Below are 51,359 nucleotides of genomic sequence, written 5' to 3'. Positions count from 1 at the left end.
GGCTGACGGGCTGACGGGCTGACGGGCTGACGGCGGTGGTGCGGCGTGGCGTGGTTCCGCCGGACATCATGATCGCCTGGGTTGGGTGGCGGGAGCGCGGTTCCGCGGAACCCCATGATCGTCGCCCTGTGTGACCGGATTTCGCGGTGGCTGGGTAGCCCCCGGGCGGTCACCGGGGAGCTCCGCCGCACGGGGGCATCGGGGCCCTTCGGGCCGGCCGGGAGCCCCACGGTCGTGGCGGGGGATGGGGCCCGACCTGGGTGTTTGCGTATCGCGATGGGTGGCGGCCGTCACTGGGGCGCTCCCCGCGTCGGTGAACCGGCGTTCACTATGCTGGTGAACGTCGGTTCACCGCAAGGTGGCCGAATCTGTTCCGATCATGTCCTGTCTCGATCAGTCAAGGAGTCACGTGGGCGAGCCTGCCGTGCATCCGGTCCGCGCCGTGTCCGCGGGGGAGGCCCCCGCGGGGGGACGTTCCCGGGAGCTCAGCGCCGTGCTGGGCGTCGGCGGCATCCTCACCGCGATCTCGCAGGTCTCGATCGTGCCGCTGCTGCCCGACCTGCCCCGGCTCACCGGCGCGTCGGCGTCGAACGTGAGCTGGCTACTCACCGTCACCCTGCTCGTCGGTGCCGTGGTCACGCCGCTGTTCGGCCGGGCGGGCGACATCTTCGGCAAGCGGCGGATGCTGCTGGTCGCGCTCGGGATGCTGACCACCGGGTCGGTCCTGTGCGCGCTGACGTCGAACATCTGGCTGCTGATCCCGGCCCGCGGACTGCAGGGAGCCTGCCTTGCGGTGGTGCCGCTGTCGATCAGCATCCTGCGCGACGAGCTCCCCCCCGAGCGGGTGGGGTCGGCGGTCGCGCTGATGAGCGCCACCGTCGGCATCGGCGCGGCGCTCGGCGTCCCGTTCGCCTCCCTGATCATCCAGTTCGCCGACTGGCACGTGATGTTCTGGGTCACCGGTGGGCTCGGCCTGGCCGATCTGATCCTCGCCGGGCTGCTCGTGCGCGAGTCGAAGGTCCGCGCCCCCGCCCGCTTCGACATCCCCGGCGCGGTCGGGCTGGCCCTCGGCCTGCTGTGCCTGCTGCTGGCGCTGTCCAAGGCGGNCGACTGGGGCTTCACCAGCCCGCGCTTCGGCGGACTGATCCTCGCCGCCGTGGTGATCTTCGTCGGCTGGGCCCGCTGGCAGTTGCGGGTCGCCGACCCGCTGGTCGACCTGCGTCTGGCGCGGCGGCCCGCGGTGCTCGCCCCGAACGCCGCGGCGCTGCTGATCGGCTTCTCGTTCTACNCCAACTCGCTGTCCACCGCCCAGCTCGTCCAGGTCCCGAAGGAGACCGGCTACGGCCTGGGCCTGTCGGTGTTCGCCAGCGGCCTGTGCCTGCTGCCCGGCGGCGTGGCGATGTTCGCTCTGTCGCCGGTCGCGGCGCGGATCACCGCCTCCCGCGGCCCACGGATCACTCTGCTGCTCGGCGCGTCCGCGCTCGTGTTCGGCTACCTGCTACGCATGTTCACCAGCGAGAATCTACCGATGATCGTGGTGGGTGCGGCGGTGGTCGCCGCCGGGACGGCGCTGGCCTACTCGGCCATGCCGATGCTGATTATGAACGCGGTTCCCCGCACCCAGACGGCCGCCGCCAACGGCCTCAACGTCCTGCTGCGCACGGTCGGGCAGGCGATGTGCAGCGCCGCCGTCGCCGCGCTGCTCAGCCACCTCACGATGACGACCTCCGGCGGGGCGGTGCCGAGCCTCGGCGCCTTCCAGACCGTCTTCGCGATGGCCGGCGTGGTGGGGGCGCTCGCTCTCGGGGTGGGCTGCCTCGTGCCTACCCGTGACCGGGTCGACACGGATGTGCCGGTGCAGCCCGGTGATCCGGCCCGGACCATGCACGCGGCTGGCGACGACGGTGGCCGGCTGGCGGAGTCCGTCTCGGCCGCGCCGACCCCGGTCACCACCACACGCTGACCACGTACCAGGATCCGGGCAGCGGGATCCGGGCAGCAGGGTCCCGGCGACGGCGCGAGCCGACACGGCCAGGGCTGCGTGGCCAGGGCTGCGTGGCCAGGGCTGCGTGGTGAGGATGCGGCAGCCGGGGAGGACCCGACGGTGCCGGGGCGGGCACGGTGCGGCGCCGGTGAGCGGTAGCGTGCAGGCTCGGGCGTCCCGGTTGGGGACGTCCGGCGCATCCCGGGACGGGCGGAGGAGCGGACCATGACGAGCCCTTCGACCACCACCCGCGGACGGCCGGCAGGGCCGGAGTCCAGCAGCCCTGCCGGGGCCGACTCCGCCCGCCCTGACACTGGCCGTTCGGATGCCGGCCAGCACGAGACGTCCCACTCCCATCCCGGCCGGGTCGCCCCGCAGTCCGCGGTCGCCGTCCTGGCTGGGTCCGATGCCGTCCCGGGTGGGGTCGCGCCGACGGGGGCGGCGGGCGGCGGGCGGGGCCGGATGCGGGGGGACGCCGAGGTCAGCCGCGAGGCGATCATCGCCGCGGCCCGCCGGGCGTTCGCCCGCCAGCCCTACGCCGCCATCACGCTCAAGGCGATCGCGGCGGACGCCGGGGTGAGTGCTCCGCTGGTGCTGAAGTACTTCGGCAGCAAGGAGCAGCTCTTCGCGCGGGTCGCCCGCTTCGGCGACGAGATCGACCAGTTGCTCGACGCGCCGCTGCCCGACCTCGGCCGCCACCTGCTGCACGCCCTGCTCGACGCGCACGAGCAGCGCCGCGATCCGCTCATCCGGGTCGCGTTCGCGCTCCAGCACGGCGAGCACGCGACCCTGCTGCGCGACAACTTCCGCGACCAGGTCGTCGCCCGGCTGCGCTCGCGTCTGACCGGCCCGGATGCGGCCCTGCGCGCCGAGCTCGTCCTCGCCCACCTGCTCGGCCTCGGTGTCCTGCGCAAGATCGTGCATACCGAGGCGATCAGCGCCGCCGAACGCGACCGGATCGTCGACCTGTGCGCGCCCGGCCTGCAACGCCTCCTCGACGGCAGCCCCTGACGATCTCCGCCTCGGCCTGACCGCCTCCGGCGCAATCAAGATAATCAACACTGTTGACAGCTCGCCGCCATCCATGATCACAAAAGATGGGCTGATCCTCAGCACCGGCGCCGGGCCGGCTCAGCCGCGGGCCGGCGCGTCGCGCGGGGGACGGTCTCCGGTGAGGTCGGCGTTCGGGGCGGCGGCGCGGACCAGGTCGGGGATGACCTCGCCGAGCGCGCCCGGTTCCCAGACGCCGTCGACGTCGACGGCCGGTCCGTTGGCCCATCCCTCCAGCACGGTGATCCGACCGCCGACGACCGCGAACACCCGCCCGGTCACGCCAGCCGACGCCTCGCTGCCCAGCCAGACCACCAGCGGCGCGATGTGCTCGGCGCTCATCCCCGCCGCCTGCGCCTCGGTTAGGTCGCCGGTGAGGCCCTCGGTCAGCCGGGTCAGTGCGAGCGGGGCGATCGCGTTCACCGTCACCCCGTAGCGGGCGAGCTCCAGCGCGGCGGTCACGGTGAACCCGGCGATGGCGGCCTTGGCGGCGCCGTAGTTCGTCTGGCCGATGTTGCCGAACAACCCCGACGGCGAGCTGGTGTTNACGACCCGGGCCGACCGTCCGCGCCCGGCCCGGTGCTCGTCGCGCCAGTAGACGCCCGCGTGGTGGGTCGGGGCGAAGGTGCCCTTGAGATGCACCCGCACGACCGCGTCCCACTCCGCCTCGGTCATGTTGACCAGGGTGCGGTCGCGCAGAATCCCGGCGTTGTTCACCAGGACGTCCAGCCCCCCGAACGCCTCGATCGCCTGGGCGACGAGGCGCCCGGCCCCGGCGAAGTCGGCGACGTCGTCGGTGTTCGCCACCGCCTGCCCGCCGGCCGCCCGGATCTGCTCGACCACGGCGGCCGCGGGCCCGCCGTCGCGGCCGCGGCCGGCCCGGTCACCGCCGACGTCGTTGACGACCACCCGGGCGCCCTCGGCGGCGAACGCCAGCGCGTGCGCCCGCCCGATCCCGTTGCCGGCCCCCGTGACGATGACCACCCGACCCGCGCACAGACCCCGCACGGGGCCACCCCCTGTCCTTCGCCCTCGGCGGATGTCCTTCACCCTCGGTGCCTCCGGCTCGGCGCCTCCAGGCGCCTGCGGTGCAACGGATCCGGCTACACCGGGTCGGCGGCGTGGGCGACGATCTCCTCGCCGAAGCGGCGCACGGTGTCCTCGGCCGCAGCCGGGTCGTCGCCGCAGACCGCGATCACGATCCAGTCCGCGCCGAGCTTGGCGTAGGTCGCGACGTCGTCGAGCATGGCCGCCGCGTCCCAGCCCTGCCGGACGTCGAGCTGCGGCCACATGCCGGTGGCCACCACGTCGACGGCGTCATGCGGGCGGCCCGCCGCGTCCAGCCGGGCCCGGACGTCGTCGACGACCCGGGTGAACCCGTCGACGCCGGGCACGGCCGCCGTGCGGATCGTGCGGGCCAGGGTGTCGTTCGTGAGCAGGGTGACGACCCCCTGCCCGTAGCGGACGGCCCGCTCCCGCCCCCACGCGCTGTTGCCGTGCAGCCACAGCGGCGGGTGCGGCTGCTGGACGACCCGTGGCTGGATGTTGGTACCGCGGGTCTGCAGCAGCCGGCCGCTGTGGGTCAGCCGCGGCTGCTCCCAGCTAGCGCGCAGCACGTCCACCGTCTCGTCGAACGCGGCGAGCCGCCCGTCGAAGTCGACGCCGAGCGCGCCGAACTCCGAGCGCAGGTAGCCCGCGCCGAGGGTCAGCGTCAGGCGCCCGGCGGACAGCGCGTCGAGCGTCGCCACCTGGTGGGCGGTCAGCAGCGGGCTGCGGTAGGGCGCCACCAGCGCCCAGGTGAACAGGCGGATGCGGCTGGTCACCGCCGCGCAGAAGGCCAACGACACCAGCGGGTCGGCGCTGCCCTCCCCGCCGGAGTCGACCCAGCGCGCCGACGGCGCGGGATGGTCGCTGAACCCGAGCGCGGCGAAACCCGACTCCTCCGCGGCCCGCGCGAAGCCGGTCACCGCGTCCGGGGTGAGGATCCGCGGCNACCAGGCGGGATCGGCCACGGCATGCTGGACGGCGAATCTCATCGGTTCTCCACACTCAAGGTCTCGGCACGCAAGGTCTCGGCACTCCGGGTCTCGGCCGGGCCAACCCAGGGATCGGGCAGGGGCGGCAGGGGGNGGGGCAACGCCGGCAGACCGTCGATGCTCGTGCCGTTGTACTCCTTGCGTTCGCAGTAGGCGGCGAACTCCTCGTCGGTCCGCCGACCGAAGTACTCCCGGTGCAGGCTTCGTTCCTCCCGGTACTCCAGGAACGGCACGGCGTAGCCGCAGCTGTCGCTGATCCGCTCGGCCGTCACGACGATGATCGACCGNAGCCCGCTGGGGTCGGCCGCCCGCGGGTCGAACCGGGCGAGCAGCGCGGCGAAGCGCGGGTCGTCACGGAACACCGGCTCNCCGCGCCCGTGCACCCGCACGATGGTCGGGGGTCCGCTGAACGCGCACCACATCAGCGTGATCCGGCCGTTCTCGCGCAGGTGCGCGAGGGTCTCCGCGTGGCTGCCACCGAAGTCCAGGTAGGCCAGGGTCCGCTCGTCGAGGATGATGAGCGTCCCGGCGCGGCCCTTGGGGGAGAGGTTGACGCTGCCCTGCGCGGACAGGGGCGCCGTCGCGACGAAGAAGACGACCTGGTCCTCGATGAACCGGCGTAGCCGGCCGTCGAGGCGTTCGTAGGTCTTTCCCATGGATAGGCAGTATCGGCCGCGTACCCGCCCGGCGCCCGTGCTTTCCCGCCCCTCCCTGTCCCTCCCTGTCCCGTCCCGTCCCGGGCCGGTGCGCCGGCCCGGGACGGCAGGCGGTCAGCGGGGCGGGCGGCGCCGGCCGTCGGGGCCGGCGCTGAGCTCGTCGTCGCCGAACTCGCAGACGCCGGCCGCCGCCAACGCGTCGATGTAGTAGTGCGGGAAGTGGTCGCTGATCGTGTACGGGAACAGCCGGCCCAGCGGCCGGACCTGGCCGAGCGGGAACGCTGCCAGCGCCCCGGCGAACCCGAGCGTGCTGAGCATCTGCCCCACCGGGCGGCCGGTGGTGTCGGTCCACCCGCCGCCGTAGCGCCACTCCCGGCCGATGTGCCGGTAGCGCCCGACGGTGGCCGGCGGCAGGTGGGGGACCGGATCCTGGCGGTAGACGAAGCGCGCGATCGGCGCCGGGTCGACCACCGCCGCGTAGGCCGCCGCGGTGCCGTCGCCGCCGATCATCGGCTGGCCGAAGGTGTAGACCGCGCGCAGCGCCCGGCGCAGCTCGGCGTACACCGGATCGGCCATGATCCGCAGCCCGAGGATGACCGCCATGGCCCCGCCGAGGCTGTGCCCGGTCAGGTACAGCGCCGGCGGCCGCGCCGACGCCCCCCGCCGTCTCCCGGCGCCGCCGGCGCGGGTCGTGCCGGCGGCGCCGGCGCGGAGACTGGCGTCGCCGTCGCCGTCGCCGTCGCCGTCGGTGTCGTAGATCGACCGGCCGGCCATCGCCCGCCTCAGGGTGCGCAGCACCTCGAACGCGGTGGCGCGCACGTTGCGGTGGAACCCGGCGTGCAGGTCGTCGACGGCCGTGCCCGCCAACCGGACGCGGGTGCGTTCGCGGGAGTGGACGTCCAGGTCGGTGCCCCAGTTGATGAGGTCCGACGGCTCGGTTCCGCGGTAGGCGACGATGACGACCCGGGCGTCGGCGCTCTGCACGACGAACGCCGTCGAGCGGATCAGCATCGCGTCGACCTGCTCGGCGATGATCCGGCACCGGCAGCCGGGCAGGCCCAGCCGGGTCATCGCCGCCGACACCGCGTTGATCCCCCGCGGCAGGTCCGGGTCGAGCAGCGTCGAGGCGGTCTCGGCGTAGGCGTAGCCGGCGCACGCCGCGAGGACGTGACTGGTCGGGTCGTCCGGATGCAGGTGGGTGTCGTCGAAGGCGGCGAGGTGGTCGACGAGATCGCGGTAGACCGGGAAGTGCTCGTCGAGCCGCGGCCGGTACGGGCGCAGGTCGACGAGGTCGAGGACCTGCGCGTTGCTCACCTGCACCGCCTGCTCACCTGCACCCCTTCTTCGTCGATCGCGGCCTTATACGGATCGATGTCGGAGGGTAACTCAACGTGCCCACCTCCGTCCCGTCCCGCGACCCGCCGCGCCGGTGGCCGGTGGCCGTAGGGTGGCGGGGATGGGGCGCGCTGCGCAGGAACCGGAGCGCCGGGCGCTGCTCGTGCGCCGGGCCGAGCTGACCGGGTCGACCGAGCTGACCGGGTCGGCCGGCGGCGGCGCAGCGGGGCCTGGCCGGCGCGTCCTGGCTGGCGCGCTCCCGCCGACGTGGGTCGCGGACGTGCGGATTCTCGGCGGACGGATCGTCGAGGTCAGCGCCGAGCCGCTGCGCCCGCGGGCGGGGGAGGACATCCTCGACGCCGACGGCGGCGCGCTGCTGCCGGGTCTGCACGATCATCATGTCCACCTGCTGTCGCTGGCGGCGTCGGCGTCGTCGGTGCGGGTGGGGCCGCCCGAGGTCGTCGACGCCGCAGGGCTGCGCGCGGCGCTGCGCGCGGCGCCGGGTACCGGTCCGGCGCGGTGGGTGCGCGCGGTCGGCTACCACCCGTCGGTGGCCGGTGACCTCGACCGGCGCACCCTCGACGCGCTGCTGCCCGACCGGCCGGTGCGGGTGCAGCACCGCGGCGGGGCCCTGTGGGTGTTCAACTCGCCGGCGCTACGCCTGGCCGGCATCGACGGCTGCGACCTGCCGGGCGTCGAACGCGACCCCACCGGGGCGCCCACCGGGCGACTGTGGCGGATGGACGGTTGGCTGCGCCGCCACGCCGCGCTGCCCCCGGTGGCCGTGGACCTCGCCGCCGTGGGCCGCGCCGCCGCTGCGGCGGGGATCACCGGGTTCACCGACGCGACCCCCGGCCGCACCGCCGAGCATCGCCGGACCCTCGCCGCGGCCGCCGCGACCGGCGAGCTGCCGCAGCGGCTGACCCTCATGCGCCCCGAACCGCAGCCCACTGCCGATGCGGACGCCCCGGCCGGACGGCGGGCCGGGGAGGGGACCGTCGGCGTGGCAGGCGTGGCAGGCGTGGCAGGCGGTGTCGGTGGTGGTGGTGGCGTTCGCGTCGTCGGCGGCCCGGTGAAGGTGATCCTCGACGACGACACCCTGCCCGACCTCGACACCCTCGCCGCCCGGTTCGCCGCCGCGCACCGCGCCGGCCACCCGGTGGCCGTGCACTGCGTGACCCGCGTCCAGACGGTGCTCACCCTCGCCGCGCTCGACCTCGCCGGCCCGCGCCGGGGCGATCGCCTCGAACATGGTGCCGTCATCCCCGGCGAGCTGTACGGGCAGGTGCGCCGCGCCGGNCTCGTCGTGGTCACCCAGCCCAACTTCGTCGCCGAGCGGGGCGACCGCTACCTCGTCGACGTCACCGACGAGGATCCGGCGGCGCTGTACCCGGCCGCCTCCCTCGTACGGGCCGGCATCGGGCTCGCCGCCGGCACCGACGCCCCGTTCGGCCATCCCGACCCGTGGCGGGCCGTCGCCGCCGCGGTGACCCGGCGCACCGCCGCCGGGATCGTCCTGGGCGCCGACGAACGCCTCGACGCCCCCGCGGCCCTCGCGCTGTTCCTCGGCGACCCGGCGGACCCGGCCCGCCCGCGCCGGGTACGCCCCGGCGCGCGCGCCGACCTCTGCCTGCTGCACCGCCCCCTGCGCGCGGCCCTGCGCGCGGCCCTGCGCGACCCGTCCGCGGCCCAGGTCCGCCAGACGATCGTCGACGGCGTCCCGGTGTACGGGTGAGGTCCAGGACCACCGAGTGCAGGTCAGCCGGTGCGCGACCGCCCGCGGGAGTCCGCCGGTGAGAGATTGCTTGCACGGCGGCCCCGTCGACGCCGCGGATGTGCACAGTGGCGGGATGGACCCCAGACGCGATCCCGAGCGGCTCAGCCTCGCCAGCTACCCGCTCAGTCACCCCGTCCAGGCGCGGTTCAGTGACCTCGACGGCAACGGTCACCTGAACAACGTCGCGCTGGCGTCCTTCTACGAGGACGCCCGCATCACGCTGGACTGGCGGATCTTCACCGACGGCAGGCCGGTGCCGTTCGAGAACTTCACCTTCGTCGTCGCCAACGTCTCCATCCACTACCTGGCCGAGGCGCGCTATCCCGCGACGTACGTCGTCGGCTGTGGGGTCGGCCGGATCGGCACCACCTCGTTCGTGCACAGCGCGGGGCTGTTCCGCGACGGCGTCTGCCTCGGCCTGTGCGACAGCATCCTGGTCCACCTCGTCGAGGGCGCGCCGACGGTCATCCCGCCCGATCGCCGCGCGCAGATGGAGGCCCTGGCGTTCCCGGTGCGCGCGGGTGGCCCGCCGACCGAGCCCGACGCCGAGACCGTCGGGATCCCGGACCAGCCGGCGCAGACCGGCTCCGGTCTGGTCGGCTCCGAGCCCGACCGCCGCTAGGCCCTGCCCTTCGCGTGTGTGGGAGGCGTGGGCGACGGCTCGTGCGTCGGCGGCGNCTGCGTCGGCGGCGGCTGCGTGGGAGAGCGCCTCCATGGTTCTTCCACAGGGTTCGGCGTCCGATTTATCCCTGCGGAAGAGACGGGTGGCGTCGCTCCCGTGCACACCGCCTCGCGGGCCGGGGGTCCGCGCCCGCTGCCAGGACTTCCGCCCGCCGGCGGCGCACCGGAACCTCCCTGTCGATATCAAGATAATCAACGGTGTTGACAGCGCGGCGCGCCAAAATGATCATTCGGGTCGGGAGCCGACACGGGCCCCGGCCAGGCGGACCGACAGTCAGCCGGGCGAGCCGGGGGTGAGCGGCCAGCCGGGCAGGTTACGCACGATCATCCAGACCAGCGCCGCGCCGCCGAGCCCGTAGGCCAGCGGCGCGGGCAGGGGGGCGTACCGGTCGTCGCGCACCGCCCGGGCCTGGCGGGCGAGCAGGCCGGCGAGCAGCGGGGCGCAGGCCAGCACGAACACGTTGTCGTGGCCGGCCGCCGCCCACCGTCCATGCAGCACGTCGTAGGTGGCGCGCAGGGTTCCGCAGGCCGGGCAGTCCAGGCCGGTGACCCGGTGTATGGGGCAGCCGGGCATCGCCGTCGACGGGTCGTGCGGATCGTGGCCCGCCAGGTAGGTCAGGCCGGCCACGGCCGCCGCGGCGACGCCCCAGACCGCGGCGCGGCGCCGGCCCGATCGGGTGGCCGCCGGCCCGGTCGCCGCCGCTGCGGGCGGTTGTGCTGTGGGCGGCCGCGTCGGGGAAAGGGAAGGCGGGGCGGGCGGGTTCGGGGGCGGGAGCGGTCCCGCCGGATCCGCCGGCGACCCGGATGGGGCGTCGGCGGGATCCGTGGACGGGGGCGGCTCAGTCACGCAACGGCCGGCCGTGCCGGTCGCGGACGTTGCCCGTCAGCATCATCACGCCGTCGATCAACGCCCAGACGCCCAGCCCGCCGCAGGTGAACAGCTGCGCCAGCGCGATGCCGGTGTTGCCGAGGTACCAGCGGCCGGCGCCGACCGTGCCGAGCAGGATCTGCAGCAGTCCGGCGGTCAGCTTCTGCTTGTCCGAGTAGGCCTCCCCGGTCAACGGGTGCCGGCCGAACGGGGCGGAAGGGTCGTAGGGCGCCGCACCGCCGTACCCGGGCGGCGGACCGTACCCGGGCGGCGGTCCGTAGCCCATCGGCCCGGGGTAGCCAGGCTGGCCCTGGTAGCCGGGCTGGTTCGGGTAGCCGGGCTGGCCCTGGTAGCCAGGCTGGCCCTCGTAGCCAGGTTGACCCTCATAGCCGGGCTGGCCGGGGAAGCCGGGGGGCGGGCCCGGGTAGCTGTCCTGGCTCGGGTAGCCCTGCTGGCTCGGGTAGCCCTGCTGGTAGCCGGGGGGCGGCTGCTCGGGGTATCCGGGCTGGCCCTGGGCCGCGGGCTTCTGGTCGGGGTGCTCGGGCTGCCCCTGGTAGCCGGGCGGCTGGTCCTGCGGTTGCCATGGCGAGGTCATCTGTGCTCCCAGGGTGTGCGGGTCCGGCTCCCCGGCCGGGCGCCGCGCCCGGTCCGTCCGAGGCCGGCCGGCCCTGGTCGGCGGCTCGCCCGGGGACGCGCCGGCGCGGTGATTGCGGCGATGCTACCGAGATCGCCCCGGCGCGCGACCACCGTTTGCCTCCCGCCGCTGTCCGGTGCGCGACCTGCAGCCCGCCGCCGGCCGCCGGGCGCGGCGCCCGGCGCGGACCCCCTCCCGATGGAGGTGAGCTGTAGGTCTTTCGTGGTCCCTGGATGGCCCATCCGTGGTGGAACCATCGGGTTGTCCTGTCGTCGGCGATGCGTCCCCGACTGGTCACCATCGGTTTCCGTGGTTCTGGTGCGGCAGGCTGACCTGCGGTTCTCTTTCTCGTTCGGGGGTCAACCCCGCCGACTCGTGACCTGTTTGTCGTCCCGTTTCGGATATTCGGGGGTGGCTGACCTGCACGGCACCGGCCGGACGGGCCAACAATCCCCGATCCCAGGGACAAGCGGCTCGATTTCCGTTACACGATCCCCGGTTGTCTTCTACAGTTCAGCGCGGGTTCCCGAAGCCGTCGGCGTCGCAGGCGCGACCCGGCGACGCAGGCGTGCCCCGTCGCGCCCGCGCAGCCGGCCGGCGGGAGCTCGGACCGGAAGGCTGAGGTGGCTGGCGATGCGACACGGGCACGGCGACGGCGCCGCCGGCGGGCGAGCCGGAGCCGAGTTCGACCTGGCGGCGATGGAGATTCTGGAGCCGCTGGCCGAGAAGTACGGGCTTTTCCTCGCCAAACGGACCTGCTGGCATGTCCAGTTCCGGGGTGGCCGGCGAATGTTCGACGTCGCCTGCGATCCGTGGACGTCCTGGGCGCTCGGAGCCAGGGTCGGGATATGGTCGGCCGATTCCGCGCCGGCCGTCGGCGGCGTGCCGGCCCCCCGGCCACGCGCGCTCAGCGTCCAGGACATTCTGCACACGGTTTACGGAATGCGGGAGAACGCCTGGCCGTGGATCGCGGCGACCCCGGCCGAGCTGCGCGCGATTCTGCTGACCCTCGCCGGACTCNTCGACCGGTACTGCGGGGAGCTGTTACTCGACGACGACGCCTTCGCCCGGGCCGAGGCCGCGGTCAACCGGGCGACCGCCGAGCGGGAGGCGTTCCTGCGCCAGTTCGAGGACCGCTGAGGGTGCTTCCCCGCTCCCGGCCGAGGGTCGCCCTGCCCGGCCGGTGAGGTCGCGCGTGCAGGGCGAGTTCTCGCGTGCAGGGCACGGCCCTGATCCGGGACGGATGTCCACCGAGGGTGGTCCGAACGTCCCCCGGGTAGGCAACCTCTGGCGGTCGTGAGATCGCCGACGGACGGCGAGCATGACGAAGGAGAACCATCGAACGCCTGTGTTCGACTGTTCGACGGTGGAACGGGGCGTCGACCGTCAGGATCGTGAGACTTTCACGCAACCCCGGGAGAGGCCATGACCGTCCAGTATGTGCGGGATGCCCTGCCCGGCGAAGGGGCCGGCGACAGCCGCAACGCCGGTAGCCCGTCGCCGCCCGGCACCTCGTCGGCCGGCACCTCGTCGCCGGGCACCTCCCCGGCCGGAACCGGGCCGGGCGGAACCAGGCCGGGCGGCGAGACGGCGTCGACCGGGCCGGCGTCCCTCGCCGGCGCGTCCGTGCCGCCTCGACTACCGGCCCCGTCGTTCGCCGAGCTCGCCGCGGCCGAGACCCGCGAGACGCACAGCGCCGTGCTCTACCTGACCGCCGACCGGGTCTACAAGCGCAAGAAACCCGTCGACCTGGGGTTCCTCGACTTCACCGAACGGCGGACCCGGGAGGCGGTGTGCCTGGCGGAGGTGGCGCTCAACCGCCGCCTCGCCCCCGACGTCTACCTCGGCGTCGCCGACCTGTGCGACGACTCCGGCGAGGTGATCGACCATCTCGTCGTCATGCGGCGGATGCCGACCAGCCGCCGGCTGTCGACCCTGGTGCGCCGCGGCCACCTGCTCGGCCCGGCGCTGCGCTCGGTCGCCCGGGCGCTGGCGGTGTTCCACCAGCGGTGCGAGACCTCCCCGCTGATCGCCACCGCGGGGGAGCAGGCCACCCTGGAGGACCTGTGGCGGGAGGGGATGGCCGGCATCGCCGCCTACCGCGGCACCCAGCTCGACGCGGCGGTCGTCGACGACATCGGCCGCCTGGCGCTGCGCTACCTCGCCGGACGCGCCGAGCTGCTCGCCGAACGCACCCGGGCCGGCTGGATCCGCGACGGGCACGGCGACCTGCTCGCCGACGACATCTTCTGCCTCGACGACGGCCCCCGCATCCTCGACTGCATCGAGTTCGATCCGCGGCTGCGCTTCGGTGACGTCCTCGGCGACGTCGCCTTCCTCGCCATGGACCTGGAGCGTCTCGGCGCCCCGGAGGAGGCCGCCGAGTTCCTGGAGGCCTACCGCGAGTTCAGCGGCGAGGTACATCCCCGGTCACTGCAGCACTTCTACGTCGCCTACCGGGCGTTCGTGCGGGCGAAGGTGGCCTGCATCCGCGGCGGCCAGGGGGACCCCGACGCCGCGGAGAACGCCCGCAGGCTGCTCGCCGTCGCCCACCGCCACCTGCGCGCCGGCCGCGTCCGGCTGGTCGTCGTCGGCGGGCTGCCCGGCACCGGCAAGACGACGCTGGCCAGCCGGCTCGCCGAGGTCGGCGACGGCTGGGTCCTGCTGCGCTCCGACATCATCCGCCAGGAGCTGGTGGGCAAGCCGCCCGCCGAGGCCCCGCCCCAGCAGCACACTGATGGCGCCTCGCCGTCGGCCGACGGCGAGGCGGTGGGGTTCGACGCGGCGGGGTTCGACGCCCAGTTCGGCGTCGGCCGCTACGCCCCGGAGATCACCGACGCGACCTACGCCGAGATGCTGCGCCGGGCCCGGGCGGCGCTGTGCCGGGGGGAGAGCGTCGTGCTCGACGCCTCCTGGTCCAGCGCGCGCCACCGCGCCGCCGCCGCCACCCTCGCCGCCGACGTCTACGCGGACCTGGTGGAGCTGCACTGCGTGACCGCACCCGAGGTCGCCGCGGCGCGCATCGCCCGGCGCATGGCCGCCGGCCCCGACCCGTCCGAGGCCACGGTGGCCATCCACCGGGCGATGGCCGCGCGCGCCGACCCGTGGCCGTCGGCCGCGGTGATCCGCACCGCCGTCACCGTCGCCGAGGCGTTGCAGGCCGTCCAGAGCCATCTCGACTGACCGGCCGCGCCGGGAACCGTTGCAATGTGACCTCACCGGTGAAGGACAGCGCCGGGCGGACACGCCCGCCGGCTCGGCCGCCGCCGCGACGTACGGCCTCGGGGTGACCGACATGAAGGCGCTGAGCATCCTGCTGCACGACGGGCGCGAGGTCGTTGTCACGGTGGACCTCGCCGGGCTGNCCGCTCGCGAGAACGTCTGTCTCAGCATCGGCGCCAGGGACAGTCCCGCGCACGACCTGCGCCGACGACCGTGACGCACCCAGCGGCACCGCGCCGCGATCCGACGCCGTCGCCGGCGCGCCGGCCGGGGTCAGGACCGGACGGGTCGGTGGAGGGGCGGCGCCGGCGGGGCGCTACTTGTCGATGCGGGTCGCGTAGACGGCGGCCTGGGTGCGGCTGGACAGCTCCAGCTTCTCCAGGATCGCCGAGACGTAGTTCTTGACCGTCTTCTCCGACAGGTGGATCCGCCCGGCGATCTGCCGGTTGGTCAGACCCTCCGCGATGAGGACGAGGATCTGGCGCTCCCGCTCGCCCAGCGCCGCGAGCTTGCGGTCCTCCGCCGGACCCTCCCGCAGCCGGGTCAGCACCCGCTGGGTGACCGCCGGATCGAGCAGGGAGCGGCCGGCGGCGATCGTGCGGATCGCCCCGACCAGGTCCGTGCCCTTGATCTGCTTGAGCAGGTAGCCGGCGGCCCCGGCCATGATCGCGGCGAACAATGCGTCGTCGTCGTCGTAGGAGGTGAGGATCAGGCAGCCGATATCGGGATGCGCCGAGCGCAGGTCACGGCAGACGTCGATGCCGTTGCCGTCCTCCAGCCGCGCGTCGAGCACCGCCACGTTCGGTCTGGTGGCGGGGATCCGGCGCAGCGCCTCGGCCGCGGTGGACGCCTCGCCGACGACGTCGACGTCACCGGTCTCGGAGAGCATCTCCCGAATTCCCCGGCGGACGATCTCGTGGTCATCCAGGAGGAAGACCCGTACGGTACTCACAGGGTGACGATACCGCTCGGGTCGCGCGCCCCGGCCCGGATCGCGAGGTGACCCCGGTCGAAGGGGCCCGACGGTGTACCCGGTCAGAGCCGGTCGACGGCGGTCACCCGGACCATCGCCACCCCGGCCTCGTCGGAGGCGGCGAGGTCGATCTCCGCGCTGATCCCCCAGTCGTGGTCCCCGGCCGGATCGTCGAAGATCTGCCGCGCCGTCCACACCCCGGGCCGCTCGTCGAGCAGCAGCAACCCCGGCCCGCGCGCGTCCGGGCCGGTGCCGATCTCGTCGTGCTCGGCATAGTAGCCGGCCAGCGCCCGCTCCCAACCCGCCGCGTCGAACACCGGACCGTCCCCCGCGGCCACCCCAGCCCCGGGGCCGACTCCCGCCCCGAGGCCGACTCCCGCCCCGAGGCCGACTCCCGCCCCGAGGCCGGCTCCGGCCCCCGGGCCGTCGAGCTCGCCGAGCAGGTCGTAGCGGCGCAGCGCGGCCAGCTCCACCCGGCGGAACAACGCGTTGCGGACCAGCACCCGAAACGCCCGGAGGTTGCCCGTCACCGCCGGCGGCCGCTCGTCGACCGCCCCCGCCCCGGCCCCGGCGGCCGCGTCGGGATCGGGGTTGCTCAGCCGCTCCCACTCGTCGAGCAGGCTGGAGTCGGTCTGGCGCACCAGCTCCCCGAGCCACTCGGTGAGGTCGATGACCTCGTCGGTGCGCGCGTCCTCCGGCACCGTCTGGCGCAGTGCCTTGTAGGCGTCGGCGAAGTAGCGCAGCAGCAGCCCCTCGGAGCGGGCCAGCCCGTAGAACGCCACGTACTCGGCGAACGTCATCGCCCGCTCATACAGCTCCCGGGCCACCGACTTCGGTGCCAGCTCGTAGTCGTCGACCCAGGGATGACCCCGCCGGTACGTCGCGAACGCCGCGGCGAGCAGCTCACCCAACGGCTGCGGATAGGTCACCTCCTCCAGCAGCTCCATCCGCCGGTCGTACTCGATCCCCTCGGCCTTCATCGCCGCCACCGCCTCCCCCCGAGCCTTGGTCAGCTGCGCGTGCAGCACCTGGCGGGGGTTGTCCAACGTCGCCTCCAGCACCGACAGCACGTCGAGGGCGTACGTCGGCGACGCCGGGTCGAGCAGTTCGAGCGCGGCCAGCNCGAACGGCGACAGCGGCTGGTTGAGCGCGAAGTCGAGCTGNAGATCCCCGGTCACCCGCACGTTGCGGCCCAGCTCGTCGGGGGAGTCGAGCTTCTCCACCACGCCGGCGGCCAGCAGCGCCCGGTAGATCGCGATCGCCCGGTGGATCAGCCGGCGCTGCGTCGGGAGATCCGAATGGTTGTCGGTGAGCAGGTGACGCATCGACGCGAACGCGTCCCCGGGCCGGTTGACGACGTTGAGCAGCATCGCGTGCGTCACCGTGAACTGCGACGTCAACGGCTCCGGCTCGGCGGCCACCAGCCGGTCGAACGTCGGCTCCCCGTAGCCGACGGTGCCCTCCGGCGGCTTCTTGCGCACCACCTTGCGCCGCTTCTTCGGGTCGTCGCCGGCCTTCGCCAACGCCCGCATGTTCTCCACCACATGATCGGGAGCCTGCACGACGACGTTGCCCACCGAGTCGTACCCGGCCCGCCCGGCCCGCCCGGCGATCTGGTGGAACTCCCGCGCCGAGAGCAGCCGTACCCGCGTCCCGTCGTACTTCGACAGCGACGTGAACACCACCGTGCGGATCGGCACGTTGATCCCCNCCCCGAGCGTGTCCGTCCCGCAGATCNCCTTCAACAGCCCCGCCTGCGCGAGCTGCTCGACCAGGCGGCGGTACTTCGGCAGCATCCCCGCGTGGTGCACCCCGATGCCGTGGCGCACCAGCCGGGACAGCACCTTGCCGAACCCGGCGGCGAACCGGAAGTTCCCGATCGTCGCCGCGATCTGGTCCTTCTCCGCCCGCGACGACACGTTCACGCTCATCAGCGCCTGCGCCCGTTCCAACGCCTGCGCCTGGGTGAAGTGCACGACGTACACCGGCGCCTGATGGGTCTCCAGCAGCTCACCGATCGTCTCGTGCAGCGGGGTCGTGACGAACCGGTAGAACAACGGCACCGGCCGCTGCGCCGAGCGGACCACCGCCGTCGGCCGCCCGGTGCGCCGCGTCAGATCCGCCTCGAACATCGACACGTCGCCGAGCGTCGCCGACATCAGCACGAACTGGGTGCGCGGCAGCTCCAGCAGCGGCACCTGCCACGCCCACCCCCGCTCCGGATCGGCGTAGTAGTGGAACTCGTCCATGACGACCTGACCGACGTCGGCGGCCACCCCGTCGCGCAGCGCGATGTTCGCCAGCACCTCCGCCGTGCAGCAGACGATCGGCGCGGTGTCGTTGACGGAGGCGTCACCCGTCATCATCCCGACGTTCGCCGCCCCGAACATCGCGCACAGCGCGAAGAACTTCTCCGACACCAGCGCCTTGATCGGCGCGGTGTAGAACGTCCGCCGCCGGGCGGCCAGCGCCGCGAAGTGCGCCCCGGCCGCCACCAGGCTCTTCCCCGACCCCGTCGGCGTCGCCAGGATGACGTTCGACCCGGAGACGATCTCGATGAGCGCCTCGGACTGGGCGGGATAGAGTTCCAGGCCCTGCTCGGCGACCCAGGCGGTGAAGGCGTCGTACAGGGTGTCCGGATCCGGCTCGCCGGGTACATCGTCGGCGGCGCCGGCCACCGGATACGAGGACGCGGGAAGGTGGTCGGTGAGTGTCATGGTCCCTCGATCGTGCCTGACGCGCGCCGCCGCCGACCGGCGGGCACACCCCCGTCTACTGTTGGGGCGGACCCGAACCGGTGTTCCGGTGGCCAGCACCCGTGACCCGGCTCGGAGAACCGACGAGGGTTGCCGGGTATCCGACGAACCTCGTGAGAGGAAATATGTGTCCTCCGAATCGACCGAATCGACATTCCAGCGTATCGACGCGGGCCCGCCTGCCCGCCCCGACATCGCCCCCGATCTGAAGACCCCCCTCGAACAGATCCTGCTGCTGNTGTTCCTCGCCGTCCCCCTCCTCGCGGTGGCCCTGGCGGTGCCCGTGGCCTGGGGACACGGACTGGGCTGGCACGACATCGTCATCGGCGGGGTGATGTACCTGATCTCCGGCTTCGGGATCACCGTGGGCTACCACCGCCTGTTCACCCACGGCTCCTTCAAGGCCAGCCGGCCCCTGCGCATCGGCCTCGCCCTGGCCGGCAGCCTCGCCGTCGAGATGAGCGTCACCGACTGGGTCGCCGCCCACCGCCGCCACCACAAGTACTCCGACGCCGCCGCCGATCCCCATTCACCCTGGCGCTTCGGCCGCAGCGCCGTCGGAGTGACCAGGGGCTTCCTGCACGCCCACGTCGGCTGGCTGTTCAACCGCCACCGCACCTGCCCGAAGCGGTTCTGCCCCGATCTGCTCGCCGACCGCGACGTCGCCGCCGTCGCCGCCGCGTTCCCCTGGTGCGTGGNCGCCTCGGTCCTGATCCCACCGGTGGCTGGCGGGCTGTGGAGCATGTCGTGGACCGGCGCGCTCACCGCCCTGTTCTGGGGCTCCCTGGTGCGCATCGCCCTGCTGCACCACGTCACGTTCTCCATCAACTCGATCTGCCACCTCATCGGCGAACGGCCCTTCACCACCCGCGACCAGTCGCGGAACGTCTGGTGGCTGGCCGTGCCGTCGCTGGGGGAGTCCTGGCACAACCTGCNCCATGCCGNCCCCACCAGCGCCCGCCACGGCGTCCTGCCCGGTCAGGTCGACCCGAGCGCCGCGCTCATCCGCTGGTTCGAACGCCTGGGCTGGGCCCACGACGTGCGCTGGCCGACCGCCGAACGCATCGCGGCCCGCCGGGCCTGCGCCGCCGAGCAGGCCCGCTGACGCAGCCGACCGTCCGGCCAGCCTGCCGTCCGGCCAGCCTGCCGTGGGGCCGGAGCGCCGTTCGGCCGGCCCGGTCAGCCGGCCATCCGCACCTCGCCGCCGGGGGGCCCGGCCGATCCGCGAGGGTCACCGTGCCCGCCGGCCCCCTCCCGGGAGCGGTGCAGGAGGCGTCCCGGCGGCTGCTCGCCCGCGACCAGCCAGTAGCCCCGGTCATGACGCAGACCGACCAGCTGCGGGGGCTGGCAGACCCCGTTCACCCGGTGGGCGTCGAAACCGGTCGTGGCCCCCGCGAACGTGGCATGACAGGTCGGGCAGTGCGCCGCGGTCAGCGCCGTCCACCGGGCGTCGCACCCACCGCAGCCGAGCAGGATGGGACGTTCGTACTCGTTGTCCCGCCCCGCCATGAATCCACCCTTCCCCCGTGGTACGCGCATCCCTCGTCGACGGGGATTCTTACCGCTCCACGTTTCCAACGGGGGCATTTCCGCTTTCCCGGCCACCATGACGGTCCATCTGACCACGGCACCGCGCACCCGGCCAGGCTCGCCCGCCCGGCCACGCGCGCCGGCCCCCCGCCACCGGGCCGGCGCGAACTGTCGGACCCGGTGGTGAGAATCGAACGATGACGCCGGCCAGNCCGTCGCACCCGGCCGCGGGACCACTCGCGGACCTGTGGTCGGGGGAGTTCGCCCCGCGTCAACCCCTGGCGCTCGTGGTCCTCCCAAAAGTCGGGTTCGCCCTGGCCCACCACCTGCCCGCCGGCCCGCCGCCGCTCCCGCCGTCTCACCCGACCAGCACGCCCGTCACCCTGGTGGTGTCCGCGCCCGAGCCGGCCGAGGCCGCCGAACTGGTCGCCGAGATCGAGCGGCGCTGCGCCCCGCGCTGGGTGTGGTGGTCGGCGTCGGCGGCGGTGCCGCCAGCCACCCAGGTGCGCCTCGCCGCCTGCTGGGATCTCGCCGCCGTGCACCGGCTGCTGCACGGCGGGCGCCGTGACGACCCGGCCGCCGTGTGGGCCGCCGCCGCCGGCCTGCCCCTGCCACCCCCGCCGTCCCGACCTCCCGGCCCCGCCGCGCGGGTCGCGCCGGGCCAGCTCGGCCTGTGGGAGGGCACCGGCGACGACCCCGCTGCCCGGCATCGCCTCGACCCCACCGGCGCCGAGGGAATCAGCGCCGGTGGGGGAGTCGACACCCGCGGTACCCGCGAACCCGTCGGCGCTGGCGGACCCCTCGGCGCTGGCGGTGCGTTCAGTGCTGGCGGCGGGTTCGGCCTCGGCGGTGCGGACGGGCCACTGGCGGGGGATGGCCAGCTCGACGCCGGCTGGCTGCACCGGGCCGCCGGGCCCGGTGAGGCGCTGCGCCGCGCCGCCGCCCTCGCCGCGCTCGCGCTGCAGGCCCAGCACCGTCAGCAGGCCGCGCTGAACGGCCTCGCCGACCGGCGCGCCCGCCCCGGCCGGACCAGCCTCGCCGTCCTGACCGCCCGCGCCGAATCCGCCGCGGAGCTGCTCGCCCGCGAACTCGAACGCGACGGCCTGCCCATCGACCGCGCCACCGCCGAGACGCTGCTCGCCGAGATCGTCGGCCCGCCGCCGCGCACCGACGCCGACGAGCTCGCCGCCCGCCGCCGCCGCGACGCCCCCGTCCTCGCCCACCTGCGCGGCCCCGTCGACCTGCGCAACCCCGCCGCCGTGCGAGCCGCGCTGCGCGCGGTGGGCATCGACGTCCCCGACACCCGCTCGGGCCGCCTCGAACCGCTGCGCGACGCCCATCCCGCCGTCGCCGCGCTGCTGGCCTGGCGGCGCACCGAGCGGATCGCCACGACCTACGGCCACCGTTGGCTCGACACCCACGTCGCCCCGGACGGCCGGCTGCGCGGCGCCTGGCACGGCAGCGACGGCGCCGCCGGGCGGATGACCGCCCAGGCCGGCCTGCACAACCTGCCCGCCGACCTACGCGCCGCCGTCGTCGCCGAACCGGGCCGGGTGTTCGTCCGCGCCGACCTCGGCCAGATCGAACCCCGGGTCCTCGCCGTCGTCTCCGCCGACCCCGCCCTCGCCGCGGCCACCCAGGCCGACGACATGTACGCCCCCGTCGCGGCGCAGCTCGGTCGCGACCGCCCGCAGGCCAAGATCGCGATGCTCGCCGCCATGTACGGCCAGACCACCGGCTCGGCCGGCGAGGCCCTGCGCCGGATGCGCCGCGCCTACCCGACCGCGCTGGCCTACCTCGACGCCGCCGACGCCGCCGGCCGCTCCGGCCGCGACCTGCGCACCTACGGCGGCCGGCTCGTCCGCCTCGCCCCCACGCCGCGCCCACCCCGGGGTCTGACCGACCCGGCGCCGCCCGACGAGGCCTCCCCGGCCGCCGGCGGGGTCACCGAGCAGGCCCGCGGCCGCTTCGCCCGCAACGCCGTCATCCAGGGCCCCGCCGCCGAACTGTTCAAGGCCTGGGCGGTGACCGTCCGCGCCGAGCTGCCCGCCCTCGGCGGCGAGATCGTGCTCTGCCTGCACGACGAACTGCTCCTGCACGTCCCCATCGCGCACGCCGAGGCCGCCGCCGACCTGCTGCGCCGCGCTCTTGCCGCCACGGCCGCCTACTGGTCGACGGCCAGCGGGGTCCGGTTCGTCGCCGACGTGTCCATCCTGCACCGCTGGTCCGACGCCGCCCACTGAGCCCGCCGCCCGCCCACCACCCCCAAGATAATCAACGCCGTTGACGAAGGATCGCCTTTCTTAATCAACAAGAAAGGCGATCCGAACCCGCAACCTGGGGGAGCCGAACCGTTCTTTGCGGCCGTTCTTTGCGGCCACGCCCGCCACCTGAGCCGGCGCCCAAGCGTCATCGCAGGGCGGCTGTCCACACCTCGGTCCGGGCCGCCAGATATTCGGAGGTCGCGCGCCAGTAAGGCCCGTCCTCGACCCAGATCCTGGCCCACGGCTGACGCTGCCGTCGGGCGCCATCGCGCAACAGGTTGTACATCGCTCTGGCGCGTCGGCCCAGCATGCTCGCCAACGCCGGCCTCGACGCCTCATCCAAGCCGTAACCGTCAACGACGGTGCGCAACCGCGCCGCCGACTCCGCCACCGGCCGATCGGCCCGCAGACCCGCCATGCTCTGCGCTGCGTACGCAAGATCCCACAACCGGGAACTCGGTGCCGCTCCATCCCAGTCGATCAGCACCCACCCCCGAGCAGACCTCACGAGGTTCCATGGCGCCACGTCGTTCTGGCAGACGAAGTCCTCCCGATCCGGCGGAATGACCCTGTTCCACACCGCGCCGGCCGGCGGCGCGAAGCCGGCGAGTGCCCGGTGCAGGTCCGCCAGCATCCGACCGATCGAGAACAGCTCTGCCACCGAGTACGTGCCCGCCACCGCACCGAGCTCGCCGGGGATGTACTCCAGCACCTGGCGTCCCTGCGCGTCCCGTCCCAGCGGGCGAGGGGCGCCGGTGAAACCCACCGCGTGCAGGTGTTCCAGCAGCGCATCGACCGCGTCCGTCCNTGGTCCGACCGGGCGGCGAACAGTCTGACCCACCCGTACCACACCGGTCGTGACATTCCCCGGCAACAGCTCTTCCTCGCTGCTCACCCCAGGACCCTGGCACAGGCAGGACGCGGAAACGAGTCGTTCTGTCATGCCACGATGCTCCGCGGCCCGCAACCGGTTCGGTGACGGCAACCGCACCGACCCGGAAGCGGGATTCGACCACCACGGCCACGCGGCTGTGCCATGATCACCTTCTGTGGCGGCGGCCGACTCGCAGGGCAGCGCCGAGACCGTCTTCGACGGGCGTGCCGCGACCTACAGCAACCACACCTGGCACATCCGCTACGCCGAACGGCTCGTCGAACTCGCCGCCCCCACCGCGGGCATGCGCATCCTGGACGCCGCGACCGGTACCGGGCTCGCCGCGATCGCCGCCGCCCGGGCCGTCGGACCGACCGGACAGGTGGTCGGCGTCGATATCTCCGCAGGCATGCTCGCCCGGGCCCGGCAGGCAATCGACGCGGCCGGACTGACGACCATCGAGCTGGTCAGGGCGGACGCCACCACCCTGCCCCAGTTCGGGGACGGCTCGTTCGACCTGGTCCTCTGCTCCGCCGGCCTGCTCTACCTGCCGGTCCAGGCGGCGCTGGGGGAATGGCGCCGGCTGCTGGCACCCGGTGGGCAGATCGGTTTCTCGACGATGGCGGCGGGTTTCCCCGTCGCGGCCAGAATCTTTCGCGACCATGCCCGCCGCCACGGACTGGCCCTCACCGACCCGGCCACCGCCCTGGGAACGCGGACGCGATGCCATCGGGCACTGCGTGACGCCGGGTTCACCCCGGCGAAGCAGGTGGGGGAGACCATCCGCTTCTCCTCCCGTGACCTGGAACATGCCTGGGAGGCCCACACCCGCGGCCCGCACCACGACGCGATCGCCACCCTCACTCTCGAGCAGGTGGAGATGTTCCAGCGCGACTACACCGAAACCCTGGCCGATCTGCTTCGTACCGACGCAGATCACCTTCTCACCTCTGAAGTGATCTACGCCTTCGGCGGGGGGTAGGCAGCCCGCAGGCGTGCGTCGTCCGCTTGTGAACGGACGCGGTCCGGTGCGAGCTCGTGAGCCTCCGGCGATCGTGGTATTCCGCGGAACCGCCGGCCACGTCTGATCGGCCATCCTCCATAAAGATAATCAACGCTGTTGACGTCACTTCACATAATGATCAACAACAACTCCACCCAGCCATGCAGCTGACCGCCGGGGGAGAAGTCATGATCAACTTGCTCGTGTTGGATGTGATCTTGTGATCTGTCGGCCTTCGGGCTGGATCGAAATCGAAGTCAATCTTCCGGGGGGCGGGCGGCACGAGGTCCGCGGTAGCGGCAGATCCTGTTCGTCGCGGGCCTCCTGCTGGCCGGGAGTCGGGGCGAACGGGGGGAGCGGCCGATCAATCTCTACTTGACATAATGTGCATTATCGGCGCGTGCGGTGGGGTAGTGGTTGCTGGGTTTTTGGCTGTGTGGGTTGGCTTGGTGGGTGACGTGTTCCAGGTGGATGTGCATGCTGGTNGCCGGGTGGGCTGGGTGCTGGAGCTGGAGGTTGGTGATCGTCACGCTGGTGATCGTTGTCGTTGTCGTTGTCGCGGTCCGGTTGCCAGGTTCGAGCGGTCGAGCAGGTCGGCCGGGTGTGCTGGTCGTCGGTGGTGGTGTTTTCTGGTGGGTTACTGAGGGTGGTTGCCTGACTCCCCCGGCGTCGGCGTGGTCTGAGTTGGCGCGCGCCCCGCGTGGCCCCGGTGTCTCGGCGGTGTTCGGGTGGCACCGCCGCCTGGGTACCGNGGCGCTGGATGGGTGCGGTCAGGGGTGGGGCCTGTCCCCCGCGGTGTCGGGGGGTGGGCCGGCGAGGGGCTGGTGGGCGGCGTCGCCGGTGCAGCCGGTTTCCCAGGGCAGGGTGCCGGCGGGGTCACTCCAGATGATCTGGAGGGCGGTGACGGGTGGGCCGTCGGGGTGCTGGTAGGTGGCGTTGGCGTGGAGCAGCAGCTCGTCGCTGGCGGCGGGGTTGAGGGTGAGTAGGTGGTGGCGTCTGGGGGGTGCGAGGTCGTCGAGGGTGGTGTCGGCTGGCGGGGGGTCGCCGGCGCGGATGCGGGTGGCGAGCAGGTTGAGCAGGGCGGCGGCGTCGTGNGGGTGCAGGCCGGCGATGAGCAGTTCGGGGTGGTGCAGCGCGGTGAGGCCGATGGTGTAGGCGTAGTCGGGTTCGCCGGTGTCGGGTTCGGCGAGGACGGCCTGGACGGCCCAGCCGTGGCGGTGGATGGTGTCGCGGATCCAGGCGGCGCGCCGCCGGTGCCAGTCGAACTGCAGTTCGGTTTCCATGGTGTGCCTCCCCCGGGGTCGGTGGCGGGATGGCAGTGACGGTAGGCGGGGGCACCGACAGTTTTTTGGGGGTGCTGGGTCGTCTTGGGTGGCAGGTGGTGGGTGGGCCGGCCGGTGCGTCAGTGCACCGGCGGCGGCCCGGTCCACGGGCTGGGGTGGGTCAGTGGGTGTCGAGGTCGAGGGCGAGGCTGTTCATGCAGTAGCGCTGGCCGGTGGGGNCGGGGCCGTCGTCGAAGACGTGGCCGAGGTGTCCCCTNCAGCGGGCGCAGCGGACCTCGGTGCGGATCATGCCGTGGGAGCGGTCCTCGACGAGTTCGACGGCGTCAGCGACGGCGGGTTCGGTGAAGCTGGGCCAGCCGGAGCCGGAGTCGTACTTGGTGTCGGAGGTGAANAGCGCCGCGCCGCAGCCGCCGCAGCGGTAGGTGCCGGTTTCCTTGCTGTAGGTGTAGGCGCCGGTGAAGGGGGGTTCGGTGGCGGCCTGGCGCAGGATGGCGTAACGCTGGGGTGAGAGTTCGGCGCGCCACTGCTCGTCGGTCTTGGTGACGTCGGCGGCGTCGGGGCCGGTGGGGGTGGCGTGGTCGCTGGTGGTCATGGCGTCACGGGGTCCTTTCTGGGTGGATTCGTCGATGGGCGATGCGACGGGGTGGTGGGGTCACTCCCCCGGTCCGGTGCGGGTCAGGGGGGCGGCGGCGGCGACGCCACCGAGGGCGGCGGTGGCCATGAGGGTGCCGATGGCGGGTGGCAGGTGGCCGCGGGCGGTGGAGGTCGCGAAGACGGAAACGTCGGCGGCGTCGGCGATCATTCCGGCCCACAGCCAGGTGGTGGTGTCGCGGCCGGTGGTCATCGCGGCGAGCAGGCCGGCGCCGAGGGCGAGGTCGCGGATGCCGGCGAGGCGGGCGACCCAGGCCAGGCGGGTGGCGGTGAGTCGGTCGACGCCGGTGATGCGCAGGGTGTCCACGGCGCGGGTGAGCACGAGGGTGCCGACGGTGGCGCGGGTGATGCCGAGGGTGGCCGTGTGCAGGGTGCGGATGGGACGGGTGGGGCGTTTCGCTGTGGGGTGGGGACGCTGCGCGTTCATGATTGTGTTACGGGTCCTTCCTCGGCGGGAACGTCTCGGCTGGCCAGAACGTTGTCGAGGGGTAGTTGCACACGTCTCGACGCTCGGAGGAGTTATATGGGCGAGCGCATCCTGCGGGGAAGCCGTCTCGGTGCAGTGTCCTACGAGACTGACCGCAGCACCGAGCTTGCCCCACGGCAGTCGGCGTCCTACGACTGCCCCAACGGCCACCAGTTCACCATGCCCTTCGCGGCTGAGGCGGAGGTGCCGTCGGTGTGGGAGTGCAAGGTCTGTGGTGGGGCGTCGGTGATCGTCGATGGTGAGCGGCCTGAGCCGAAGAAGTCGAAGCCGCCGCGGACGCACTGGGACATGTTGATGGAGCGCCGGACCACCGATGATCTGGAGGAGGTTCTGGCGGAGCGGTTGGCGGTGCTGCGCGGGACCGGTGAGGGCCGGCGTACCGCGTAGCGGGGCTGTTTGTCGGTGGTTGCGGGGTCGGGCACGGGGATGTGCGTGCCCGACCCTTTGGCATGCCCGGGGTGGCTGTTCTGGGTGATGTGGCGGCTGCGGGGGGTGACGGGTGGGGGTCGGTCTGGTGGTGGTTAGGCGCTGTGGCTGGTGGTGACGTTGTCGGGGTGGTCGGTGGGGATGTCGGGGTTGGCGGTGGGTTGGCGTGGGGTGGGGTTGGCTGGGAGGTGGGGGGTGCGGGGGGTGGGCCGGCGGCGGCGGGTGGTGGCGGCCCACCAGGCGACGCGCCAGAAGGCTTCGGCGACGATGGCGTTGCTCATCTTGGAGGTGCCGCGTTCGCGTTCGACGAAGGTGATGGGGACTTCGGTGACGCGGTAGCCGGAGCGCCAGGCCTGCCAGGCGAGGTCGACCTGGAAGCAGTAGCCCTGGGAGGAGACGCCGGTCAGGTCGCGGTCGCGCAGGACGTCGGCGCGGTAGGCGCGGTAGCCGGCGGTGGCGTCGCGTAGCGGCATGCCGAGGGCGGCGCGGACGTAGATGTTGCCGCCGCGGGAGAGCAGCAGCCGGGTGCGGGGCCAGTTGCGGACCTCTCCCCCGGGTACCCAGCGGGAGCCGATGACGAGGTCGGCGTGGGCGAGGGCGGCGAGCAGGCGNGGTAGCTGTTCGGGCTGGTGGGAGCCGTCGGCGTCCATTTCGACGATGACGTCGTAGCCGTGGTCGAGGGCCCAGGTGAAGCCGGCGATGTAGGCGGTGCCGAGGCCGGCTTTGCCGTCGCGGTGCAGGACGTGGATGTGGTCGTCGTTGTCGGCGAGTTCGTCGGCGATCTTCCCGGTGCCGTCGGGGCTGGCGTCGTCGATGACGAGCAGGTCGACCGTCGGGTTCGNCGCGCGCAGGCGGCGGGCGGTGTCCGGGAGGTTGTCCCGCTCGTTGTAGGTGGGGACGCAGACGACAACGCGGTGGAGATCCACGCGGTTCCTTTCCTGATCGGGGGCCATATCCGTCAGGCCGGCCCGGCGGGCGTCACCGTGGGTGTCGTCTCGTGGGGTCGTGGTGCCTGCGGGGTGGTGCCGGTGTGGTCGGGGTCGCCGGTGGGGCGGGTTCGGCGGCGGATCACTCCCGCCATCATGGCGCCCAGGCCGAGGGTGAGCAGCACCGCCTCGGGGACGATTCCGGCACGGTCGGCGAGGGTTTGGCTGGTGCGTCGGGGCAGGGCGGCGGTGAGGACGCCGGGTTCGTACAGGCCGGTCTTGGCCAGCAGGGTGCCGTCGGGGGCGATGAGGGCGCTTTCGCCGCTGGTGGAGACCTGGACGGTGGCGCGGCCGTGTTCGACGGCGCGTAGCCGGGACATGGCGAGTTGCTGCTGGCTTTCGCCCTTGCGGCCGAAGGAGGCGTTGTTGGTCTGGATGACGAGGATCTGCGCGCCGTGGTCGACGGTGTCGCGGACGAGGTCGTCGTAGGCGACTTCGAAGCAGATGACGTCGCCGATGGTGGTGCCGGCGGCGTGCAGGGCGCCGGGGCTGTGGCCGGGCAGGAAGTCGCTNGGCATCTCGTTGGCGAAGCGGCCGATGAGGCGGGTGAGCAGGGCGCGGCCGGGGAGGTACTCGGCGAAGGGGACGGGGTGTTGTTTGACGTACATCTGGCCGGNGAAGCCGTCGGCGGTCCAGATCATGCCGGCGTTGCGGACGTGGCGGGGGCCGGGGCCGTCGAGGACGGCGCCGACGAGGACGGGGGCGCCGGCGGTGCGGGCGGCGCCGCGCAGGGCGGCTGCGACGGTGGGGTCTCGCTGGGGGTCGAGGTCGGAGGAGTTCTCCGGCCACAGGACGAGATCGGGGGCGGGGCGGCGGCCGGCGGCGACGTCGGCGGCGAGGCGGCGGGTGCCGGCGACGTGGTTGGCGGTGACCTGGAAGGCGCGGCCGAGGGCGTGGATGCCGCCGTCGGCGGGGACGTTGCCCTGGATGGCGGCGACGGTGAGGGTGCCGTGTTCGGCGGTGGTGGGCAGCGGGACGAGCAGGCCGGCGAGGGTGAGGGCGGTGGCGCCGAGCAGGGGTGCGGCGAGGCGTCGCGGTGCGGTGCGCCGGTGGCCGGTGGTGGCGCGGGCCAGGGTGTGGGCGTGGGTGATGGCGAGGGCGAGCAGGGCACCGGTGGCGGCGACGACGGCGGTGAGCAGGGGTGCGCCGCCGAGGGCGGCGAGTCCGGTCAGCGGGCTGTCGGACTGGGTGAAGGCGAGCCGGCCCCAGGGGAAGCCGCCGAAGGGGGCGCGTCCGCGCAGGGCCTCCTGGGCGACCCAGACGGCGCCGGTCCACAGCCAGGGTGCGGGCAGGCGCCAGACGAGGGTGGTGGCGGGGGCGACGAGGGCGAGGATGGCGGCTTCGGCGACGGCGAGGGCGATCCAGGCGTCGGCGCCGACGAAGGAGACGAAGCGCAGCAGCGGCAGGCAGAACGCGAGGCCGAACAGCAGGCCCAGGGCGTAGGAGGCGCGCAGGCGGCGGCCGCGGACGGTGAGGGTGAGCACGGTGACGGCGATCGGTGCGAGCGGCCAGGCGCCGACCGGTGGGGTGGCGAGGTAGAGCAGGGCGCCGCCGAGCAGGGCGGCCAGGGCCGGGGGGGTGCGTCGGCGCAGGGTGGCGCGGCGGNGGGTCCGGCGGGCGGGCCGCTCTTTGCCGGCCTGGCCGGCCTGGTTGGGCTCGGTCCGGTCGGGTTCGGTGGCGGTCGCGGCGGCCGGGGTGGGCGCGGCGGGTGTGGGGGGTGACGGGTCGCTTGCCCGCGGCGGCTCGATGCCGGTCCGGGGCTGGGGCGGGACGGCGGCGGGCTGGGTCGGCGCGGCGGCGGTGTCGCCGGTCGCCTGGGCCGTGGGGCTTCCGGTGGCCGGCGTGGGGGTCACCCGACCAGTTTCTGTCACGCGGGCCGCGCTGACCACGCCNCCCCTGACCCGAAGGGGGCTCGAAGTGTGGTGGCGGTGTGGCCTGGCGGTGGGGTGGGGCTGGTTGGTGGTGGTTCACCTCTCGACGTTATCGAACATCTGTGCGAATATGGGATTGGTTTCGGGGTGGGGGTGAGCGTGGAGTTCAGTGTGGGGTGTCGTGCAGGATGCGGCCGCGCAGCACGGTGCGCCGGCAGCGGGGGGTGGGGCCGGTGAGGTCGGGCAGGCCGGCGACGGCGCCGCGGGGGTCGGTGGACCAGGCGGCGATGCGGGTGTCGGGGGCCTGGACGACGAGGTCGCCGTGGTGGTCCCAGACGGCGTAGGTGGCGGGGTGGCCGGGGGCGAGGATGCCGTGGCCGTCGGTGTCGGCGCGGGCGGCGCGCCAGCCGCCGCGGCTGGCGGCGGTGAAGGCGGCGCGGGCGGAGATGCGGGCGGCGGGGGTGTGGTGGTGTGCGGCGGCGCGGATGGCGCCCCAGGGGTCCAGGGGGGTGACGGGGGCGTCGGAGGAGAAGGCCAGCGTGATGCCGGCGCGGGTCATGGCGGCGTAGGGGTTCATGGCGCTGGCGCGGGTGGGGCCGAGGCGGGTGGCGTACATGCCGTCCTCGCCGCCCCAGCGGGCGTCGAAGGCGGGTTGGGCGCTGACGATGATGCCGAGGGCGGCCAGGCGTGGGAGGTGGTCGGTGGTGGTCATCTCGGCGTGTTCGAGGCGGTGGCGGCCGGCGGCGATGCGGGCGAGTCCGATTGTGGTGGCGGCGGCCTCCAGGCCGGTGAGCACGGTGGTGATGGCGGCGTCGCCGATGGCGTGGAAGCCGGTCTGCAGGCCGGCGTCGGTGGCGTCGAGGACGGCGTCGCGGATGGCGTCGGCGTCGAGGTGCAGGGTGCCGTGGGTGTGGGGGCGGTCGGCGTAGGGGGTGTGCAGGGCGGCGGTGTGGGAGCCCAGGGAACCGTCGACGAAGGCGTCGCCGCCCCAGGCGGCGCCGAGTTCGACGGCGGTGGGCAGGTCGCCGGCCCAGTAGCCGACGATGTCGGGTCCGGTGACGGTGCGGGCGTGGGCGAGCAGGCCGGCGAGGTCGTCGGCGGAGGAGACGTCGGGTCCGGCCATCTCGTGCAGGGCGGCGATGCCGAGGGCGGCGGCGTGGGTGCGGGTGGTCTGCCAGGCGTGGCGGCGCTGGCTGGGGGTCAGGGTGGTGTCGGCGGTGCGGCGGGCGGCGTGGTGGGCGGTGCCGGTGACGAGGCCGTCGGGGTGCCAGCCGGGGTGGGTGGCGGCGTCGGCGGCGGTGGCCAGGGCGGTGGAGATCACGGCGGTGTGCCCGTCGACGCGGGCGAGGTAGACGGGGGCGCCGCCGGTGGCGCGGTCGAGTTCGCCGGCGGTGGGGGGTGTGGGGTCGGCCCAGGTGGTCTCGTCCCAGCCAGTGCCGAAGACGGTGGTGTGCCGGTGGCGGCGGGCGTGGGTGGCCAGGGCGTCGAGGGCGGCGGTGCGGGTGGGGGTGGCGGTGAGGTCGAGGCCGGTCAGGGCGAGGCCGGTGGCGGTGGTGTGAATGTGGGCGTCGACGAAGGCGGGGGTGATCAGTGCGCCGTCGAGGTCGATGACGGTGTCGGCGTCGAGGGTGGCGGCGGNGTCGTCGGAGCCGATCCAGGCGATGGTGGCGTGGTCGGTGAGCATGGCGGTGGCGGTGGGGCTGGTCGGGGTGTGGATGTGGCCGCCCCGGTAGAGCACGGTGCGGCGGGGGGTGTGGGGGTCGGTCACGCTGGTGAGTCTGCCTGCCCGTCGGGTCGGCTGGTCGCCGGGTATGTCTACGCCGTGGTGCCCGTCGAGCCGGGGCGGGCCGCCGATCTTGCCCGGGTGCTGCGCGAGGCCGGTGCCGCCCTCGTGCCCGGCGTCGGGGAGCAGGTCGTGGCGTGCCGGGCGGCGCGGGTCGCGAGTCGAGCGGTGGTTCGGCCCGGGGCGGCGGCACCTGTTCGACGCGGCCCGCGGCGCGGCGCTCACTGGCCGAGTGGCGCTCCCGACCTGTTTCCCGGCTTACCCGGAGGGCGTCGGGTCACAGGGCGGGGGGGCGGCCCTCGTAGGGGGTGGAGAGCACGACCATGGTGCGGGTGGACACGTTCGCCGCGGCGCGGATGCGCTGGAGCAGGATCTCCAGGTCGCCGGGGCTGGCGACGCGCACCTTGAGCAGGTAGCTTTCCTCCCCGGCGACGCTGTGACAGGCCTCGATCTCGACGATGTGGGCGAGCCGGTCGGCGGCGTCGTCGGGTTGGCTCGGGTCGATCGGGGTGATCGAGACGAAGGCGGTCAGGGGCAGACCCACCTGGGAGGGGTCGACCAGCGCCGTGTAGGACGTGATCACTCCACGTTGTTCCAGACGTCGTACGCGCTGATGGACGGCGGAGACCGACAGGCCGGTGGCCCGGCCGAGGTCGGTGAAGCTCATGCGCCCATCTCGGCACAGCATCTGCACGATTCGACGGTCGAGATCTTCCAGCACGATCCGGAGCGTACGCAGGTCGGCGCGGGGCGAGGGAGCTGTTTCTGGTCCGTTGCCTGGTCCCGGTGGGACAGCCGGTACGGTCGGGATCAGGTGTGGGTGGGGCGCGGTCGCGCGGCGCTGCCGTCGTGATGGCGGTGATAAGGGCGTCGGGCGGGGCGGGCGGTCCCGGGGCGTGGGTGGTGTGTGGACGGTCCGGGTGTGTGGACGGTCCGGGGCGTGGGTGGTGTAGGGCGGGGGGACGGACGGGTAGGGGGCGGATCGGTGATGGCGCGAGGTCCGGCGGTGGATCCGGTGGTGAGCGGCCCGGCGCGTGAGCGGGGCGGCGGGTTGTTGCTCGCCGATGCTCCGTCGCTGTACTTCCGGGCGTTCTACGGGGTGCCGCGTGCGGTGCGGGCGCCGGATGGGACGCCGGTCAACGCGGTGCGGGGTCTGCTTGACGTGCTGGCACGTCAGATCGTCGAGATCCGCCCGCGGGGGCTGGTGGCCTGTTTCGACGCCGACTGGCGTCCGGCGTTCCGGGTGGCGTTGCTGTCGTCGTACAAGGCGCACCGGNTGGCCGTGCCCGCCGACCGGGCCGGCGTCTCGGTGGTGGGCGGGGATGCGGTGGTGGGCGGGGACGTCNAGGAGGTCGCCGATGAGCTGACCGTTCAGCTTCCGATCATCGATGCGGTGCTGGACGCGTTCGGGATCGCCCGGGCGGCCGCGGTGGGGTTCGAGGCCGACGACGTCATCGCCACCCTCGCGACCCGCCACCGTGGCGGCGGGGTGGACATCCTCACCGGGGACCGGGATCTGTTCCAGCTCGTCGACGATCATGCCGGGGTGCGGGTGCGCTACGCGGTGGAGAAGTTCGCCGTGGTCGACGAGGCGTCCGTCACCGCCCGCTACGGCATCCCGGGGCGGGCCTACGCCGATTTCGCGGTGCTGCGCGGCGATCCCAGCGACGGGCTGCCCGGGGTCGGCGGCATCGGCGCGAAGACCGCGGCGATGCTGCTGAACCGGTTCGGGTCGCTGGCGGCGATCCTCGCCGCGCTCGACACTCCCCCGGCTCCCCCGGCTCCCCCGGCTTCGGTGGCCGCGGGCGCGCGGGGTGGCGCGCGGGCGGAGGGGATGCCGGTGGCGGCGCGGCGGCGGCTGCTGGCCGCCCGTGACTACCTCGACGCCGCGGTGGGGGTGGTCGCGGTGGTGCGTGACTGCGACGTCGGTGACGTCGACGGGCGGCTGCCGGTCAGCCCGGCCGACCCGCAGGCGGTGCTGGCGCTGAGCGAACGGTGGGGGCTGGCGGGGCCGTGCACGCGGCTGATGTCCGCCCTGGACGCGGTCGGTGCCGGCTGAGCGGCCCAACCCCGCGGCCGGGGTAGGGCGTCGCCCTCCCTCGGGTCGCCCTCCCCCGGGGGAGGGTTTGGACTGCCCCCGTTCGGGGGTCCGCGGCAGCGCCCCACCACGGGGTGGCCCGGTCGTGGCCCCGCGCTGGGGAAGCAGATGGGTGGGGTGGTTGTCCACGTGGCTGGCCGGATCGTGGGGCTGCCCGTCACCGCGCAGGGGGGCGGACGGTAGGTTTCCCTGCGTACCGCGGCCTGGGCACGCACCCGTGATGAGCAGGTTGGCGCCGCGGGGGCGAGGCGTCGCCTAGGGTTGCCCTCCGGATGTGCACCCGCCCATCCGGATTTACGGCGGGTGCGGGTGCCCGAATGAGGGTGTCGGCGGTGACGGCAGCGGAGGTCAGGGTGGGGCTGCGCGAGCGGCTCGCGGGCAGGCGTGTGTTCGTGACCGGGGTGACCGGATTCATGGGCGAGGCTCTGCTGGAACGGTTGCTGTCGGATTTCCCCGACACCTCGGTGGTGGCGCTGGTGCGGCCGCGGGGCAGTCACACGGGGGCGGCGCGGCTGGCGCGGATGCTGCGCAAGCCGGCGTTTCGCCAGTTGCGCGACCGGCTCGGGTCGGCGGGGCTTGCCGAGCTGGTGGCGCGCCGCGTCGAGGTCGTCGAGGGTGACCTGTCGCGGCTGCCGGCGTTGCCCGGCGACATCGACGTCGTCATCCACTGCGCCGGGGAGGTGTCGTTCGACCCGCCGATCGACGACGGGTTCCGGATCAACGTCGGTGGGCTGNAGGAGCTGCTGCGGGCGCTGGCGGCCGCGGGGGCACGTCCGCATCTGGTGCACGTGTCGACGGCGTATGTGGCGGGGCTGCGTTCGGGGCACATCGCCGAGGGGTCGCTGGCCCACGATGTGGACTGGCGGGTCGAGCAGGACTCGGCTTCCCGGGTGCGTCAGCAGACCGAGGACGCCTCACGGTCGCCGGAGAACTCGGCGCGGTTTCGGACGCAGGCGCAGCGGCGGTTCGCCGCAGCCGGGGCGCAGACGGTGTCGGCGGAGGCGGAGAAGCTGCGGCGGGCGTGGGTGGCGCGCCGGCTGGTCGAGGCCGGCGGGCAGCGTGCGCAGGTGCTGGGTTGGACCGATGCGTACACGTTCACCAAGGCGTTGGGGGAACGGTTCCTCGAGGAGGCGCACGGCGATCTGCCGTTGACGATCCTGCGGCCGTCGATCATCGAAAGTGCGTTGGCGCGGCCGTTCCCTGGGTGGATCGAGGGGTTCAAGATGGCCGAGCCGCTGATCCTGGCCTATGGCCGTGGGGAGCTGCCGGACTTCCCGGCCTCCCCGGACGCGGTCGTCGACATCATCCCGGTGGATCTGGTCGTCAACGCGACGTTGGCCGCGGCGGCGACGGTGCCGCCGGTGGACCGTCCGGCCTACTACACGGTGTGTTCGGGGTTCCGTAACCCGCTGCTGTTCCGGGATCTGTATGCCCATGTGCGCGAGTACTTCCTGGCCGATCCGCTGCCGCAGCGGGGCCGGGGGGCGATCGCGGTGCCGTCGTGGCCGTTTGCGGGGGCGGCGGCGGTGGAGGCGCGGCTGCGGCATTCCGAGCGGCTGGTGGGGCTGGCCGGGCGGGCGTTGGCGCAGGTCCCGGCGTCGGCGCGGACGCGGGCGTTGGCCGGGGAGCTGGAGCGGGCGCAGAGCCGGGTGGCGTTCCTGCGTCGCTATTCGGATGTGTACCGGGCGTACACGAAGGCGGAGCTGGTCTACGTCGACGATGCGACGGCGGCGTTGCACGAGGCGTTGGATCCGNCTGACCAGGTGGAGTTCGGGTTCGATCCGGCGTGCTTCGACTGGCGGCACTACCTGCAGCAGGTGCACTGCCCGGCGGTGACGGCGGTGCTGCGCCGTCCGCGTGAGGCCGCGCCGCGCCGGCGGTTGTCNGGGCATCTGGCCGCCGGCGACGGGGTGCTGGCGGTGTTCGATCTCGACGGTGCGGTGGCGAGCGCGACGGTGATCGAGTCGTATCTGTGGATGCGGCTGGCCGACGCGGGGCCGCGTCGGCGTGCGCGGGAGCTGGCGGGGCTGGCGGCGGCGCTGCCCGGGTATGTGCGCGCGGAGCGGCGTGACCGGGGGCATCTGATGCGCGCGGTGTACGCCCGTTATGCGGGGGTGGATCCCGAGGAGCTGGAGCGTCTGGTTGCCGAGGTGGCCGGGGACATTCTGCTGCGGCGGGTGAAGCCGGCGGGGATCCGCCGCGTGCGGGAGCATCGGGCGGCGGGGCATCGCACGGTGCTGCTGACCGGGGCGGTGGAGGTGCTGACCCGGCCGTTCGCGCCGCTGTTCGACGAGATCGTCGCCGCTCGGCTGGAGGTGGGCGCCGATGGGCTGCTCACCGGCCGGTTGGCGTCCTCGCCGCTGGTCGGGGATGCGCGGGCGGCGTATCTGGGTCATCATGCGCGCAGCACGGGTGCGGATCTGGTGGCGTCGTGGGCGTATGCGGACAGCCAGTCGGATCTGCCGTTGCTGCGGGCGGTGGGTAATCCGGTGGCGGTGAACCCGGATGTGGCGTTGCACCAGGTGGCGCGGGGTGCGGGCTGGCCGATCGAGGAGTGGGCGGCGGCGGCGGGGGAACCGCGGCTGGTGGTGGGCAGTCGGGTGGAGCGGGGCTGGCAGGCCGCGGCGGCGCGGGCCCGTGCCGCCGTCGGTGCTGGCAGTGGTGCTGGTGCTGGTGCTGGCAGTGGTGCCGGTGGGGTGGGCGGTGTGGGTGGTGCCGGTGGGGTGGGGGGTGGGGGGTGACTCGCGGGTTGGAGCTGTATGAGTCCCCGGCGCGCCATGTCGCCGCCCGGCTGGTCGCCCAGGCGCCCGGCGGGGCGTTCGCCGGGCTGGGTCGGGCGGTGCCGTTGCGGTATGTGGATCGTGATGATCCGCGGCCGCCGGATGAACGCTGGGTGCGGGTGCGTCCGTCGCTGGCGGGGATCGGCGGGGCGGAGCTGGCGCTGGTGACCGGGCGGGCGTCGGCGTATCTGACGGCGGTGGTCGGGTTGCCGTTCGTGCCGGGACGGGAGGTCGTCGGCCGGGTGGAGCAGCAGGTGACCCTTCCCGACGGCCGGGTGCTGGCCGCGGGTGCCCGGGTCGTCGTCGACCCGGTGGCGCCCCCGGCGCCGCGGGCGGGTGAGGTCGGGGTCGGTGGCGGTGGGTGGAGCCGGGTCATGCTCGCCCATCGCGGTCAGCTTCAGGCGGTGCCCGACGGCCTGCCCGACGAGCGGGCGGTGCTGGTCGATGCGCTGGCCCGCGCCGTGCACACGGTCGACCGGGCCCGGGTGGTGTCCGGGGCGCGGGTGCTGGTCGTCGGTGCGGGGGCGGTCGGGCTGTGCACGGTGCTGGCGTTGCGGGCGTTCACCGACGCCGGGTCGGTGGCGGTCGTGGCGCGTCATCCGCGCCAGGCGCAGGTGGCCGGCCGGTTCGGCGCGGACGCGGTGTTCGACCCGGCCGGGGCGGTTGCCGGGGTGCGCCGCGGCACGCGGGCGCTGCGGGTGACCCCGCCGTCGGGCGGGTCGTTTCTGCTTGGCGGGGTGGATGTGGCGGTGGACGCGGCGGGTAGCGGTGAGGCGCTGGCGACGGCGCTGCGCACGACGCGGGCGGGCGGCCGGGTGGTGGTGGCCGGTATCCCGTCGGATCGGGTGGATCTGACGCCGCTGTGGGCGCGGGGGCTGGAGCTGGTCGGGGCGGCGCGGACCAGCGCCGATCCGGGTGCGGCGGACGTGCTGGCGCGGGCGTGGGAGCTGGCCGCGACCGCGCCGCTGGATGGGCTGGTCACCGGCGGCTATCCGCTGACTCGCTGGCGGGACGCGCTGGCCCATGCGTGGGACGCGGGGCGGCTCGGCGCGGTGCGGGTGGCGTTCGATCCGGCGGCGCCGTCGTGACCCGGGTCGGGCGGACCCGGGCTGGGCGGACCCGGGCTGGGATGGCGGGGGTGGACTGGGCGCACGCAGGGTGTGGCTCATCGGGGCGGACGTGGAGAGGATCGCGACAGTGAGACCGGGGTTCGTGNTCGAGGTCGACGAGCGGACTCCCCCGCTGCTGGTCCATTCCGGCGCCGGGGTGCTGCTGGAACGGTTCCCGCTGGGTACGCGGGTGGTGTATCCGCCGCAGCCGCGGCCGGGGGTCGGTGACGTCGACGCGGCGATCGGCGCGGCGTTGGCCGAGCCGGTGGGCAGNGCGCCGCTGTCGGCGCTGCTGCGTCCGGGGATGCGTCTGGCGATCAGCGTGGATGATCTGCGTACCCCGCAGCCGCGGGTGCGGGGTGTCGACGCGCGCGGGCGGATCCTGGAGCAGGTGCTGAGCGCGGCGGCGGCGGCCGGCGTCGACGAGGTGACGCTGGTGGTGGCCAACGGGCTGCACCGGCGGCTGAGTGCCGCGGAGGTGGCGGGGATCGTCGGGGAGCGGGTGTTCCGCTCGTTCTGGCCGACGCAGTTGGCCTGCCATGACGCCGAGGACGCGGCGAACCTCGTCGAGGTCGGCCGCAGCGACGCCGGCGAACCGGTCCAGATCGCCCGGGCGGTGGCCGAGGCCGATCTGCTCGTCGCTGTGGGGATCGTGCAGGGTCCTGGGCAGGGTGGGCTGGGTGNGCTGGTCGAGGGGTTGTCGTCGTATGCGTCGTTGCGCGCGGTGCACGGGGTGGCCGCGGTGACGCAGGCCGCCGCGGCGGGTGCGGGCGGCGGCGGGACGGTGGACGGCCGGGTGGTGCAGGGTGCGGCGGCGGGCCGGGTGGGGGCGGTGCTGGGTGCGGCGGTGCCGGTGTTCGCGGTGGCGGCGACGGTGAACGCGGCCGTCGGGCCGGGGCCGTTTCTGACCCGCCGGGAGTGGGAGTGGTCGCCGGCTGATTCGGCGTTGGCGTTCGGGGTGGGCCGGGGCCTGGAGCTGCTCGGGGGGCGGGGGCGGGCGCGGGTGCTGCGCGATCTGGCCGCCGACTATGCGATCACCTCGGTGACGGCCGGGGAGCCGCAGGCGGTGGCGGTGGCGGCGTGGCAGGCGGTCGACGCCCAGCAGCGGGTCGACGTCGACGGGCAGAGTGACGTCGTCGTCGTGGGGCTGCCCCCGTTCGGGGCGTATCAGGGTGGGGCGCCGGCGGATCCGGTGCTCGCCGCGCACGGTGCGCTCGCCGACGTCTTCGCCCGCCACCGGGGGCGGCCCGTCGTCCGCGAGAACGGGGCGATGATCGTCTACCATCCGGTGGCGGCCCGGTTCTCCCAGTTGCATCAGCCGTCGTATGTGGACTTCTACGAGGAGGTGCTTGCCGAGTCGAGTGATCCGGCGACGATCGAGGCGAAGTTCGAACGGCAGTACGCCACTGACCCCTGGTATGCGTCGCTGTACCGGACGTCGCTGGCGCATCACGGGGTGCATCCGTTCCACCGCTGGTATGAGACGGCGCCGGCGCGGGCGCATCTGGCCGAGGTGGTCTTCGTCGGCGGGGATCGGGCGGTGTGCGCGCGGCTGGGTTACCGGGCGGCGTCGACGCTGGCGGACGCGTTGGAGATCGTGGCGGGGTCGGTGGGCCGTGACCCGTCGATCACCTACCTGCACAGCCCGCCGCAGCTGATCACCGAGGTGCGGTGAGGGGTGCTGGGGTCGCGCCGTGACGGGCGGGTTGCTGGGCGCGGCTGGGTGCGGCGGATCGGACCGGTAGGACGAAGGTGTTCGGGACGGATGGGTGATCGGGATGGGTAGGCCGCGACGGGGTGTGGGGCTGCGCGAGGCCGCACGGGGTTTTCGTCGGGGTGGCCCGCCGTGGGCGCCGGTCGGCGACGCGGGCGGTGCGGCGCGGCCGGCGTCGCGGGAGTTTCCCACCGGGTGGGCGCGCGGCGGGGCGNCGCGCACGACCCGGGCGGTGTTCCTGCGCGGGGTGATGAACCCGCTGCTGCATGCCTCGCTGACCGCGGATACGCATGGCGCGGAGGTGTTCGACGCCGTCCGCGACACCCCGGTGATCATCGTGTCGAATCACACCAGCCATCTCGACGCCCCCATGCTGCTGTGCGCGCTGCCCGGGCCGGTGCGTTCGCGGACCGCGGTGACGGCGGCGGCGGACTACTTCTTCGACAGTGTGTGGCGGGGGGCGGGCAGCGCGTTGGCGTTCGCGACGGTGCCGATCGACCGTAGCGGCGGGGCGCCGTCGTCGACGCCGATGGATCTGCTGCGCGACGGCTGGAACCTGGTGATCTTCCCGGAGGGGACGCGGTCGCGGGACGGGGCGCGGGGCCGGTTCCGGCTGGGGGCGGCGTATCTGGCGATCAACGCCGGGGTGCCGGTGGTGCCGGTGGGGGTGCGGGGGGCGTTCGCGGCGATGCCGCGGGGCCGGTCGTGGCCGGTGCCGGGCCGCCCGCAGGTGACGGTGCGCTTCGGTCGGCCGCTGCGCCCGGCGCCCGGTGAGGATGTGCGGACGTTCACCGCCCGGCTGGCNGCCGAGGTCGACCGGCTGTGCGCCGAGGACGCCACCAGCTGGTGGGATGCCACCCGTGCCGCGCTCGCCGAGCAGCCCACCGACTCCCCTGTCGCCACCGACTCCCCTGTCGCCGCGGGCGCGCCGACCGCGGCCGGGCCCGACGTGTCCGACGTGCCACCACGCCAGCCGACCGCCGCCGACCATGCCGACGCTGACGGCCTGTCCCCCGCTGCTGGGCCTGTGCTCGGCGGGCCGCGCCTTGACCAGGGGGACGACGACGGATCGGGCGGCAGCCCGGCCGCGCCGACGGCCGCTGTCGGCGCGGCGCGCACCCTGGGCCGCCACCGTCCCCGCGTCGCGGCGCGCAGCGGGACCGGCCCGGTGTCGATCTCCGCGCGGCTGCGCGGCGCCCCGGACACCCCGACGGCGCGCTGGCGGCGGATCTGGGCGGCCACCGAACCGTTGCCGCGCAGCACCTCCCGCTCCCCCTGGCGGCGCTGAGCGCCGCCGCGGCTGTCCGGGGCAGATCGTCGGGCGGGCGACGATGACGTGCGGGTGGGAGGGGCACGCACATGGTCGGCGACGAGCCGGGCGAGATGGTCGGCGACGAGCCGGTCGAGCTTGTCGCCCATGACCCGGCGTGGGCTGGCCGGTTCGTCGAGCAGCGCGACCGGCTGGCGGCCATCCTGGGGGATCTGCTGGCCGGCGCGGTGGAGCAGATCGGCTCCACCGCGGTGGCGGGCCTGCCCGCCAAGCCCGTCGTCGACATCCTCGCCCCGGTGCACGACCTGGACACCGCGCGCGGCGCGGTGCCGGCGCTGGCCGCCGAGGGCTGGCTGTACTGGCCGCAGGATCCGGCTGGCGGCTACCGTCTGTGGTTCCTGCGCCCCCATCCGGCCGCGCGCACCCACCATCTGCACGTGATTGCCTATGACGATCCGCACGCCCGCGCCCTGCTCGCCTTCCGCGACGCCCTGCGCGCCGATGCGGATCTGCGCGGGCGGTACGCGCGGCTCAAACGGCGCCTGGCCGCGGCGCATCGCGACAACCGCAACGCCTACACCAACGCCAAGGGCGTCTTCGTCGACGAGGCGCTGCGCGCGGTCGGGATCGACCCGCCGCGCCGCGACGTCCTGCCGGAATAGGCCGCGCGGCCGACGATCCCCGGCCCTCGGCCCCTGACCGGCCGCCGAGGTGCGCAGCGAGGCCGTCATGACCGACGGCGATGCTCGCCCGCCACGCGGTCCCGGCCGGCGCGCACCCAGCCGGCTGACGTCTGCCGGCGTGGGGCCGCCCGCGCCGCCGCTATCCCTGGGCGGGGCGGCGCCCGATGAGCCCCTCCTGCAGAGGGCTGCGGTGGGCGGCGACCCAGTGGTACGCCGCGCGCACCTCCTCGACGGCACCGGCCTCGCGCAGGTGCCGGGCGCCCGGCTGGCCGGCCCGCGCACCGGCCTCGATGCCGCGCCAGCATCGGTCCTGCCACCACAGGATCGTCTCGATCAGACGGTCGCGGTGTCGCAGCCCGTAGGCGTCGCAGATCACCGCGATCCGTCGGGTCACCTCGGTCAGGTCGGTCACCGACGGGCCGAGTCCGAGGAACTGCCAGCAGACGTGGGCGACGTCGTCGAGGCGCCGGCCGGGTGCGGCCAGATCCCAGTCCAGCAGTGCCACCGGGCGCAGCGCCCCGGCCACCGGCCGGTAGACGGTGTTGCGCGGCGCCAGGTCGTTGTGGCAGACGACCTCGCCGCCGTGCGCCAGTGCCGTCCCCGCGGTCAGGTCGTGGAGCTGACGGACCAGCTCGGCGAGGCGGGCGAGGCTGCCGTCGGCGGTGACGGCGGCCGGCTGGTCGGCCTGCCAGGCGACGTGGCCGGGCAGGTAGGTGAGGATCTCGCGGCCCTGCCCGTCGACGCCGAGCAGCCGTGGCGCTCCCTCGAAGCCGCGGTCCGCCAGCAGGCCCAGGAGGCGGTGGACGAACTCGGCGCGGTCCGGCGCGGGTCGGCGCACGGTGTCCCCGATCCGGACGACCGGGTTGACGAGCCCACCGGGCAGGGGTGTCTCCGTCATGGGCGCAACCGGGTCATAGCTGCATCCTCGCCGATCCGCTCGCCGTCCCGGGTGGACGTCGCCGAGCGTCGGCGGATCCCCGACCGAGTCACGTCTGCTCTGTGACGTTCATCACGTGATGATCGAGATGTGGATAACCCTGTCAACGGAGCGGTGGGTAACTCGGTGTGACCCTGTGGATGTCCTGTGGGGAAAGGGTGATCCCGCGCGGCGGGGAGAAGTCAAGGCGTTGCGGTGCGTATCTGGCGCGGTATCACTGATGCATGGCTCTGCCGCACCCGACCGCCCGGTCCACTCCGCCCGCCCGCCAGCCCGAGTCCGCCCGCCCGAGTTCGACGGCGCGCCCCGTCCAGGTCGGGGGCCCCGCTGCGCCGGCCGGCCCGCCCGCCCGGGCGCGGCTGGACACCGCCCGTCCGGGCACGGCGGGTCCGGGTCGTGCCGGTCCCGCCGGTGACCGCCACGCCGGCGGCCGTCCGGCGGCGGGTGGCGCGGCCGGGTCCCCGTGTGGGACGGCCGGGCCGGGGGGTGGGGCGGCGCCGCTGCCACCGAGTGTGGCTCGGGTCGCCGCACGCACCCGGCTGTCCGCCGAGCTGCTCGCCGCGATCCTGGAGGTCGAGCGGCGGACCCGGGCCACCCTGGACGACATCGAACGCGCCGACGCCCTCGCCGAGCGGCTGCTGGTCCGCCGTGGCCATCGTCTGCGCGCCACCGGCGGGCGCGGCGCCGGAACCAGCGGCGGTCCGGCCGCCGGCGGCTCGGGCCTGAGCGGTCCGAGCACCGCAGCCTCGGCGGCATAGGGTGCTCGCATGGCGACGATGACCGACGCGCAGTGGCGGGCGTTCGTCTCGGCGGGCACGCGCACCGGCAAGCTCGCCACCGTCCGCGCCGACGGCCGGCCGCACGTGGTGCCGATCTGGTTCCTCCTCGACGGCGCCGACGTCGTGTTCAACACCGGGGCGGAGTCGGTGAAGGGCAGGGCGCTGCGGCGCACCGGGGTCGCGTCGCTGTGCGTCGACGACGAGCGGCCGCCGTACTCGTTCGTCACCCTGGCCGGGCCNGTGGCGCTGTCCGAAGATGTGGCCGAGGTGCGCCGCTGGGCCACGCGCATCGCCGCCCGCTACATGGGCGCCGACCGCGCCGAGGAGTACGGCGCGCGCAACGGCGTGCCCGGCGAGCTGCTCGTGCGCCTGTCCCCCACCCAGGTCGTCGCCCTCGCCGACGTCGCGGACTGACCCCGATCCCGCCGAACTGCGCCACCGGTACCGGACTACCGGCGCTCAGCTGCCGGCACCGCGCCTGCCCTACGCCGACCCGGCGGCTTTCGTCAGGAGGCGCCGGCGGTGCGGGGGGCGTGGTCGACCGGGGGCGTGGAGATCAGCAGCAGGACCTCGTGCACCCGGGTGGCCAGCAGCCGCGACGGGCGGGTGTCGAGGATGGCGACCATCTCGTCGAGGACACCGCCGGCGGTGGCCGGGTCGTGGTTGACCAGCGTGGTGGCCAGCGCCGCCAGCGCCCAGCCGCGTTCGAGGGTGCCCGGGGTGGTGATCGCCACGGCGCGCCACGCCGCGGATCGGGCTCCGGGCACACCCAGCCGGGCCATCGCGTCGGCGACGACGCACGCCTCACGGACGTCGTCGAAGGCGGGCCAGCCGGGATGGCGCAGGCCGTGCACGACCGGGCGGTCGCGCAGGCGGGCCAGCGCGGCGTCGACGCCGGGTTCGTCTCCGGCGGCCGCGGCGAGGGTGACCTCGGCGGCGGCGGCCCAGCCGTGCAGGTAGGGATGCTCCACGGCGGCGGCCCGGGCGGCGGCGGCGCGGGCGGCGTCGAGGCGTCCGTCGGCGAAGGCGATCGCGGCGTCCAGGCTGCGGGAGGTGCCGGTGAGCAGCCGGTCGTCGAGCTGGGCGGCGAACTGCTCGGTGAGGGTGGCGAAGCGGCGGGCGGAGGTGTCCGCGCCGGTGTCCGCGGACAGCACACCCAGGTAGAACGACAGGTAGCCGGCGACGCGGGTCAGCTCGATGTGCACCGCGGGCGACAGCCGCCGCGCCAGGGCGGCCTGCACGCGGCGCCAGTCGCCGATGATCGGGCCGAGCAGGCTGGTGTGGGGCACGCTGAGCAGGGTGGTGGCGTAGCGGTACAGGCGGTCGTCGAACTCGCTGAGCGCCAGCGGGTCGGGGTCGGCGTAGGCGATCTCCCGGGAGATCATCGCCGCGGCGCGGGCGGCGGCGGACAGGCCGAAGCGGTCCGGCACCTGTGCGCCCGGCAGTTCCACCGCGTCCATGCCCTGCATCCCCTCCACCTCCCGGCCGGCGGCGCACACCGCCGGCCGGACCGCCCGTCCCGCGCCCGCCGTCACGTCCGGGCCGGGCCGGGGCCCGGGCGGGCCGTGCGCACCGCGCCGGCGCGGCCGGATGCCGCGGCGGCGCAGGCCGCAGGCAAGCCCACCCCTGTCCGTCACGCCGCGTTACCGTCGGGTGGTCGTGGGGCTGGTGCCCGCCGTGCCCGCCTTCTCTCGGCGGGCCCGCTGCGGGGTGCCGGAGCTGGGCTTCGACGCCGGGCACACGGCGACCCGTCCCTGGCGACGCCTCCTACCGGTGTGTAGCCGGATCGGTGGACGACGTGACGGTGGGCACGCTACCGCGCCCACGGGGGGGTCTGTACAGAGGTTCGACGAACTCCACACCGCCCCCGCGTTGTCCAGTCGGGACATTCCTCCTCTTGTAGGCGGAAGGTGAGGCGTGTAAAGGGGCCCCGATGGCCCGTTCGGGCCGAGGCGCCCGGCCGGCAGGGCGTGGCCGGCGGGCCTGGTCAGGGCCGGCGTGGGCGCCCGGGGGCCGGGTGGCGGTGCGCCCGCGGGCATCCTTGGTCGCCCTGGGGCTGTCCCCCGTCGCGGGGCGCGGCCCGGACCCGGCCGCTCGGGCATACCGGCTCCGGCCCGCTCGCCCGCGTCTCCCCCATGCGGGGGTCACCCGCCGGCGGCCGGCGGAATCGGCGCAGTGGGCTGAGTCGCCTCGGTCGCCTCGGTCGCCTCGGTCGGTGGAATCGGGGGGCGGTGGTGGGCGACGGCGTCGGCGGTGGCGTGCTCGCCGCGGGCGCGCAGCCCGGCCAGGACCCCGTCGACGTCGGCGGGCGGACGGTTCTGGCTGAGCTTCACCGCCGCCTCGACGCGCTCGATGAGCACCTCGATGCCGACGACCGCGCGCAGCATCGTGGCGAGGTAGTCGGGTGGGGCGTCGTCGACGGACCACGGCTCGGCGTGGGCGGCCTCGTGGGTGTCGGTGAGGCAGCGCAGCACGTCGGCGAGCCAGGCGGGGTCGTCGTGCACGCGCAGCCGGCCGTGGACGTGGACCCGGAGGTAGTCCCAGGTGGGTACGACGCGGCCGTGTTCGGCCTTGGCCGCGTACCAGGACGGGGAGATGTAGGCGTCGGGGCCGCCCACGATGACCAGGGCCGGGCCATCGCGGCCGGTGCGCCACTGGTCGTTGCCGCGGGCGAGGTGGCCCAGCAGCGCGCCGCGTGGGCCGCGGTCGGGATCCAGGACGAACGGCACGACCGAGGCGGTCGGCCCGGTGGCGGTGACGGTGACGAGGTCGGCCGCGCCGGGGTGGGCGAGGATCTCGGCGATGGCCTGGGCGTTGGCCGCGAACGGCGCCGGTACGTACATCGCGGTAAAGCTACCCGGGCAGCGGGCGGGCCGGACCCGTTGACATACCGCCTGGTCGGTTTAGTGTCGGGCGCATGGGCGAGGTGGCGGCGGGCGAGGTGGCGGCGATGGTCCCGGCGACGGCCAAGGGTGAGGCGACCCGTGCCCACCTGTTGCGCACCGCGGCGGCGGTGTTCGCCGGGCAGGGCTACGCCGCGACGACGATGGCGCAGCTCATCGACGCCAGCGGGCTGACCAAGGGCGCGTTCTACTTCTACTTCCGCTCTAAGGCCGAGCTCGCCCTCGCCGTGCTCGCCGAGCAGAAGACCCGTTTCCTCGACCGGGTCGTCGCGGCGCTGGCGGGCCGGGAGCGGGCGGTCGACGAGCTGCTCGCCATGGTCCCGGTGATGGTCGAGCTGATCGAGCGCGACCCGGCAGTGTGGAGCGTCACCCGCCTGGCCCGCGAGCTCGCCGCCGAACCGGAGCTCGCCGCGCGGGTACGTGAGCCGATGGTGGCCTGGGTGGCGCTTGTCGCGGACGTCGTACGCCGGGCCCAGGCTCAGGGTGACCTGCGCGCCCATCTCGACGCCGACGCCCTCGCCGCGGTGCTCGTCGCCGCGTTCGACGGGCTGAAGTCGCTCACCGACGTCCTCGACGGCCCGCGGGCCTCGGCCCGCTTCGCCGAGCGGGCGGGGGTGCTGGCCGGCCTCGTCGACCTGGCGCTGTGCGGCGGTCGGGGCATGGCCACCGACCCGGCGGTCGGGGCGTCCTCGGTGGACACGGGCTCGGGGGCGGACACGGCGACGGAGGCGATCGCGCCACCGTCGGCCGTGGCCGCGGTGCCCGCCCGGCCCGGCGGGTAGCCCCGCCCGCGCGCCTCGCGGCGGTCGGCGTCACCGCCGTCGTGTCCGCCTGCTCCCCCAACAAACCGACCGGATGGTATGGAGACGCTGATGGACCTGCAGGGACAGACCGCGCTGATCACCGGGGCGTCGACGGGCATTGGCGCGGTGTTCGCCCGCGCCCTCGCCGCGCGCGGCGCCGACGTCGTCCTCGTCGCCCGCGACCCAGACCGCCTGCAGGCGGTGGCCGACCAGATCGTGGGCGACCACGGGGTGCGCGCCCAGATCGTCGCCGTCGACCTGGGCGACCCGGGCGCCGCCGACGTCGTCGCCGAGCGGGTCGCGGCCGCCGGGGGCCGGGTGGACCTGCTGGTCAACAACGCCGGCTTCGGCGCCTACGGCGACCTGGTCGGGGCCGACCCGGTCCGCCTCGCCGACCTGGTGCGGCTCAACTGCGTCGCGGTGGTCGCGCTGACCGCCCGTTTCCTGCCCGCGATGGTGGCCCGTGGGCAGGGGGCGGTGGTGAACGTGGCGAGCACCGCGGCGTTCCAGCCGTTGCCCCACATGGCCGTCTACGGGGCGAGCAAGGCGTTCGTGCTGTCGTTCAGCGAGGCGTTGTGGGCGGAGACGCGTTCGGCGGGGGTGCGGGTGCTGGCGCTGTGCCCGGGTGCCACCGAGACGCCGTTCTTCGACGTCCTCGGCACCCGCGACAGCGTCGTCGGCGCGGTGCGCACCCCCGAGCAGGTGGTGGCCGCCGCGTTGCGCGCCCTGCAGCGGGGCCGGCCGGTCGCGATCGACGGGCGGCGCAACGCGCTGCTGGCCCGCGGCGGGCGGCTGCTGCCTCGGCGGATGCTGGTGCGGATCGCCGAGCGCACCATGCGCCCGACGCCCGCCCGCATCTGAACGCCGCCGGCACCAGGCCTCGCCGGCCAGGTCCGGCCTCACGGTAGGTCGCCCGGTTCGAAGGAGGCGGGGCGAGGCCCCAGCCGCCCGTGGCCCGTTCGAGGGCCCGCCTGGTGTGCAGCGGGTTCATCCCGCGGACGCCGGTGAGGTGTCGGCGTGGGTGAGGGGGCGGGTGAAGGCGATGCGGTGCAGTCCCGGCCCGTCGTAGTCGACCTGGACGTCGACCTGGACGTCGACGCCGTCGACCGTGCGCTGCCCCGGGATGATGCGGAAGCCGAGCGCGGTGTGGAAGGCCACGGAGGTGGCGTTGCCCGGGCTGGTGATCGCCTCGACGCGCCGGGCGCCGTCGGCGGCGGCCTGGGCGAACAACCACCGGTACAGCCCGGCGGCGACGCCGCGGCGGCGCAGGGCCGGGTCGACGCCGACGAAGTGGATGTAGGCGGCGTCGGGCTGCGCGGCGGAGCGGAAGGCGATCAGGAAGGCCGTCAGCCGGCCGTCGGCGGCCTCGCCGAGCACGGAGGTGTCGGCGAAGTGCTGGAAGAACAGCCGCGGCAGCAGCAGCGCCCGCTGCCGGGAGCCGGCCTCGCCGCCGAAGCCGCCCCACCAGTCGTCCAGCACGGCGAGCACCCGCGCCTGGTCGGCGCCGCGCGGCCGCCGCCAGCGCAGCTCGCCGGGCAGCGCGGGGTGCTCGTACCGCGCGGGGTGCTCGGCCGGTGCGAGGTCACCGGCCGGTGCGGGGTGGTCGGGCCGGGTGGGGTGGTCGGGCCGGGTGGGGCCGGGAGCCGGCGCCGGGGCGGGGCCGTCGGGCGTGCGGATCATGTGGTGAGCCTGCCGGCCCCGCCGCGACCCGTCACCCCCTTTTCGTCCGCCGGCCACCCGGGGGCACAGGTCAGGGGCGCAGGGTGCGGAAGAAGGCGGTGACGTCGGCGGTGAAAAGCTCGGGCTGTTCGAGGGCGGCGAAGTGGCCGCCGTGGGGCTGCACGGTCCAGCGCCGCAGGTTGTAGTGGCGGGCGATGACGGCGCGCGCCGGCCGGTAGATCTCCTTCGGGAAGATCGCCGCGCCGGTGGGGGTGCTCACCTGCCGTTCGGGCGCGCCGAGCAGGCCCGCGGCACGCGTTTCGTAGTACAGCCGGATCGACGAGCCGATCGTCTCCGTCACCCAGTAGGTGGTGATGTTGGTGAGGAGGTCGTCACGGCTGATCGCCTTCTCCACGTCGCCGTCGCAGTCCGACCAGGTGCGGAACTTCTCCACGATCCAGCCCGCGAGCCCCGCCGGGGAGTCGGCCAGGGCGTGGGCGAGCGTCTGCGGCTTGGTGCCCTGGATGGCCTGGTAGCCGGTCTCGTACTGGGCGAAACGGCGGGCGAAGTCGAGGTCGGCGATCTCCTCCGGGGTGAGGTTGGCCCGTTCCTCGCGGGTCATCGGCGGCGGCGGGACCAGGTTGAGGTGGATGCCGAGCAGCCGGTCGGGATGGTAGGCGCCGAGATGGGCGGTGATGGCTCCGCCCCAGTCGCCGCCCTGGGCGGCGAAACGGTCGTAGCCCAGGCGGGTCATCAGCTCCGCCCAGGCGTCGGCGATGCGGCGCACGTGCCAGCCGCGTTCGACCGTCGGCCCGGACCAGCCGTAGCCGGGCAGCGACGGGCAGATGACGTGGAAGGCGTCGGCGGCGTCGCCGCCGTAGGACGGCGGGTCGACGAGGCGGTCGATGACCCCGTCGAACTCCACGATCGACCCGGGCCAGCCGTGGGTGAGCAGCAGTGGCACCGCGTCCGGATGCGGGGAGCGGGCGTGCAGGGCGTGCACGGTGGTGCCGTCGATGACGGTGCGCAGGTGCGGCCAGCGGTTGAGGCGGGCCTCGGCGGCGCGCCAGTCGAACCCGTCCGCCCAGTAGGCGCACAGCCCGCGCAGGTAGTCCACGTCGGTGCCCAGGTCCCAGCCCGTGCCGGGGATCTGCTCGGTCCACCGCGTCCGGCGCAGCCGGTGGCGCAGATCGTCGAGGACGGCGTCGGGAACGTCGATCGTGAAGGGCTGCAGGGCGGTTGACGGCGACGTCATGGCTCGCTCCGAGGGGTCCGGGGTCGGATGATCACCGGCCGGCGGCGGGTGCCGCACGGCCAGCTCCGACTATCGACCGCCGCGGCGGCGACCCGCAACGGACCGGGTACCGCCCGCGTCGGGCGGTCCTGGTCCCGTCGGGCGGTCCTGGTTGCATCAGGTGGTCCTGGTCGGTTCGGGTGGTCCGGTCGGGTCAGGCCGGTGCGGGGCTGGTCAGCCGGTGGTGGTGAGGATGCGCGGGCCGTCGGCGGTGATGGCGACGGTGTGCTCGACGTGGGCGGCGCGGCTGCCGTCGACGGTGTGCAGGGCCCAGCCGTCGGCGGCGGTGCGGTAGCTGTCGCGGCCCCCGGCGCAGAACATCGGTTCCAGGGCGAGGACGAGCCCGGCGCGCAGCGGCATGCCCCGTCCGGGCCGGCCGTCGTTGGGCACGCTGGGATCCTCGTGCATGCGCCGGCCGATGCCGTGCCCGCCGAAGCCGCGGGGGATGCCATAGCCGGCGGCGCGCCCGACCCGACCGATGGCGGCGGCGATGTCGCCGAGGCGGCCCCCGGGGACGGCGGCGGCGATGCCGGCGGCCAGCGCCGCGGCGGTGGTGTCGATGAGGGCGGCGTCGCCGGGGTGCGGGGCACCGACGGTGAAGCTGATCGCGGCGTCGCCGACCCAGCCGTCGAGCTCGGCGCCGCAGTCGATGCTGACCAGGTCGCCGTCGCGCAGCGGGGTGTCGCCGGGGATGCCGTGGACGATGACGTCGTTGACCGACGCGCAGATGACCGCGGGGAACGGTGTCGGGGCGAAACCGGGATGGTAGTGCAGGAACACCGGGATGGCCCCGGCGTCGCGGATGATCGTGTGCGCGACCGCGTCCAGTTCGCGGGGGGTGACCCCGACGGCGGCGGCGTCGCGGGTGGCGCGCAGCGCGCGGGCGACGACCGCCCCGGCCGCGGCCATCGCCTCGATCGCCGCGGCCGACTTCAGCTCCACCATCCCGACCACCCTTCCCTGCCCACGCCGACGCGGCGTCACACCCGCCGCACCAGTCCCCAATTACTATACCGGTATTACTATCACGGGTATGGTGCGCACGCCGTTGACCAGGGCGGAACGGGAACGCGGCGAGCGGCTGGGTGCGCTGCTGCGGGCCGCGCGCGGTGAGCGCAGCATGGTGGAGGTCGCCGCCGCGGCGGGGGTGTCCGCGGAGACGCTGCGCAAGATCGAGGCCGGCCGCATCGCGACGCCGGCGTTCTTCACCGTCGCCGCGCTCGCCGCGGTCCTCGGCCTGTCCCTGGACCTGTTGGCCGACGCCTGCGACCCGGCGGCGCTGAGCGCCCTGGACTAAGCCGAGCGCCCTGGACTAAGCCGAGCGCCCTGGACTAAGCGGACCGCCCGCCGGCGGGAGCGGGTACCGAGGACGCCGGCGACGCCGAGGACGCCGGCGACGCCGAGGACGCCGGCGACGCCGAGGACGCCGGCGACATGGTCGGCCAGGGCACGGTGGCCTGTCGGCGCCCCTGCCGCGGCGGCGCCCGAGCGTTTCGGCGCGATCAGGTCGGCGGGGGCTGCTGGTATCCGGGGTGGACGCCGGGAGTCAGCCCCTGCTGGGCGGCGATGGCCGCCAGCAGGCTGGACAGGTGCGCGCGCTGGGCGTCGTCGAGCGCGGCGCAGATCTGGTCCTCGTGGGCGGCGGCGAGCCCGCGCATCCTCGCCATGACCGCACCGCCCTCGGCGGTCAGCTGCAGGGCGTGGTTGCGCCGGTCGGTCGGGTTGCGCGCGCGGGCGAGCAGTCCTTTTCCCTCCAGCCTGTCGACCAGGGCGACGATACGGCTCGGTACCACGCCCAGCTCCTCGGCCAGGGACCGCTGGCTGCGTCCGGGCCGCGCGGCGATCATGCGCAGGATTCCGACCTCGGCGGGGATCAGCCCGAGTTCGCTGATCCGCTCGGCGAACCGTGCCGCGGCGTGCGCGCCGACCTGGGCGAGCAGGAACGCCGTCCCCCTCGGTGGGCGCTGCGCCGCCGCCTCGTCNCGGCCGGTCGGCCGGTGTGTGGTCATGGAAGCGATGGTAGCGACAGAGAATGATTCTATGCTATGAATGGTTCACCATAGAGAACTGAGGTGACTGTGGACATGATCAACGACGCCGGTGCTCGCCGGCCGCACTATCCGGACCTGGCCGGCAAGGTCGCGCTGGTGACCGGCGGCTCCCGTGGGATCGGCGCCGCGACCTGCCGGGCGCTGGCGGC

General features: G+C 74.4%; 36 protein-coding genes and 33 pseudogenes (1 of these 69 only partly in view). 34 read left to right on the top strand and 35 right to left on the bottom strand.

All coding sequences use genetic code 11. From position 1 onward, the window contains the following. Positions 1 to 379 precede the first annotated feature (379 nt). The 4 genes and pseudogenes from FF86_RS37780 to FF86_RS01315 all read left to right on the top strand — a co-directional run. A pseudogene (locus FF86_RS37780) lies at positions 380 to 1,106 on the top strand (MFS transporter); the annotation flags it as partial. A 1-nt stretch (position 1,107) separates the two neighbouring features. Continuing rightward, positions 1,108 to 1,288 (top strand): annotated as a pseudogene (locus FF86_RS37775) (MFS transporter); the annotation flags it as partial. Between the two features lies 1 nt (position 1,289). Further along, positions 1,290 to 1,963, top strand: a 674-nt coding sequence (locus FF86_RS37770) for an MFS transporter (RefSeq protein ID WP_242417949.1), incomplete at its 5' end; no start/stop codon positions are given. Between the two features lie 246 nt (positions 1,964 to 2,209). After that, complete coding sequence (locus tag FF86_RS01315; protein ID WP_236705905.1) at positions 2,210 to 2,995, top strand: TetR family transcriptional regulator; 786 nt, start codon at positions 2,210 to 2,212, stop codon at positions 2,993 to 2,995. Between the two features lie 120 nt (positions 2,996 to 3,115). On the opposite strand, the pseudogene FF86_RS37765 reads toward FF86_RS01315, so the two are convergent. The 7 genes and pseudogenes from FF86_RS37765 to FF86_RS01295 all read right to left on the bottom strand — a co-directional run. Continuing rightward, positions 3,116 to 3,580 (bottom strand): annotated as a pseudogene (locus tag FF86_RS37765) (SDR family oxidoreductase); the annotation flags it as partial. Position 3,581: 1 nt separating this feature from the next. Next, a partial coding sequence (locus FF86_RS37760) for an SDR family NAD(P)-dependent oxidoreductase (RefSeq protein ID WP_242417948.1) occupies positions 3,582 to 4,042 on the bottom strand: 461 nt, incomplete at its 3' end. Positions 4,043 to 4,137: 95 nt separating this feature from the next. Further along, the gene (locus FF86_RS01305; RefSeq protein ID WP_242417990.1) at positions 4,138 to 5,019 is read right to left on the bottom strand and encodes an LLM class F420-dependent oxidoreductase; all 882 of its coding nucleotides are present in this window, start codon (positions 5,017 to 5,019) and stop codon (positions 4,138 to 4,140) included. Between the two features lie 145 nt (positions 5,020 to 5,164). Continuing rightward, positions 5,165 to 5,357 (bottom strand): annotated as a pseudogene (locus tag FF86_RS64755) (pyridoxamine 5'-phosphate oxidase family protein); the annotation flags it as partial. Between the two features lies 1 nt (position 5,358). Continuing rightward, positions 5,359 to 5,438 (bottom strand): annotated as a pseudogene (locus FF86_RS64750) (pyridoxamine 5'-phosphate oxidase family protein); the annotation flags it as partial. Between the two features lies 1 nt (position 5,439). Continuing rightward, positions 5,440 to 5,726 (bottom strand): pyridoxamine 5'-phosphate oxidase family protein (locus FF86_RS37755; protein WP_242417947.1); only part of this gene is annotated, 287 nt, incomplete at its 3' end. Between the two features lie 114 nt (positions 5,727 to 5,840). Further along, positions 5,841 to 7,040: a lipase family protein gene (locus tag FF86_RS01295; RefSeq protein WP_128423239.1), complete on the bottom strand. Its 1,200-nt coding sequence runs from the start codon at positions 7,038 to 7,040 to the stop codon at positions 5,841 to 5,843. A gap of 142 nt (positions 7,041 to 7,182) precedes the next feature. On the opposite strand from FF86_RS01295, the pseudogene FF86_RS34580 reads away from it, so the two are divergent. The 3 genes and pseudogenes from FF86_RS34580 to FF86_RS01285 all read left to right on the top strand — a co-directional run. Next, positions 7,183 to 8,360 (top strand): annotated as a pseudogene (locus FF86_RS34580) (amidohydrolase family protein); the annotation flags it as partial. A 1-nt stretch (position 8,361) separates the two neighbouring features. After that, a partial coding sequence (locus tag FF86_RS37750) for an amidohydrolase family protein (protein WP_242417946.1) occupies positions 8,362 to 8,796 on the top strand: 435 nt, incomplete at its 5' end. Between the two features lie 58 nt (positions 8,797 to 8,854). Further along, a complete protein-coding gene (locus FF86_RS01285; protein WP_242417945.1) occupies positions 8,855 to 9,460 on the top strand; it encodes a thioesterase family protein in 606 nt (201 codons plus the stop codon). A gap of 333 nt (positions 9,461 to 9,793) precedes the next feature. Here the strand turns inward: FF86_RS01285 and FF86_RS01280 are convergent, their stop codons facing one another. Beyond that, entirely contained in the window at positions 9,794 to 10,366 is a 573-nt protein-coding gene (locus FF86_RS01280) for a DUF2752 domain-containing protein (RefSeq protein WP_236705906.1), read from the bottom strand. Next, positions 10,359 to 10,982, bottom strand: a complete 624-nt coding sequence (locus FF86_RS01275; protein WP_044883117.1) for a TM2 domain-containing protein — start codon at positions 10,980 to 10,982, stop codon at positions 10,359 to 10,361. The genes FF86_RS01280 and FF86_RS01275 overlap by 8 nt, the downstream gene beginning before the upstream one ends. A 1,464-nt stretch (positions 10,983 to 12,446) precedes the next feature. Here FF86_RS01275 and FF86_RS01265 point away from each other — a divergent pair. Further along, positions 12,447 to 14,204, top strand: coding sequence for an AAA family ATPase (locus tag FF86_RS01265; protein ID WP_052680891.1), 1,758 nt, complete (start codon positions 12,447 to 12,449; stop codon positions 14,202 to 14,204). Between the two features lie 355 nt (positions 14,205 to 14,559). Here the strand turns inward: FF86_RS01265 and FF86_RS01255 are convergent, their stop codons facing one another. From FF86_RS01255 to FF86_RS37725, 4 genes and pseudogenes are all read right to left on the bottom strand, one after another. Continuing rightward, entirely contained in the window at positions 14,560 to 15,195 is a 636-nt protein-coding gene (locus FF86_RS01255) for a response regulator transcription factor (RefSeq protein WP_009738617.1), read from the bottom strand. Positions 15,196 to 15,278: 83 nt separating this feature from the next. Next, a pseudogene (locus FF86_RS37745) lies at positions 15,279 to 16,338 on the bottom strand (DUF3516 domain-containing protein); the annotation flags it as partial. Between the two features lie 42 nt (positions 16,339 to 16,380). Beyond that, a pseudogene (locus FF86_RS37735) lies at positions 16,381 to 16,926 on the bottom strand (DUF3516 domain-containing protein); the annotation flags it as partial. Positions 16,927 to 16,954: 28 nt separating this feature from the next. Continuing rightward, positions 16,955 to 17,933, bottom strand: a 979-nt coding sequence (locus tag FF86_RS37725; RefSeq protein WP_242417944.1) for a DEAD/DEAH box helicase, incomplete at its 3' end; no start/stop codon positions are given. A gap of 278 nt (positions 17,934 to 18,211) precedes the next feature. On the opposite strand from FF86_RS37725, the pseudogene FF86_RS64745 reads away from it, so the two are divergent. The 3 pseudogenes from FF86_RS64745 to FF86_RS63550 form a co-directional block, all read left to right on the top strand. Next, positions 18,212 to 18,670: pseudogene (locus FF86_RS64745) on the top strand (acyl-CoA desaturase); the annotation flags it as partial. A gap of 1 nt (position 18,671) precedes the next feature. After that, positions 18,672 to 18,907 (top strand): annotated as a pseudogene (locus FF86_RS63555) (acyl-CoA desaturase); the annotation flags it as partial. A 10-nt stretch (positions 18,908 to 18,917) separates the two neighbouring features. Continuing rightward, positions 18,918 to 19,077, top strand: a pseudogene (locus FF86_RS63550) (acyl-CoA desaturase); the annotation flags it as partial. A 74-nt stretch (positions 19,078 to 19,151) separates the two neighbouring features. On the opposite strand, the gene FF86_RS01240 reads toward FF86_RS63550, so the two are convergent. Continuing rightward, the gene (locus FF86_RS01240; protein ID WP_044883120.1) at positions 19,152 to 19,481 is read right to left on the bottom strand and encodes a hypothetical protein; all 330 of its coding nucleotides are present in this window, start codon (positions 19,479 to 19,481) and stop codon (positions 19,152 to 19,154) included. 233 nt (positions 19,482 to 19,714) lie between these two features. On the opposite strand from FF86_RS01240, the gene FF86_RS01235 reads away from it, so the two are divergent. Both FF86_RS01235 and FF86_RS01225 read left to right on the top strand, forming a co-directional pair. After that, on the top strand, positions 19,715 to 21,745 hold a 2,031-nt coding region (locus FF86_RS01235), incomplete at its 5' end, for a DNA polymerase (protein WP_313954287.1). 1,070 nt (positions 21,746 to 22,815) lie between these two features. Next, on the top strand, positions 22,816 to 23,622 hold the full coding sequence (locus tag FF86_RS01225; RefSeq protein ID WP_044883122.1) for a class I SAM-dependent methyltransferase: 807 nt from the start codon (positions 22,816 to 22,818) through the stop codon (positions 23,620 to 23,622). 791 nt (positions 23,623 to 24,413) lie between these two features. Here the strand turns inward: FF86_RS01225 and FF86_RS64740 are convergent. From FF86_RS64740 to FF86_RS01210, 6 genes and pseudogenes are all read right to left on the bottom strand, one after another. Continuing rightward, positions 24,414 to 24,737: pseudogene (locus tag FF86_RS64740) on the bottom strand (DUF4262 domain-containing protein); the annotation flags it as partial. Position 24,738: 1 nt separating this feature from the next. Continuing rightward, positions 24,739 to 24,926, bottom strand: a 188-nt coding sequence (locus FF86_RS64735) for a DUF4262 domain-containing protein (protein WP_396229721.1), incomplete at its 3' end; no start/stop codon positions are given. Between the two features lie 160 nt (positions 24,927 to 25,086). Continuing rightward, positions 25,087 to 25,144, bottom strand: a pseudogene (locus FF86_RS61665) (peptide-methionine (R)-S-oxide reductase); the annotation flags it as partial. Between the two features lie 39 nt (positions 25,145 to 25,183). Continuing rightward, a pseudogene (locus FF86_RS37715) lies at positions 25,184 to 25,317 on the bottom strand (peptide-methionine (R)-S-oxide reductase); the annotation flags it as partial. Position 25,318: 1 nt separating this feature from the next. Further along, on the bottom strand, positions 25,319 to 25,518 hold a 200-nt coding region (locus FF86_RS37710; RefSeq protein WP_242417943.1), incomplete at its 3' end, for a peptide-methionine (R)-S-oxide reductase. A 60-nt stretch (positions 25,519 to 25,578) separates the two neighbouring features. Next, positions 25,579 to 26,004: a hypothetical protein gene (locus tag FF86_RS01210; RefSeq protein ID WP_044883124.1), complete on the bottom strand. Its 426-nt coding sequence runs from the start codon at positions 26,002 to 26,004 to the stop codon at positions 25,579 to 25,581. A 96-nt stretch (positions 26,005 to 26,100) separates the two neighbouring features. Here FF86_RS01210 and FF86_RS01205 point away from each other — a divergent pair, with 96 nt between their 5' ends. Beyond that, positions 26,101 to 26,451, top strand: a complete 351-nt coding sequence (locus tag FF86_RS01205; protein ID WP_009738606.1) for an RNA polymerase-binding protein RbpA — start codon at positions 26,101 to 26,103, stop codon at positions 26,449 to 26,451. Between the two features lie 134 nt (positions 26,452 to 26,585). Here the strand turns inward: FF86_RS01205 and FF86_RS63545 are convergent. The 8 genes and pseudogenes from FF86_RS63545 to FF86_RS01185 form a co-directional block, all read right to left on the bottom strand. Next, a pseudogene (locus FF86_RS63545) lies at positions 26,586 to 27,101 on the bottom strand (dolichol-phosphate mannosyltransferase); the annotation flags it as partial. 1 nt (position 27,102) lies between these two features. Next, a pseudogene (locus tag FF86_RS37700) lies at positions 27,103 to 27,331 on the bottom strand (glycosyltransferase); the annotation flags it as partial. 117 nt (positions 27,332 to 27,448) lie between these two features. Beyond that, positions 27,449 to 27,988 (bottom strand): annotated as a pseudogene (locus FF86_RS37695) (nitrilase-related carbon-nitrogen hydrolase); the annotation flags it as partial. A 1-nt stretch (position 27,989) separates the two neighbouring features. Then, positions 27,990 to 28,092: pseudogene (locus FF86_RS37690) on the bottom strand (hypothetical protein); the annotation flags it as partial. 1 nt (position 28,093) lies between these two features. Continuing rightward, a pseudogene (locus tag FF86_RS37685) lies at positions 28,094 to 29,081 on the bottom strand (apolipoprotein N-acyltransferase); the annotation flags it as partial. Positions 29,082 to 29,513: 432 nt separating this feature from the next. Further along, positions 29,514 to 30,985, bottom strand: a pseudogene (locus FF86_RS01190) (amidohydrolase); the annotation flags it as partial. A 1-nt stretch (position 30,986) separates the two neighbouring features. Further along, positions 30,987 to 31,355, bottom strand: a pseudogene (locus FF86_RS37675) (hypothetical protein); the annotation flags it as partial. Positions 31,356 to 31,407: 52 nt separating this feature from the next. Further along, positions 31,408 to 31,848 carry an Lrp/AsnC family transcriptional regulator gene (locus FF86_RS01185; RefSeq protein ID WP_063870315.1) on the bottom strand — a complete coding sequence of 147 codons (441 nt, stop codon included), beginning with the start codon at positions 31,846 to 31,848 and terminating at the stop codon, positions 31,408 to 31,410. Positions 31,849 to 32,118: 270 nt separating this feature from the next. Between FF86_RS01185 and FF86_RS37670 the strand changes: the two are divergent. From FF86_RS37670 to FF86_RS01155, 13 genes and pseudogenes are all read left to right on the top strand, one after another. Then, a pseudogene (locus tag FF86_RS37670) lies at positions 32,119 to 32,406 on the top strand (flap endonuclease); the annotation flags it as partial. Position 32,407: 1 nt separating this feature from the next. Beyond that, positions 32,408 to 32,475: pseudogene (locus FF86_RS64730) on the top strand (hypothetical protein); the annotation flags it as partial. Position 32,476: 1 nt separating this feature from the next. Beyond that, the coding region (locus FF86_RS01180; protein ID WP_304438083.1) for a 5'-3' exonuclease H3TH domain-containing protein at positions 32,477 to 33,189 on the top strand (713 nt) is incomplete at its 5' end. A gap of 392 nt (positions 33,190 to 33,581) precedes the next feature. Beyond that, positions 33,582 to 33,962 (top strand): annotated as a pseudogene (locus FF86_RS37665) (SDR family oxidoreductase); the annotation flags it as partial. Position 33,963: 1 nt separating this feature from the next. After that, a pseudogene (locus FF86_RS37660) lies at positions 33,964 to 34,982 on the top strand (SDR family oxidoreductase); the annotation flags it as partial. 132 nt (positions 34,983 to 35,114) lie between these two features. Continuing rightward, a partial coding sequence (locus FF86_RS37655) for an HAD family phosphatase (RefSeq protein WP_242417942.1) occupies positions 35,115 to 35,969 on the top strand: 855 nt, incomplete at its 5' end. Then, positions 35,966 to 37,096: a medium chain dehydrogenase/reductase family protein gene (locus FF86_RS01170; protein WP_044883130.1), complete on the top strand. Its 1,131-nt coding sequence runs from the start codon at positions 35,966 to 35,968 to the stop codon at positions 37,094 to 37,096. The genes FF86_RS37655 and FF86_RS01170, both read left to right, overlap by 4 nt. Positions 37,097 to 37,224: 128 nt before the next feature. Beyond that, positions 37,225 to 37,390 (top strand): annotated as a pseudogene (locus tag FF86_RS37650) (transcriptional regulator); the annotation flags it as partial. 1 nt (position 37,391) lies between these two features. Next, positions 37,392 to 37,800, top strand: a pseudogene (locus FF86_RS37645) (lactate racemase domain-containing protein); the annotation flags it as partial. A 1-nt stretch (position 37,801) separates the two neighbouring features. Further along, a pseudogene (locus tag FF86_RS37640) lies at positions 37,802 to 38,792 on the top strand (transcriptional regulator); the annotation flags it as partial. Between the two features lie 254 nt (positions 38,793 to 39,046). Continuing rightward, positions 39,047 to 39,635: pseudogene (locus FF86_RS37630) on the top strand (lysophospholipid acyltransferase family protein); the annotation flags it as partial. 1 nt (position 39,636) lies between these two features. After that, positions 39,637 to 40,119: pseudogene (locus tag FF86_RS37625) on the top strand (1-acyl-sn-glycerol-3-phosphate acyltransferase); the annotation flags it as partial. 71 nt (positions 40,120 to 40,190) lie between these two features. After that, on the top strand, positions 40,191 to 40,763 hold the full coding sequence (locus FF86_RS01155; RefSeq protein ID WP_044883132.1) for a GrpB family protein: 573 nt from the start codon (positions 40,191 to 40,193) through the stop codon (positions 40,761 to 40,763). Positions 40,764 to 40,923: 160 nt separating this feature from the next. On the opposite strand, the gene FF86_RS01150 is transcribed toward FF86_RS01155, so the two are convergent. Next, positions 40,924 to 41,682, bottom strand: a complete 759-nt coding sequence (locus FF86_RS01150) for a phosphotransferase (RefSeq protein WP_044883133.1) — start codon at positions 41,680 to 41,682, stop codon at positions 40,924 to 40,926. 263 nt (positions 41,683 to 41,945) lie between these two features. Here FF86_RS01150 and FF86_RS64725 point away from each other — a divergent pair, with 263 nt between their 5' ends. The 3 genes and pseudogenes from FF86_RS64725 to FF86_RS37610 all read left to right on the top strand — a co-directional run. Further along, positions 41,946 to 42,479, top strand: coding sequence for a hypothetical protein (locus tag FF86_RS64725; RefSeq protein ID WP_052680893.1), 534 nt, complete (start codon positions 41,946 to 41,948; stop codon positions 42,477 to 42,479). A 9-nt stretch (positions 42,480 to 42,488) separates the two neighbouring features. Continuing rightward, positions 42,489 to 42,739 (top strand): annotated as a pseudogene (locus FF86_RS37615) (PPOX class F420-dependent oxidoreductase); the annotation flags it as partial. A gap of 1 nt (position 42,740) precedes the next feature. Further along, a pseudogene (locus tag FF86_RS37610) lies at positions 42,741 to 42,914 on the top strand (PPOX class F420-dependent enzyme); the annotation flags it as partial. 92 nt (positions 42,915 to 43,006) lie between these two features. On the opposite strand, the gene FF86_RS01135 reads toward FF86_RS37610, so the two are convergent. Together FF86_RS01135 and FF86_RS01130 are read right to left on the bottom strand one after the other, a co-directional pair. Further along, a complete protein-coding gene (locus FF86_RS01135) occupies positions 43,007 to 43,960 on the bottom strand; it encodes a hypothetical protein (protein WP_044883283.1) in 954 nt (317 codons plus the stop codon). 684 nt (positions 43,961 to 44,644) lie between these two features. Continuing rightward, positions 44,645 to 45,343 (bottom strand): FMN-binding negative transcriptional regulator, encoded by a 699-nt coding sequence (locus FF86_RS01130; RefSeq protein ID WP_236705910.1) that lies wholly within the window; start codon positions 45,341 to 45,343, stop codon positions 44,645 to 44,647. 74 nt (positions 45,344 to 45,417) lie between these two features. Between FF86_RS01130 and FF86_RS01125 the strand changes: the two genes are divergently transcribed. Beyond that, positions 45,418 to 46,185, top strand: a complete 768-nt coding sequence (locus tag FF86_RS01125; RefSeq protein ID WP_242417941.1) for a TetR/AcrR family transcriptional regulator — start codon at positions 45,418 to 45,420, stop codon at positions 46,183 to 46,185. A 90-nt stretch (positions 46,186 to 46,275) separates the two neighbouring features. Then, positions 46,276 to 47,067, top strand: coding sequence for an SDR family oxidoreductase (locus FF86_RS01120; protein WP_044883286.1), 792 nt, complete (start codon positions 46,276 to 46,278; stop codon positions 47,065 to 47,067). Between the two features lie 126 nt (positions 47,068 to 47,193). On the opposite strand, the gene FF86_RS01115 is transcribed toward FF86_RS01120, so the two are convergent. The 3 genes from FF86_RS01115 to map all read right to left on the bottom strand — a co-directional run bounded on the left by FF86_RS01115 (position 47,194) and on the right by map (position 50,104). Next, on the bottom strand, positions 47,194 to 47,886 hold the full coding sequence (locus tag FF86_RS01115; RefSeq protein ID WP_242417940.1) for a GNAT family N-acetyltransferase: 693 nt from the start codon (positions 47,884 to 47,886) through the stop codon (positions 47,194 to 47,196). 70 nt (positions 47,887 to 47,956) lie between these two features. Further along, a complete protein-coding gene (locus FF86_RS01110; RefSeq protein WP_044883288.1) occupies positions 47,957 to 49,120 on the bottom strand; it encodes an epoxide hydrolase family protein in 1,164 nt (387 codons plus the stop codon). A 213-nt stretch (positions 49,121 to 49,333) separates the two neighbouring features. Continuing rightward, a complete protein-coding gene (map, locus tag FF86_RS01105) occupies positions 49,334 to 50,104 on the bottom strand; it encodes a type I methionyl aminopeptidase (protein ID WP_044883289.1) in 771 nt (256 codons plus the stop codon). A gap of 88 nt (positions 50,105 to 50,192) precedes the next feature. Here map and FF86_RS01100 point away from each other — a divergent pair, with 88 nt between their 5' ends. After that, positions 50,193 to 50,456 carry a helix-turn-helix domain-containing protein gene (locus FF86_RS01100; RefSeq protein WP_044883135.1) on the top strand — a complete coding sequence of 88 codons (264 nt, stop codon included), beginning with the start codon at positions 50,193 to 50,195 and terminating at the stop codon, positions 50,454 to 50,456. A gap of 205 nt (positions 50,457 to 50,661) precedes the next feature. Here FF86_RS01100 and FF86_RS01095 read toward each other — a convergent pair whose 3' ends face one another. Beyond that, positions 50,662 to 51,006, bottom strand: coding sequence for a MarR family winged helix-turn-helix transcriptional regulator (locus FF86_RS01095; protein WP_242417986.1), 345 nt, complete (start codon positions 51,004 to 51,006; stop codon positions 50,662 to 50,664). A 237-nt stretch (positions 51,007 to 51,243) separates the two neighbouring features. Between FF86_RS01095 and FF86_RS37605 the strand changes: the two are divergent. After that, positions 51,244 to 51,359: pseudogene (locus tag FF86_RS37605) on the top strand (SDR family NAD(P)-dependent oxidoreductase) (its annotated part continues 91 nt past the right edge of the window); the annotation flags it as partial.

Source organism: Frankia sp. CpI1-P (assembly GCF_001421075.1).
Classification (GTDB): domain Bacteria; phylum Actinomycetota; class Actinomycetes; order Frankiales; family Frankiaceae; genus Frankia; species Frankia torreyi.
The sequence above is the reverse complement of the archived record's forward strand: the minus strand, read 5'-3'. Positions and strand labels throughout refer to the sequence as shown.

Excerpts from the sequence above, each read along its gene's own strand:
- FF86_RS01315 (WP_236705905.1), top strand. The coding sequence starts at position 2,210 with ATGACGAGCCCTTCGACCACCACCCGCGGACGGCCGGCAGGGCCGGAG.
- FF86_RS01275 (WP_044883117.1), bottom strand. The coding sequence starts at position 10,982 with ATGACCTCGCCATGGCAACCGCAGGACCAGCCGCCCGGCTACCAGGGG.
- FF86_RS01265 (WP_052680891.1), top strand. The coding sequence starts at position 12,447 with ATGACCGTCCAGTATGTGCGGGATGCCCTGCCCGGCGAAGGGGCCGGC.
- FF86_RS01240 (WP_044883120.1), bottom strand. The coding sequence starts at position 19,481 with ATGGCGGGGCGGGACAACGAGTACGAACGTCCCATCCTGCTCGGCTGC.
- FF86_RS01210 (WP_044883124.1), bottom strand. The coding sequence starts at position 26,004 with ATGAACGCGCAGCGTCCCCACCCCACAGCGAAACGCCCCACCCGTCCC.
- FF86_RS01205 (WP_009738606.1), top strand. The coding sequence starts at position 26,101 with ATGGGCGAGCGCATCCTGCGGGGAAGCCGTCTCGGTGCAGTGTCCTAC.
- FF86_RS01155 (WP_044883132.1), top strand. The coding sequence starts at position 40,191 with ATGGTCGGCGACGAGCCGGGCGAGATGGTCGGCGACGAGCCGGTCGAG.
- FF86_RS01150 (WP_044883133.1), bottom strand. The coding sequence starts at position 41,682 with ATGACGGAGACACCCCTGCCCGGTGGGCTCGTCAACCCGGTCGTCCGG.
- FF86_RS64725 (WP_052680893.1), top strand. The coding sequence starts at position 41,946 with ATGGCTCTGCCGCACCCGACCGCCCGGTCCACTCCGCCCGCCCGCCAG.
- FF86_RS01135 (WP_044883283.1), bottom strand. The coding sequence starts at position 43,960 with ATGGACGCGGTGGAACTGCCGGGCGCACAGGTGCCGGACCGCTTCGGC.
- FF86_RS01130 (WP_236705910.1), bottom strand. The coding sequence starts at position 45,343 with ATGTACGTACCGGCGCCGTTCGCGGCCAACGCCCAGGCCATCGCCGAG.
- FF86_RS01125 (WP_242417941.1), top strand. The coding sequence starts at position 45,418 with ATGGGCGAGGTGGCGGCGGGCGAGGTGGCGGCGATGGTCCCGGCGACG.
- FF86_RS01120 (WP_044883286.1), top strand. The coding sequence starts at position 46,276 with ATGGACCTGCAGGGACAGACCGCGCTGATCACCGGGGCGTCGACGGGC.
- FF86_RS01115 (WP_242417940.1), bottom strand. The coding sequence starts at position 47,886 with ATGATCCGCACGCCCGACGGCCCCGCCCCGGCGCCGGCTCCCGGCCCC.
- FF86_RS01110 (WP_044883288.1), bottom strand. The coding sequence starts at position 49,120 with ATGACGTCGCCGTCAACCGCCCTGCAGCCCTTCACGATCGACGTTCCC.
- map (WP_044883289.1), bottom strand. The coding sequence starts at position 50,104 with ATGGTGGAGCTGAAGTCGGCCGCGGCGATCGAGGCGATGGCCGCGGCC.
- FF86_RS01100 (WP_044883135.1), top strand. The coding sequence starts at position 50,193 with ATGGTGCGCACGCCGTTGACCAGGGCGGAACGGGAACGCGGCGAGCGG.
- FF86_RS01095 (WP_242417986.1), bottom strand. The coding sequence starts at position 51,006 with ATGATCGCCGCGCGGCCCGGACGCAGCCAGCGGTCCCTGGCCGAGGAG.